A 57671-nucleotide genomic window follows, 5' to 3' on the forward strand; every position below is an offset into this window, starting at 1 on the left:
AGATCTCCGGCTTTTCTTTTACCTCTGGTTTCTCTAACACATTCGGCTCTTCCGTTACCTTTGGCTCTTCCGGTTTTTCTAAGTCTTCTAGTTCTTCTGTTGTTTCTTCTTCAACTTCTTCTTCCTCTGGTTTTACCCAGATTTCCGGTCTTTCTGTTACCTCTGGCTTCTCTAGCACATTTGGCTCTTCTGTCACCTTTGGCTCTTCCGGTTTTTCTAACTCTTTCAGATCTTCTGTTGTTTCTTCTTTATTTTGCTCTTCTACTTCTATTGCTTCCTGTATCTTTATATTTGTAATATCATATCCGTTCACTTTCGACTGATATCCTGATACTGGTTGTTCTTTCACTTCATACTTATAAGCTTTTCCCTCATTATCAAATGCTCGTAACTTTCCAAACTCATAGTTCCAGCCATTGGCAGCAGTAACTTCTTTCGTTGCAATAACTTTACCATCTTGCAGTAAGTCCACTTTAATTGTTTCCGGGCGATCATTCACTTTGTCGCCTTCCCACTTTTTCGTTCCTATAACAGATGTAGTTTTTAACTTATTTGGGATCATAAGTTTTATTCCGTTTACATCATCCTTCTTAATTGTGAAAGGAATTTTTGCTTTCGGATCAAACTCTACGTACTTCGGGGCATTAATTTCTTGCACATAGTAATTACCAGGAGTAAGATTTGAGGCTTCCACTATTCCTTCTTTATTTGTTGTATAAGAATCACCAATTTTCTGTCCTGACTCTGTATACAATTCAAAAGAAACACCTGGGATAACTTTCCCTTCGTTTCCTTCAATATGCTTAACAATTTGCAGCGTTCCTTTTGCAGGTAAATCGCCTTCAGCTTCGCCGCCAAATGATATATTTTCAACCTTTGCGCTATTAGATTCAGAAGTAGGCTTTTCATTTAAAATTTGATAATCAAGTTTATAGTCATTTTGTAGAAACTTTAACTTCTTCCCACTTTCAGTTATCGTAGATTTGTAAGCAACGGTAAATGAAGTAGCATTCCCCATATGTTTATAAATGACAACTTCAAACGAGTTATCACCCGTAAAATTTATATATCCATAGCCTCGCTGTTGAAATTGCTCAAGAGACAAATATTCTTTATTATTAATAGTTACAGTAAAACTATCTTTTTTAAGTAATTGCCCCTCTTGTAAAGTATCTTTCAAAACGATGTTGTTGTGTAAATATTGTTTCTTTAAATTAAAATTTAAAAACCAACGTACTTCATCACTGTTGTTTGGTTGAATATCACCAACTTTATAGAAAAAGATTCCCGGTTCGTTACCTTCACTTTTCGGATGAGTAATGCTAACCGATTGTTTTTCTAAATCTGTCCCTAAGTTTGTTTGTATATCTTTCGTTTTTCCTGCTTCTACATTCATAGCTTGGACAGTGAAATTGAAACTCCCGCGAATATTTTCGCGTTCCTCTACCGTCTCATTAAATGTACAAACTACACTATTTGCATTAATCTGGCACGTACCGAAAACACGTCCTGACTCATCCTTTAATGTAATCGTACCACTAAATCCTATTAATTCTGGCGGTAGCGCTAACGTTAATGTATCCCCTGCCTTCATCTCTTTGCCGGGTTTTTCGCTAAAGTTTACATGTATGCTAGTCTTTTCCCCATAAGTTAATTTTGTTTTTTCGATTGTAAAACTATCGACTATTCCCGATGTTCTTAATTCTTGAGCATGTCCTATAATAGGTGTGAAAACCTGTCCTATTATAACGGTGAAAATAAAACAAATTACAGAAATTCTCTTTAAATATGTACTCATAACGCCTCCAATATTAATCATTAAATTTTTAATCGTGAGATCGATTCCACTCAAAATACCCCTTAAAAATAAGGGGGATACGAATTAAAGATTATTTGTAGCATCAAACCATCGTTAGTGATACGACATAAAATAGCAAACAATACAATTCATTAACTATATTATTCATTTCTACTTTTTTTGGGCAGCCAACAATAAATACTATTCCTAATAAAAATACATTACAAGACTGTTTATTTACATATTAATTTGTTATTATATTCATAATACCAAAATATACTTAATGACCATTTCAGTCATATGGTCATCTGATGATTGGCTATCTTTATCTTTCAGCGATGATTCTTCTCTCATAACTTTATTCTACTCTTACTGAAATTATTATCTCAAAATCTATAAAATCCACATGAATAAATCAAAAAAACCTTATCTAAAGCGACATATATACATTCGTAAGCAAAATAAAACGCTACGAAAAATATTTTTATATAATAATAAGAGAACGTTTAAATAAAAGATACATACTACTTTTTTAATCATTTAAAAAAATAAAGCTATCTTTTCTTATTAAAAAAGATAGCTTTATCTGTATAGACAACCGTTCTACCGCTTACTTTTTCGCGCCTTTCAACGACTCTCTCAGCACAAATTTTTGTAATTTCCCACTTGCATTACGAGGAAGTTCATCCACAAATAAATAATGACGTGGACGTTTATAATCTGCTAATTCATCACTTTCTTTACAATACGTTTCTAAATCAGCCTCTGTAATTGTTTCATCTTTCTTCACAACAACTGCCACAACACGTTCTCCCCATAATTCATCCGGCTCACCAAGCACCGCAACATCTAATATACCAGGATGACTATGGAGAAAATCTTCAATTTCACGTGGATAAATATTAACGCCGCCACTAATCACCATATCATCCACGCGATCTGCGACGAATAAATAGCCGTCTTTATCGAAGTAACCTAAATCACCAGAGTGATACCACCCTTTATACATCGATTTTACATTTGCCTCTTCTCGGTTATGATAACCAGCCATCATAGTTGGACCGCGCAAAATAATCTCTCCTACTTCATAAGGAGGCAATACATCATCTGGTTCTGCCGGTGCATCTTCGTTTGGTTTTACAATTCGAATTTCATGACTAAAGCATGGCGTGCCTGCTGAACCTGCTTTCGTAATTTGATCTTCTTCTACGAGAAACGCAACAACTGGTCCCATTTCTGTCATTCCGTATATTTGAACAAGATCAATATAAAGACGTTCTTTACATTCCTTCACTAATGCTGGCGCCATTGCAGCCCCGCCGTATATACCGATCTTCATTGACGTTAAATCATACTGCGTTAAATCTTTTTGCAACAGCATATTCCACATCGTCGGTGCTGCAAAGAATGTCGTAATCTTCTCTTCTTGAATTGTATGTAATACTGTTTCCGTATCAAAATGATGTAAAATAACATTCTTTCCGCCAACTTGAATACGCGGGATAATTCCAGCATTCAGCTCACCGCAATGATATAAAGGTGCAACGACAAGTCCGACACTATCTCGATTATATTTTAGGAAATACGTACAAATCATACTATGCTCAGCCATTTCACGATGGCGATGTAATACACCTTTCGGATGACCAGTCGTACCGCTCGTATACAGCATCGAACAATAATCCATTTCATTAATTTCGATATCTATTTTCTTAGAAGATGCTGCGTTCACTTTTTCATGGTAAGAACTTGCATAAGAAGGTGTATCGTCTTCTACATACCAAAAAGACGAATTCGGAAAATCTCGTTCAATGATAGCGACAGTTGGCTCAACTGCTTTTTCAAAAACAACGACTTTCGAGGATGCATCCTGAAGAATATAAGATACTTCTTTTGCTTTTAAGCGGAAATTAATTGGGTTAAAGATCGCTCCAATTTTTGCACAGGCTAAGTAAACGTTTACAAATTCACGGCAATTATATAAGTAAACAGATACCGTATCGCCCTTTCTTACCCCTTCTTCTAATAGAGCATGCGCCGTTTTATTTATTTGCTCATTCCACTGTTTATACGTCCAGCGAATATTTTTTTCTGGTTCCACTAACGCCTCTTTATTCGGATACTTACCAACAGATAAATCAAATATTCTCCCTATCGTCATGTACATGCCAACAATTTCCCCCTTTTCTCTTTCATAAATCTATCATTTCGTCCATAAGTAGACATTGTCCTTTAATGATTCGTCTAATTTTTCTGATTATTATCGACATAGTTTTACAAACAGTTCCGCTTTTGGGGGTAAGTGAAATTATATCGGCGATTTTCCGGATATATCGGCGCAACTTGAATTATATCGGCGATTTTCAAAATATATCGGCGCAACTTGAATTATATCGGCGATTTTCCAGATATATCGACTTACCGACAAAAACTGACAAGATAAAAAAGAAGCCGTCCCGACTCGGAACAGCTCCTTTCTTCTTATGCAAATAGCTCTTCTAAAATTTTCAGTTTATCTTCTGTATATTTTACGAAGCCATCGTTATATGATTTTGGATCTTTCGGATTCGCAAAGTGCGTAATTGCACCTGTCTTCGGATGAACAAATTTACTTGATGCCCCGCAGCCAAGTCCGATAATTGATTGTACTTCTTCCATAATGACAATGTTGTAAATACTTTCTTGCGTCGGCATTGCATAACCAACGTTCTCTAAGTTACCTAAAATATTCTTTTGACGGTATAGGTAATATGGTACGTAATTATGCTTTTGCGTCCACTCTTCTGCTTCGTGCATCATCGCTGTAATTTCTTCGCGACCTGCTACTTTATATTTACGTTTGTTTTGCGTCATTTCAGAAGCACGTTTAAATGATAACGTATGAACTGTTAATGATTCTGGCATTAACTTTTCTGTTTCATCTAGTGTATGCTTGAAAATATCTAACCCTTCACCAGGAAGACCAATAATTAAATCCATATTAATATTATTCATTCCCATTTCACGAGCTAAATGATACTTCTCAATTGTTTCTTCTACAGTATGATGACGTCCAATTGCTTTTAATGTTTCTTGATGGTATGACTGCGGATTAATACTAATACGGTCAATGTTCCATTTATTTAACACTTCTAGCTTCGCTGGCGTAATTGTATCTGGGCGACCTGCCTCAACTGTTACTTCACGCACATTTTTCACATCTGGGAACGCTTCATACATTTCTTCATACAGCATATCCATCTCTTCTGCTGTAATACTTGTCGGTGTACCGCCGCCGTAATAAATCGTCGTAACTTTTACACCTTTTTCTTTTAAAAACTTACCAATTTCACGAACTTCATAATGTAAACCACCTAAGAATGAATCAACAGAGCCTTGACGTCCGTTAATTGCATACGCCGGGAATGTACAATATGCACATTTTGTTGGGCAGAATGGGATACCGATATAAATACTTACTTCCTCTTTCAAACGATATAAATCCGGAACTACCGCTAATTGGCAATCAACGATACGTTGAAGGAGTTCAATTTTCTCTTCATGAATTAAATAACTTTCACGAAGTTCTTGGTGTGCTTCTTCTTTTGACATACCGTTTTGAAGCATTTTATGAAGAAGTTTCGTTGGACGAACTCCAGTTAAAATACCCCAGCTTTGTTCAATACCAGTTAACTGCTGAAGAACAGAAAGATATACATAAGAAACAACGTGCTTCACTTGCTTCATACGCTCTTTTTCATCTGTAAAAGCAGATAAATCTTTTGCGAATGTTTCTTCATACACATTTCCAGTCGCAACATCTGTTAAACGAGCTGATGCTTTCACATTCTCTTCAATGTGTATATCAACGATAAGATTTGCTTCCTCTTGTTCAAATCCAATCGTACTATCTTCAAAAAATAAGCCGCCAATATTTTGTAGCGGACGTAAAAAACGATCATCTTGTAACGTTTTAATTGAAATTAACAACATTATCACCTTTTCATTTGCAAACTCTCTTTAGTTTACTTGAAGGGCGTTTGCAGGTCAATACAGAAGGTTTTACCTTATTTTCATATCCTATTTAAAACAAACTGAATATTGATTTTTCATGAACTTTCCCTAGTTGTATAGACATTAGAATATACTCTTGTTACAATCTAGAACGTATTAGTACTTGCTACTAATTTAAATACATATAAAGGAGGACTCTTAACACGCACGAAAGACTATCACGTGTTAAAACAACTATGAAAAAAAAGTTTTACAACATTTTAGCATTATCTTTGGCATTACAAACATTTGTAGCGCCTACCCATTCATTCGCAGAAAGTATAGAAAAAACTGCGGAATTGTCTATGGATGAACAAGCTTTAAAAAGCATTGAAGAACATGCAAAACAGCATAGACATGACGAAGAAAACGACCTTGAAATCTCGGGTGAATATCTTCTCCACTTATCAACAAAACTTCCACTATACAATTCAAATGACTTAAAAACGAAAACAAATATTGAAATTGCTGAACCAGTAGTAAAAGCAACGAAGAAAAAAGGGAATGCATATTACATACAAACTACGTTTGGTGCTGGCTGGATTAATAAGGAAAGTAATAGTTTAGAAGTACAAGAGATTCATAAACTCTCGAATCAAAAACTAATCGTAACAGAAGAAGCATCAGTATATTCCTTCCCTTTCCAATCGTTTAAAGAAGAAACGAAATTACAGCCACAAACAGTAACTCCTACTGAACAAGCTGGGAATTGGTTTAACATTCAAATGAACGGAACTGAGAAATGGATTTATGCTCCTTCAGCTACATTCGACGGTACGAAAGCATCATTATTTGAAAAAACAGGTGCTATCGAAAAGAGAAGCGCAACTTTCTTCAAAACACCATCTAATTTACCTACAAATAACGTTTATGGTGTTACTTTTAAAGAAATGATTGTTCCAAAAGGAAATGAAAATATTCGCCCTGGCTACGCAATGGAACCGAAATACATTACAATTCATGAAACTGCTAATACAAGTAAAGGTGCGAACGCTTTAAATCATGCGAAGTACTTAGATAATCAAGCTCGCGGAAATACTGATCGTTCAGCGTCTTGGCATTTTACAGTAGATGACAAAGAAATTTATCAACATCTTCCGCTAAATGAAGTTGGGTGGCATGCTGGAGATAAAACTGGAAACTATGAATCTATCGGAATTGAAATTGCTGTGAATAGTGATGGAAATTATACGAAAGCGGTAGAAAATGCGCGCAAGTTAGCTGCTTTCTTAATGAATGAATTAAACATATCTCTAGATCACGTTCAAAAGCATCAATTTTGGAGCGGAAAAAACTGCCCTGCATTTATGATTCAGCGCGGACAATGGGATGCTTTCTTAAAGGGCACGAACGCTTACTATAACGAACATCGTAAAGATGTTATGCCGCCGCCAGAAGTCCCTCATGAAAAAGACGACATTGCAGGTGGTTGGTATGAGCAAGACATTCGTCAATTAGCTGCTAGAAAAATCATGTTCGGTGACGGCAATGGTTCTTACTGGCCAAACCGCCTCGTGACACGAGCTGAGTTTGCAAATTTAATGTCGAGAGCTTTAAAATTACCTGCTGGAAACGCTAAATTTACAGACTTAAACGAAGCACACCCATCTTTAATAGATGGAATTAACCGCGCCGCTAGCGCAGGGATCATTAATGGTCGTGGGAATAATAAATTTGATCCCAATGCTACAATAACACGTGATGAAGCTGTTATTATGATTGACCGTGCATTAGAATATAACTGGATTTATAGAAAAGAAGTGAAATTACCATTCACTGACCAACACTTAGCATACGATAAAAAAGCATTACAAAATGTTTATGCATACGGAATTGTAAAAGGTAACGAACGAAATGAATTCGTACCAAAAGGCACAGCAACACGCGCTGAAGCAGCCGCATTTTTAAATCGAATGCTTAAAGTTATTGAAGCTTAAACAAAGAAAAACGTAGCCAAAAGCTACGTTTTTCCTTTATCGTTTCGGTGTATTTTTATGATTCTTCAAAAACGGAAGCGGGAATTGCTTGCGGAAATGCTCTTTAATCATATACTCTACGCCGTTCTCACTATTTGAACGTGTAATCCAGTCGGCCGCTTGTTTTACCTCTACAGGCGCGTTCCCCATCGCTACCCCGAGACCCACATTTTCAATAACCTCTAAATCTTCCATGCTATCTCCAATGGCAACCATTTCGTTTAACGAAATATTTAAATGCTCTCCAAGCAATTGTAATCCACGTAATTTTGATACATTTTGTGGCAAAATTTCTATTCGTTTTGAATCACATTCAATATACTCTATATCTTGAAACGCTTTTCTTAATGTATTCAGTCCTCTTTCTTTTTCACCTTTCGTTTGGAAAAGAACATCAATTTTTGGCGCCGCGACTGGATGATCACGAAGCGCATCACCTAACGAATCTACAAATTGAACTGGATAAAATAACGGATCCGCACTCGATAGCACAGTACGCGCAATTAAGTTTGGTGTATTTCTCTCACGATTTCCGATTGAAAACCGTTCATGAGAAATGCGGACGTTACAGTCAAAATGCTCCAATACTTGCACAATGTTAAATGTCTTCTCTTCCGATAATCTTCTTTGAACGTACGGCTTATCTAAAGTTGCTGAAACGAAAGCACCGCCATGTGTCACTAATATAGAATCTAATTTTAACGCCTTTGCTACTTTATGAGCGGACTGAAAATTCCGGCTCGTAAATAATGTAACGTATACGTCTTTTCTTTTTACAAATTCAATTGTTTCTTTTAATCCTTTTGCAATTTTTCCGTTGTTGTATAGTAGTGTCCCATCTATGTTAAGAGCTAGTAAGCGATAAATCATGTCGCACTCCCCCTCTTCGCTGTTGTACTCTATCCATAATTTATGAAATAAATGTAGCAAATAGAACGAGTTAGAATTACTACTGAAAATTTGGTTTACTATATACATATACACTTAGTAAAGGAGATAGTACAATGCAAGCACCACCTTCCTTTTATGAAGGCGATACGTTAGAAGTCGCAAAAAAATTACTCGGACAGAAACTTGTTCATATTGTAGATGGAATAAAGCGAAGTGGAATCATTGTTGAAGTAGAAGCATACAAAGGTCCGGGTGATAAGGCCGCACATAGTTACGGCGGCAGACGGACGGATCGTACGGAAGTCATGTTTGGTGCGCCAGGACATGCTTACGTATATTTAATTTACGGTATGTACCATTGTTTTAACGTCATTACAGCACCAGTAGGCACCCCGCAAGGTGTTCTCATTCGAGCCCTTGAGCCGGTAGATGGAATAGAAGAAATAAAACTAGCGCGCTACAACAAAACAGACATTACAAAAGCACAGTATAAAAACTTAACGAACGGACCTGGAAAATTATGTCGTGCCCTTGGAATCACTTTAGAAGAACGAGGCGTATCATTACAAAGTGACACATTGCATATTGAACTCGTCCCAGAAGAAGAACACATATCATCACAATATAAAATAACAGCAGGACCTCGTATTAATATCGACTATGCAGAAGAAGCTGTACATTATCCGTGGCGTTTTTATTATGAGGGGCATCCGTTTGTTTCAAAGAAATAAAGTGAAACTTTAATCAGTGGGGAGTGCCTTCATCCCCCACTGATTATTAGTTGAACCAATCGGACTTTTATGGGCAGTTGATCCCCCGCCTAACTTCTTTGCTTTCGCTGAATTTGGAAGTGGGGATCTTACTGCCCATTAAAGCGGGATAAACGATATCAACGATTTTTCGAATATATCTATCATAACTCACAATATATCAACGATTCGACAAGGAATAACATTACAAATAAAAGAAGACTGTTCCAAAATGGAACAGTCTCTCCCTTTTTACTCCGCACCTTCCGCAGTCGCAATATTATCCTCTAAGTTTTCTCTAGATAATTCAGCCGCCATAAAGTCAGCTGTTTCTGGAAGTGCTAAATGCATATGAGCTTTTTGACAAATTTGGATCGTACAGTTTTCAACAACATAGTCGAAAACATGTCCGCCTCCGCTTCTTTCATCGTCAATATAATGTAAGTGGAATCCAGCTACACCAATACCTTGCGCATAATCTGGTGTCCAAAATCCAGCAAGCGTACCTTCTGTATTTTCAAATGAGAAGATTGGTTGTGATTTCGTCACTTCAACGAGTGGTGTATACGGTTTTTCTTGTCTTGGAACCGTTCTCGTTCTTACTTCGCGGAACGTACCATCCATTCGAATACCATAAAATAGGTTTTTACTCGGCATTAATTCATGTAATAAAGCTTCCACTTCTTCACGATTCATCGGATGCTCCACTGTATAACTCATTTCTTTCTCAAAAAACGTTACAGTCGCAAACGGTGTTGTTTCTTCTGGCTCTACTTTTTCTGCTGAACCGTCTGAACGTAAATGATAAAATTCGTTATCAAACGCAATCATTTCACCATCTAACTGATCAAATGTGCCGATACCGAAATCACCACGTTTTTTCAAATCTTCAAAGCTAATCACACCATCATATATACCATCTAATAGCGCAAGCATTGTAGATGTTTGATATACTTCATTACTCGTTTTCGTTTTTTTTGCATCAATATCAATTAATTGCGCAACAGTCATCTCAAATCTGCCTCCATTAGTTTAATTGGTTTGGTAATAATTTTTCGCTTAATTTAATGTTGTCACGATAGTCAATTGGAATATCAATAATGACAGGACCATCTGCTGCTAATGCTTCTTTTAATACCCCTTCTAATTCATCAGGCGTGTTAACACGAAGACCTAACGCCCCGAAACTTTCCGCATATTTCACAAGATCAACATCCCCAAACTCTGTAGCTGATGTTCTGCCGTATTTCATCATTTGTTGGAATGCAACCATATCATATGTGCCGTCTCTCCAAACGAGATGGACGATTGGAGAATTTAAGCGTACCGCCGTTTCTAACTCCATCGCTGAGAATAAGAAACCACCGTCACCTGATACGGAAACTACTTTTTTACCTGGTTCTACTAAAGTAGCTGCGATTGCCCAAGGGAGTGCAACACCTAACGTTTGCATACCGTTACTAAATAATAATCTACGTGGTTCATAAGAACGGAAACATCTCGCCATCCAAATAGAATGGGAACCGATGTCACATGTAACAGTTGTATCGTCACTAATTAAAGAACGAAGTGTACGAATCACTTGAAGTGGATGCGTAACACCTTCTGAAGGACGATTTGGAACTTCTGCTTGTTCTGATAATTTCGCACGTAATCGTTCTAATACTGCTTCTGATTTCGTACTTAACACAAGTTTCGGTAATTTTTCTGCGATACTATTTACTGTTAAGGCAATATCACCAATTAATTCACGCTCTGGTTGGTAATCATGATCGATATCTGCTTGATGGTCATCAAGATGAATAATCGTTCTGTCCCCAAGTTTATTCCAGAATTTCGGATCATACTCAATTGGGTCATAACCGATAGAAATAACAAGGTCCGCTTCTTCTAGTAAAATATCACCTGGTTGGTTACGGAATAAGCCAACGCGGCCGAAGAAATGATCTTCTAATTCACGTGAAATCGCACCAGCTGCTTGATATGTTTCAACGACAGGAAGTTCTGTATCCGCAATTAATTCACGAACAGCTTTCGTCACTTCATTTGTGCTTGCTCTCATACCGAGTAAAATAACCGGCAATTTCGCTGCTTTTATTTTTTCTACTACGTATGTAATATCATGTGTGGGAGCGATTCCAAGCTGTGGCTTAGAAAGCGCACCGATAGACTCTACATTCGTTTCCGCAGTCATAACGTCTTGCGGAAGACTTACTAAAGTAGCGCCTGGATTTGTGGAAGTCGCACTTCGGAATGCATTTGATAATGCTTCTGGCACATTATCAGGATGCTCTACTTCTACGCTATATTTTGTGATTGGTTCGAATAGTGCAGCATTATCCATAGATTGGTGCGTACGTTTTAATCGATCTGTACGTGGAACTGCACCAGCTAAAGCAACAACGGGATCACTCTCCGCATTCGCAGTAACAAGACCTGTCGCTAAATTTGATGTCCCTGGTCCTGAAGTTACAAGACATACGCCCGGTTTTCCTGTTAATCTACCAATCGCAGCTGCCATAAATGCTGCATTTTGTTCATGACGACAAACAATTAACTCTGGTCCTCTTTCTTGCAGTACATCAAATACAGAGTCAATCTTCGCTCCTGGAATACCGAAAACATGTGTAACACCTTGTTTAATTAAACAATCAACAACAAGATCTGCTCCTTTTGTTTTTGTCTTCACGTCGTTTGCTTTTACACCTGTACTCAAACTAACCATTCCTTTGTTTCATAATTTGTGTAATAAAGATTTTAAACTTCACCTGGTTAATTAACGTGGTGAAGTATTATTTATCATTATATTACAAATGCATTATTTTTCCAACGATATGAATTTGACAGTTTTATGACACTCATTAAGGAATGCGCTTACAACCCTTTATTTATCTTAAAATAATATTTTCATATTTTCTCGAAAAAATATAAAAAACTTCCATCTCATCACGGTACCAAAATGTTTACAGTACCTTGCAAAGAACACTACTAAATGATATATTTGTAAATATTGGAACACCCATTAATTGGAATAACATTCGTAGTTAGTATATCCCCCTCTCAAAAAAGAGCGAATTCTCAGCTATAATTCATTATTTTATAAAGGGAAGTGATTACAATGAACAAAAGTGAATTTTTAAGCCAACTTAGTTCCTCCCTACGGAATATACCTAATTCAGAAAAGGAGGATATCATCTCAGAGTACGAAACTCATTTTATTAGTGGTAAACAGGATGGAATATGCGAAGAAGAAATTTCTAAAAAACTAGGAAACCCTAAAGCTATTGCTAAAGAACTTAATGTTTCCTATGCAATAAGCAATGCTGACAAGAAACGAAGCTTCAAAAATATGATAACTGCACTATTTTCTGTTATGAGCTTAAGTGTTTTAAACTTTGCCTTTATCTTTATCGCCTTTTTCGTACTACTCTTTTTATTACCTTTTCTTCTAGCACTAATCATTGCCACTCCAGTATTAATTATTTCACCTATTTTATTAATAGGATTAGGATTCTTTAAAGGGTTTCATCAAATTAGTTATTCCGATGTTTATAATGTGTTCATCGCTTTTTGCGTCGGTTTACTCATATCCGTCGTATGTTATCAAATGGTCAAACATATATACGCACTTTTAGTAAAGTATTTGAAATGGAATATAGCTATTTTACAAAGACACTAATGAATAAAAAAGGAGATTAAAATGAAGAAATATACTTTATATTCACTCATGCTACTTACAGTTTTATTTCTATCAGCTTGTTCAAACAGTGCACAACCTAAGGAAGAAAACGATGTACAATCTATTAAAGATGTTACGGTTAAAATTCCGGAAACTATATTCACTTCCTCAAAAAAGAATGAAACGATTAACGAAGATGAAATGAGAAAAAATATAAAAGATTATATAGATTATAGCTGGGAGTTATCTGAAAACATCATTCCACTTGCCTCAACAACTCCTGATAAGAATTTCACTGATTCCGATCGAAAAAAATTACAAAAACTAATCGATCTAGCGAAACAAAACGATATGAATTTCCATGAGTTTATTAGTAATAATAATTTACCTACTGATTATAAAAAACCTTCAAAAGAAATCTATGAATTTATGTCATCATCTACGGCTATTTTCGTAGAACTAGATCAAGAATTAAACAAACTCGCCCAAGATGGTAACTTATTCAAAGCCGATTTTTCTTTTACGAAGCACCTTGAGAAAGCTAATGGACGGAAGCAAAAAGAGATTGAAAAGTTTTTAAACGAAAAAAACATTAAAACTTCAATTAACAGCAATAAAAAGAATTAACGGATGTACTACATACCACTTTCAAAATAGCTATTTTGAAAGTGAGGTTTTGTGGTCTAACTATCAAATTCCCTAAACAAAAAAGACGCCCCATACAAGGGGCGTCTTCCACTATTACGCTTGTTGTTGCGCGCTATATAATTCTTCAAGTGGCTTCATGATAATTTTGTTAACGTCGCCGATTACAACATTTAAGCGTTGCTCAGTTTCCATTAACTTTGTAATTTTAGCATCTTGTTGAATGCGAACTACAACTTCTTGTGCTTGTTGGTTGTCTTCTTCAGTGATTTCTTGACCTTGCATCATTTTTTGTTGTAGGCTAAGTTGCATTGTGCGGAACTCATCGAATAAGTTCTTTGAAGCTGCATCAGCTTGAACTGCTGCGTAGCTCTCTTTTAACGTTTTGAAGTCATCGTTTTCAGCGATTGCTTTTTGTAATTCATATGCTACATCATGAATGTTTTTTGTCATTTTATTTTTCCTCCTTTAGAAGGCTAGCGCTTATCATACGCACTGCCTTTTACGTGCATTTACATACGCACCTCTTCTTACCATATCAAACTATGCAAGAGATGTGAAGAAATTTCACTTTTATTTGTATGTACATATCTTATTATTTCAGAAACAACAGTAATAACCCTTGCACGATTCCAATCATACCGCCTAATAAGGCACCTAAATACGTAATCATTTTCAGTTCATTTTTTGTAATGGACAGCACTAAATCTTCTAGTCTCTCCGTGGAAAATGTGGACACTTCTTGCTGCACAATTTCAGCCAAGTGGAGATTATTTAGTATACTCGCTACGTTTTCTGCTCCCCACTTCAAGCCTTTCGTTACTGCACTTGGGACTACCTTTTCCATAATTGTTTCTCGAACTGGCTCACATACTTGCTGCACAGATTGATTTAAAAACTTGCTCACTGTTTCCTCCACTTTAACTGCAGACAATATGGAGCTTACAATCATTTCTTTTTCTACAAACGTTTCTAATTCTTTTACATCTCTTCCTTTTAACTTCTCCCACTCTTTTTGCAGTACTTCAGTTAAAAGCTGCTTTGTGCCATCTTGCCCTAAAAACTTAATAACCTCAGGCTGCACACGATCCACTACACTTACATTCCCTAAAAACATTCCGACTAAGTTAAGCAATGTCCCCCTAGAAGCAAAGAAATCATCAATCATTTTTGAAAGACGCGCTTTCCCTTCTTCACTTTCAAAAAAACTGATTCCTCGATCTAAAATAAACGCCGAGACATTTGGAATTGCATTCTCTATTTTTTCATGAACAGAATGAGGTAAAGCTTGTTCCCATGTATATGTATAGTACTCTTCTAAAAATGCCTGAATCTTTTCTGTAATCACCTGTTCGATTTTCTCAGTTGCTTCTTTTTCTACATGCGCTACGTCCCATTTTTCTAACATGTGTCGCAGTGACTGTTCATTCGTAATTACTTTATCCACTTCTACTTGTGCCCAGTGGATTAAACCTTTTTGAAACTCTTCATTTGTTAACTTCTTGCCGATTCCTTCTGGCGTTAACAAATGTTCTACAACCATTTTCCCTAATTGAACAGCAAGCTCATCGCGGCGCTTCGGAATTAATCCTGGTGTAAATGGCACTTGAAACTTCCCAATATACATAGGGCGATGAGGACGAAATAACATTTTTATCGCTAAATGATTTGTAAATCCTCCAATAATCGCTCCGAGCCCTGTCGTCGTTAACATACTTAACCATATATTCATTACAATCAACCTTTCGCTTCTCCAAAACTATAGCATATCATCATACGGACAAAAGTATAATGGTATAAAAACGTATTTGCAATATATAGCTTCGCCTATTATGCCAACATTTTGTTAGTAAAGGAGTGATTTCGTTGGTTCTCGGTATTTTAACTTCTCACCCTCATTATGAGCAAACGTATTACACCGAAATCGCTAAACGCGCTCGGCTTTATCATAATGTCGTTGCCCAGTTTACGCCGTTTGGTATTGACCCTAAAACAGATCTTATTTCTGGTCTGATTTATGATACAGATACAGGAAAATGGAAAGAGCAAATATTCCCTATTCCTTCTTATATATACGATCGTTCTTCTTTTAACGAGGAAACAAACGTCGAAAAAGCAAAGTCAATTATTCGCTCATTACACAACCGTGCTTCCACTACCTTTTTAAATAACACACTCATTGACTTAAGCGAACTACATGATGTATTTCTCACGAATAAAAAATTATCTCCTTATATACCAAAATTTGAAATAGCAACGATACACAACATTTTCAAACTGTTATTAAAAACAAAAGATATTATTATACGTCCTACTAACGCACATTCCAATGAAAGTTTGTACCGGGTCGTTTATAAAAATAAAACGTTTCATGTTGATACGATAAATGATGCTTACCATACTTCTACTCCAATTAAACGAACTGATGAATTTATATCTTGGTACAAATCTCATATACGATCAGCACGTTACATCACGCATACAATGCTGCAACCTCCAAATCAATTAACATACCCACTCCATATTCGAACCATTTTACAAAAAAATAAAGAACAGAAGTGGAACGTTATCGGTCAGTTTATACAAAAAAGTTCATTTCCGAATCAACTTTTACTATCGGCAACCGATGATTCCTCGCTGCATGCATTTTCAAAAATTAAATACGTACTATCTAGTACCGGTGTACAATTGTTACAAGACGCTTTACAAGACATTATAAATGAAGTGTTTCAAACGCTAGATGCATCTTATTCTTCATTATTCGAGCTAGAGCTTTCCACTATTATGGATCAAAAAGGGGCAATTTGGCTTATGTATGTCAACACGATTCCCCCGTACGAACATTACATTCGTCATAGTGATTCATTAGCCGAAAAAATATATCACGGACCATTAAAATTCAGTCGCTTTACACCATAATGAAAGGAGGTAAACCCATTTTGAAAGAGCACATATATACATTCAACATTTCAGACGAGAATCCAAATAGTATTACTTTACCTTATATTTTTTCCATTACACCACCAATTACATCCCTTTCCTTCGGCCTACGCCATGTTGCAAGTGAAGATGTAAAAATTCATTATTCCTTTACTCGCGAAATCATAATTGGAAAACAAATTGCTGAAAAACTTTTACTGCCTCATTCCACTACTATCCATGCATTCACACAAAATGAAACGATTATTTTCGGACCATTAATCGGGATTTTCACAACTGGTTTTAACGATGACGCTTCTAATCCTTTAGGGAACCGTTCCACATCTCTTGGCGAGTTACTAACTCCACCATTCACCTTACGACCATTTGTATTCGTTTTTGGTGTGCAACATATAGACTGGGAAGACGAAACAATTGAAGGGTATTTCTTTCAAGAGGAAAAGTGGATAAAGAAAAAAGTCCCTTTACCGAATGTCATTTACGATCGATTACCAAATCGGAAAGCCGAAAATTATAAACCGATCGTAAGAGCAAAAAGAAAGCTAGAGCATGACTATGCTATTCCTTGGTTTAACCCAGGTTTTTTTAATAAATGGGAAGTACATCAACTTCTTATGAAAGATGAATCCATCATGCCGTTATTACCAAACACAGAAACATTTCAGCACTTCGAACAAGTGGAACGATTTCTCGGAACGTATAAATCCATTTATATGAAACCGATTCATGGTAGCTTCGGTAGAAATATTCATCAACTATTTTATTCTCAAGCAGAGAATTGCTACTACTGTCGTTATCGCGAAAATGAAGAAAATAAACTAAGAAAGTACCAATCATTAGAAACACTTCTGAACCATGTGTTAAAAGGACATGATTTAAAAAAGTTTATCGTACAACAAGGTATCTCCTTGCTACGCTTCGATGGGCAGCCTGTTGATTTCCGCATTCATACAAATAAAAATCATTTCGGCCAATGGATGGTCAGTGCAATCGTCGCAAAAATTGCTGGCAAAGGTAGCTTAACAACGCATGTAAATAGCGGTGGCGATACGAAATTGCTGCAAGAACTTTTTCCTGATTCAACGAAACAAATTCAAATTGAAAATAAATTAAAACATACAGCCTTACAAATTAGTTACGCACTCGATGAACAAGTAACCGGAAATATTGGAGAAATCGGTTTTGATATCGGTTTAGACACGCAGGAAAACCCGTGGCTCTTTGAAGCAAACTCTAAACCAGGGCGAACTGTATTCCAAGATGCCAAGTTAAAAGAACAGAGTGAACTAACGCGCCAATTATTTTACGAATATGCCATCTACTTAACTGAACACTCTTTGCGCGATACAAAAGAAAAAATGTCTCAAATAAAATTAGAGACTTCCTCAAATAACGAGCATATTCCGTCTCCTATGATTCACTCACAAATACAAAAACAAAAACTTCCACCTCATTCATAAGGTGGAAGTTTTCTATTTACACAAGTTTTACTACAAACTCTGTTTCCACGTTACATACTCCGCAATAAAAAATATGATTGCAATATTCATTTGAATTATTATGTGTCAATCCATCTACTGCACTTAATAATTCTTGGTCCATATACGCACTATAATCGTCTATGTAATCTACAGCCTTCCCATAATCTTGGAGTATACTTTGGCAATTTTGACAAGAATATGTTTGTGATTCTAATGCGTTGCAAAGCGGGCAAATTCCCATCACGATTCCTCCATATAATTGTATCTAGCTACGTATAGGAGCGTCTTGCCCCGTTCTTACTTACATTTACCTCAAAATAGCAGGATACAAAAAGAAAAATATATTTCATATCGCTCTTAGTTTAGCCTTCTTTCTAAAAAATACAACGATTACTCTTATTTCATAATTTACGAAATCACTAAGATTTTTTTACAAAATTTACAAATTATTATTTCGTATATCTTTCTAGGTAACATCCATACTATGAGTACAAACTTAATTACCGATGGATTAGCGCCAAACGGGGCGATAATCTGGTTCAACTCCAGCTAGTCCAACCAAAAAAATTTTTATAACTCTAAGGAGGATATATTCCTATGGCAAACCAAAATTCTTCAAATCAATTAGTAGTACCAGGAGCAACAGCTGCAATCGACCAAATGAAGTACGAAATCGCTCAAGAATTTGGTGTACAATTAGGAGCAGATTCTACAGCTCGTGCTAACGGTTCTGTTGGTGGCGAAATCACAAAACGTCTAGTTGCAATGGCTGAGCAAAGCCTTGGCGGATTCCACAAATAAATATATATGGCAAAAAGGTCTCAAGGCATATGCCTTGAGACCTTCCTTCATTTATTGCAACATTTGTAAAAACTTCTTCGTACGTTCTTCTTTTGGATTTGTAAATACTTCTTCTGGTGTACCTTGTTCGACAACGACACCGCCATCCATGAAAATAACACGGTTCGCAATTTGATGTGCAAAACGCATTTCGTGCGTTACAATGACCATCGTCATACCTTCTTTAGCAAGTTCTTTCATGACCTTCAGAACTTCTTGAACGAGTTCAGGATCAAGTGCTGACGTCGGTTCATCAAATAGTAACACTTCCGGCTCCATCGCAAGCGCGCGAGCAATTCCAACGCGCTGTTGTTGTCCGCCTGATAATTGGAACGGATATAAATCCACTTTATCTGCTAGACCCACTTTTTCAAGGAAATAGTTTGCTTTTTTCTTCGCTTCTTCTTTCCCCATCTTTTTCACTGTAACGAGCCCTTCCATTACATTTTGAAGTGCTGTTAAATGCGGGAATAGATTATGGTGCTGGAATACCATACCTGTTTGCGTACGAAGGTTGACAATATCTTTCTTCGTTACTTTTTGAGAGAAGTTAAGCTCTTTATTACCGATACGAATATGACCAGCGTTTGGCGTTTCTAATACGTTAAGGCAACGCAGGAATGTCGTTTTACCAGATCCAGACGGCCCGATAATAACAACAACCTCGCCCTTCTCAACTGTTAAATCTATATGCTTTAGTACGGTATTATCTCCGAAACTTTTTTGTAAGTGCTGAATTGAAATCATAAAAACAAAAACTCCTTTTGTAAAAGGATTATTTTAATGTATAGCGTTCTGAACGCTTTTCTAACATCTGTTGTACGATTGATAATAAGAAACAAATAACCCAATAAATAAGACCTGCTTCAAAATAAACAATTAAAAACTCATAGTTCATTGCCGCAATTTCCTGCGCTTTTCGGAACATTTCTGTTACTAAAATTAACGATGCTAATGAAGTATCTTTCACTAAGCTAATAAATGTATTCGAAAGCGGCGGAATTGATACGCGCGTTGCTTGCGGTAAAATAACACGTTTTAACGCTTGCGGATATGTCATCCCAATTGTGTAAGCTGCTTCCCACTGCCCTTTCGGAATGGAAAGGATAGAAGCACGAATAATTTCAGATGCATACGCACCGACATTTAATGAAAATCCAACAACTGCTGCTGTATATGGCTCAACTTCAATATTAAGAGTTGGGAGACCATAGAAAATAATAAATAACTGTACAAGAAGTGGCGTTCCGCGAATGATAGATACATAGATACGAGCAATCCATTGTAAAATACGACTACCTGAAATACGTGCAAGCGCCGTTAACGTCGCAAGTATAAGACCGATAATAAATGTAATAAGCGTTAATGGAATTGTCGTAAAAACAGCTTCCTTCAGCATCGGCATGAAGGAAGACTGCATAATATCTACCCAAGTAGACAATCGATCTGAAACCAATGCACTACTTAGATACATTTTCACCAAACCATTTTTTCGTTATTTTGTCATACGTACCGTCTTTTTTCATATCTTCTAACGCTTTATCTACTTCTTGTACAAGCTTAGTGCTACCTTTACGGAATAAGAATCCACTTTGTGACGCTTCTTTTTCTGTATCTACAATTTTAATTTTTGCATCTTTTTTCGTTTCTAAATAATTTAATACTGATAACTTATCATTAATTGTAAAATCAACGCGCCCTGAAGCTAATAGTTCTGCTGCTTGGCTAAATCCTTCTACACCAACGATTTCCGCACCATTTTTCTTAGCGATATCTGCATAGTTACTTGTTAAAGATTGTGCTCCTTTTAATCCTTTTACATCAGCAAATGTAGCAGGTTTATCTTTATCTTTTGCGATAACTAATGCCGCTGAAGATGAAATGTATGGTTTAGAGAAGTCGTATTTCTTTTGACGATCTTCACGAATACCAACTTCGTTTGCAACCATATCGAAACGTTTTGCATCTAAACCAGCAAGTAAGCTATCCCATTGCGTTTCTTTAAATACAGGTTTTACACCTAAACGTTTTGCAACTTCTTCTGATAGTTCAACGTCAAATCCAGTTAATTTATTGCTTGAATCGTGGAACGTAAATGGTGGGTATGTACCTTCTGTACCAATTACAAGTTCACCGCTTTGTTTAATCTTTTGTAACGCGTCTTGACTAGCTGTATCTTTTTTCTCTTCTTTACCGCAGCCGGCTACAATCCCGATCGCTAATGTAGTTACTGCAAGTACTGAAAATAATTTCTTCATGATGGTAATCCTCCAAGTATTCTGATAGGAATTTAAAAACTATATTGATTGTATGCAATCTTGAACAATTTTTCAATGAAAATGTTCTTATTTAGTTTATCCTTTTTCTTCATAATCAAACAAAAAGGAAAAATAATGCTACATACAAAAAATAAGTAACATTTTTTAATATAGCATTTATTGTACGAAAGGTAAAATAATACTTCTTATTTAATTGCCGTGATTCACTAAAAAAAGAACTTGTGAAAATCACAAGTTCCTCCCCATACCTATTAAGCGCTCTGATTCCCTTCCATTTGCGTTTTGTACATATCGTAATAACGCCCGCGCTTTTTCATTAATTCATCATGAGACCCTTTTTCTAAAATCGTCCCTCTATCAAGCACGATAATTTGATCTGCACTTTTAATTGTTGAAAGACGGTGGGCAATAATAAATGTCGTTCTTCCTTTTTTCACAACTTCTAGCGCTTGTTGAATCATCGCCTCTGTTTCTGTATCGATACTAGATGTCGCTTCATCTAAAATTAAAATGGCTGGGTCAAAAGCGAGCGCCCTAGCAAACGATATAAGCTGACGTTCTCCGGTTGAAAGTGTACTTCCTTTCTCCGTAATTTCTTCATTTATATTGTTCGCAAATCTTTCAGCACCTACATCACGCAATGCTTTTACGATGCGCTCTTTTGAAATATTTTCATTTTCTAAACTAACATTAGATGCTACTGTTCCGCTAAATAAAAATGGATCTTGCAGTACAATTCCCATATGTTCACGAGTTGCTTGTTTCGGCATCTCTTTTACGTCATGACCGTCAATTGTAAGCTTTCCTTTTTCAAACTCGTAAAACTGAAAGAGTACATTCATAATGGAACTTTTTCCTGAGCCAGTATGACCGACAAGTGCGACTGTCTCGCCTTGTTTCGCTTCAAATGAAATATTTTTTAACACTTCATCTTTTCCATTATAAGAAAACGACACATTATCAAACTTCACATTTCCTTGTAAGCGAGGTATACGTTCTTCTTCTACTGCTTCCCCTTTTTCCTCTAATAATTCAAAAACACGTTCTGATGCAACGCGCGATTGTTCTAAGTTAGCAAGCTGATTCACCATATTTGTAATCGGTGAGAATAATCGTGTTAAATAATCAACGAACGCATATAGTATCCCTAAAGAAATGACGCCTGTAGCACTTAATGAAGCACCGCCGAAATACCAAATTACTCCTGTGAAAGCGATATTTCTTAATACGGCTACTAAGTTATGCGAAGTTGCTGCATTTAAATTTAAAATTTTATTTTGATACTTAAAATAATCGCCATTTAATTCTTCAAATTCTTTTTTCGTTTCACGCTCTTGACGGAACGCTTGAATAATTGGCATCCCTTGAATGGATTCATTCACTGTTCCGTTAATATCAGATAAACGCGAACGCATTTTATGATTGTATACAGACGCGTACTTTCTATATAAAATAGCCCAAACAATTAAAATTGGGATGATGAGTAAACATAACGTCGCCAATTTTACATCGAGTAAAAATAGCGCAGCAAATATCCCAATAATATAGATGATACTAGAAACGAATGTTGCCAGCACCGTTACATATAAATCACGAATGGCCTCTGTATCATTCGTCACACGCGACACAATTTTCCCTGCTGGTAAATGATCAAAATACCGAATCGGCAACGTTTGAATATGAGAAAAGACATCTTCCCTCATAATTTGAATAATTTTGTTCGCTGCTTTCTGCAAGAAAAATTGCTTTCCGTATGCAAATAATGAAACGACTACTAATAAAGCAAAATAGCCTCCACCAAGTAATAATAGTCTGTTTATTTCTGGTTTATAAAACGCAAACACTTCTTCTTTCGTTAATGCTTTCGCTTTATACACTTGCACCGCCTTACCGTTTTGAACGGTAATCATATCACCTTTTACAGTCCGTGACCCTTCCACATTTACTTTATTCGGTACAAAGTAATATTGAAAACCGACTTGCATCACGCGTACTTCTTTTCCTTTTTTCTCACCTTGTTCAAAGCGATCACTTCTCTTATAAAAGGCGCCATTATACGAAACAGCCTCTTCACTCTTTTCTGTTTCATACCAAGGTTTCTCTATTCCAACGATATGATCGTCAATCATCGTTTTCGCGACGAAAGGACCAGCAAGCTCTGCGATGACGAAAATAAATAACATTAGCATCGCTGCAAAAATCGTCCCTTTTACTTTCATTGCGTATTGAAACAATCGTTTTGAAACGCTCATATTTTCACCCCACTATCCGCACTTTCACTTTCACCCTGTTGTCTTTCAAACTGTTCCGCATACCAGCCTCCCTTTTGAATAAGCTGATCATGCGTACCTTCTTCTATTACTTCTCCTTCATCCATCACGAGAATCCAATCCGCATGTTGAACGGCAGATAAACGGTGCGTCGTAATAATCGTCGTCTTTCCGCTTCTCTCTGTTCTTATATTTTCAATAATCGCCGCTTCCGTACGAGCATCAACAGCTGATAAAGAATCATCTAAAATTAATATTTCCGGATTTTGAATAACAGCTCGTGCAATCGAAATCCTTTGTTTTTGCCCTCCTGATAAAGAAACACCTTTCTCTCCGACGAGCGTTTCTAACCCTTCTGGTAAAAACTCTAAGTCTTTTTTAAACGCTGCAATTTCAATCGCTTTCTCGAGTTCCTCTTCCGTCGCTTCCCTATTTCCGAATAAAATATTTTCCCTCGCTGTTTTTGAGAATAAAATATGTTCCTGCGGTACATAACCAATCCACCCAAGCACATTTTCATTCGTCATTTGATCTAATGTCACATCAGAGACTGCAATATCTCCATCTCCAAGCGGATATTGGCGAAGAAGCTGACGTACGAGCGTCGTTTTTCCGCTTCCTGTTTTTCCAACAACACCAAGCGTTTCCCCTTGTTTTAATGTAAACGAAACCTTTTTTAAATTTGTTTCAGTTGATGAAGGATATGAAAAGGTAACATCATCAAACTGAATATAATCCGGCTCTTGTACAAGCTTTGGATGTTTCGGATCCTTTACATCTGGTTCATACGCTAACGTTTCATTTACACGGTCGAGTGACGCATTTCCTCTTTGCATAACATTGATTAATTCACCAATTGCAAACATCGGCCAAATCATCATCCCTAAATACACGTTAAAGGAAACAAGTTCACCAAGTGTCACCTTTGATTGAAATACAAGATATGCACCGTACACTAAACCAATTAAATAACTAAGACCGACAAGCATTTTCACAGTTGGCTGGAATAGTGCATCAATTCTAGCTACTTTCATATTCTTTTCGTAGACGTCATCTCCTAATTGATGAAATCTTTCCTGATCTGCATTTTCTTGTACGTATGCACGAATCACGCGCACACCAGCGATTGACTCAAGTACTTTATCATTCATATCACCGAACGCATCTTGCGCAACTGTAAATCTTTCATGCAATTTCTTTCCATATATATTCATCGCATACGCCATAATTGGAAGCGGTATAAGTGCCGCAAATGTAAGCTCCCAACTAATTGTAAATCCCATCATAAAGACAATCGTAAGCATATATAAACTCGAATCAACGAGCGTTAATATACCGAAACCAGCTGTCATAGCGATTGCTTTTAAATCATTTGTCGCTCTCGCCATTAAATCACCAGTACGATTTTTTTGATAAAAAGTCGGCGTCATCTTAAGTAAATGCCCCATAAATTTAGAGCGCATCGTTTTCTCAAGCACGAATGCACCGCCAAACAATTGATGTTGCCATACGAAAGTGAGGCCATATCCAACTATCGTAACCCCAATTAAAATAAGAATAGACTGTATAATAGCTTCGTTCGATAACGTTCCTGTTTTTATATTATCTATCGTAACCCCTAACACTTTCGGGGGAATAACTTCAACTATATTCACAATTAAAAGAGCTCCAATGGCGATACTATATCTCTTCCAGTGCTCCTTAAAAAACCACTTTAACTTTAGTAATACTGAAAACAATGTAATCTCTCCCTTCTCGTTCTCGTTTATCTCTCATTTCTTTATCCGCTATCCAGACCCATTACATTTACATTTCGTAACCCATACAATCTCATCACATTTTTCCACCTTCCAAAGTTTTATTTAGTAACATGGAAAATAAACAAAAAAAAGCATACCGCCGCTTGACGATATGCACAAAAATGCATAAAAGCGTACGTTACGATATACGCAACGTACGCTTTTTATAAGACAAAAATGCCCTATATATCCGCACGGGTTGCGTAATGATATAAATGTTTTCTGCCATTTAACAGAGCTAAACCCATTACATTTACGATTACAATCATTACGCACACCCCCTTCATTTATTTTCCATTTATAATCTTATAACTTTATTGAGTATTCTGTCAATTGTTTTTTTACAAATTGAATAAAAATATATGATCCATCATTTCGAAATAAGGGAATATTCTGTAAGAAAGGGCATACAAAATAAAAGCTTCATAAGAAATCGTTTTCACAAATATTTCATTTGAAAAATGTTATCAAACCCCATACAATCACCTTATACTCACTCTTACAAGTTGCTATTTTAGGAGGACTAATCATGACAACTAGCAATACGTACAAATTTTATTTAAATGGAGAATGGAGAGAAAGCTCTTCAGGAGAAACAATCGAAATTCCATCTCCATACTTACACGAAGTAATTGGACAAGTACAAGCAATTACTCGCGGAGAAGTAGATGAAGCAATTGCATCTGCAAAGGAAGCTCAAAAATCATGGGCGGAAGCTTCTCTACAAGATCGCGCAAAGTATTTATATAAATGGGCTGATGAGCTCGTAAATATGCAGGATGAAATTGCCGATATCATTATGAAAGAAGTCGGTAAAGGATATAAAGATGCGAAGAAAGAAGTTGTTCGTACAGCTGATTTCATTCGTTATACGATTGAAGAAGCTTTACATATGCACGGAGAAAGCATGATGGGCGATAGCTTCCCGGGCGGTACAAAATCAAAACTTGCGATTATCCAACGCGCACCACTTGGTGTTGTATTAGCAATCGCACCATTTAACTACCCAGTAAACTTATCTGCTGCAAAACTTGCACCAGCATTAATTATGGGTAACGCTGTTATTTTCAAACCAGCAACTCAAGGTGCAATTAGCGGTATTAAAATGGTGGAAGCACTTCATAAAGCTGGCCTTCCAAAAGGTCTTGTAAACGTAGCGACAGGACGTGGTTCTGTAATTGGTGACTACTTAGTAGAACACGAAGGCATCAATATGGTATCGTTCACAGGTGGTACAAACACAGGTAAACATTTAGCGAAAAAAGCTTCAATGATTCCACTTGTATTAGAACTTGGTGGTAAAGACCCTGGTATCGTTCGTGAAGATGCTGACTTACAAGATGCTGCAAACCATATCGTAAGCGGTGCATTCTCTTACTCTGGTCAACGTTGTACAGCTATTAAACGTGTACTTGTACACGAAAACGTAGCAGACGAGCTTGTTGGCTTATTAAAAGAGCAAGTAGCTAACCTATCAGTTGGATCTCCAGAACAAGACAGCACAATCGTTCCATTAATCGACGATAAATCTGCTGACTTCGTTCAAGGCTTAGTTGACGACGCTGTGGAAAAAGGTGCAACAATCGTTATCGGTAATAAACGTGAGCGTAACTTAATTTATCCAACATTAATCGACCACGTAACAGAAGAAATGAAAGTTGCTTGGGAAGAGCCATTTGGCCCAATCCTTCCAATCATTCGTGTTTCTTCAGATGAGCAAGCAATTGAAATTGCTAACAAATCAGAGTTCGGTCTGCAAGCAAGTGTCTTCACTAAAGACATTAACAAAGCATTTGCAATTGCTAACAAAATCGAAACTGGTTCTGTTCAAATTAACGGACGCACAGAGCGCGGTCCTGACCACTTCCCATTCATCGGTGTAAAAGGTTCAGGTATGGGCGCACAAGGTATTCGTAAGAGCCTTGAGTCTATGACACGTGAAAAAGTAACTGTATTAAACTTAGTTTAATCTTATACAAAGAAGCTGATCTAGTTTTAGATCAGCTTCTTTTCTATATATACTTCCAAAAAACAGAGTATTTCGTTCTACTTCCGATTTGGTTTTCCAAACCGAACTAAAACATGCCATAATAATTTTAATTCTTGAAGCACTTCCTCATAAGTTCCACGATCACTCCAAGATAATGGATTGTGTTTCAAATCCGCTACAGCAGAACCGATTATATTTGCATCGATACAATTATGTCGTGCAATACGTCTTGCCAAAGATGGCATTTTGGAACCTCTAAAATCCATTGGAACTTCGTCTACCGGCAGTACAAAACCCATGTGCCAATACAAATCAATAGCATACTTCAGGCAAATTTCTTCTAAAGTTCTTCCTACATCCGTACCCTTAAATGAAGGATCTACAACAAGAGCTTCCACGTCTTCTTTAAGAGAAATCTCTCCATGAACTTGCGCTTCAATATAATGATTAAGATTACGGGCTGGCTCTTTGCTTACTAAATCTATAAACGGCCTTTCCATGTTAGCCAGTAAATGATTAACTAATCTTGTTGGAGTCAAATTCCCTTCACCAATTGTACACTCTCTTACGAATGTCTCTTCCAAAAGAGCAGCTAAAATCATATCAAACTCCTCATAAGTCCCCTTTTCTTTTGGATCTTGATGCGAATCTAAATACGTATATGTAGAGCGAGAAGAAACTTTTGGAGATAAGAGAAAATAACATGATCCAAAACGCGGAGCCGGCCCATCTGGATGTAACATCAAATTTAGCGCCCCATACTTTGGCCGTTGATCATTCGTTACACCTTCCAATTGATATGCTCCTCCAAATATTCTCTGTTCCCAAAGGTCACGTTCACCGCCAGGATAAGCAGATACGCTTCCGTTAGATAGCAATGTTTCAAACTGACTTTTATATATTCCTTGCTCAAACAATGCTTCAGCAACACTTTTCATACTCGAATCGAGTCTGTCTGGATGAACGTGTAAAGCGATCCTTGCATGAGATTTTAAGTTAGCCACAGCTTCTTCAAATATTTCATCTGTAATATTACACATGTTAAGTATATGATTAATTGTTGCTTTCGCCTCACGTTTTTCGTTCTCTGCATATTTTGAAATATACTCTAAAGCAAATAATTGAGACCTTGATAATTCCATAATCCAATCTCCCCTTTAATTGAAATGACCTTAATCCTTTCAATTAAAAGTGCATTTTTTCCTTCTTATGCAACTAACCTAGTGTATTGAACAAAAAGTACTTTCATACAGTCTAATTACAGATGCGAGCATTCTTTACGGGTAAATCCACACATTCTACAGAAATGTGATATCCTAGCCAACGCTCAGCAATATGTTCAAATGATAAGGCAGAGCCTGTTGTAAAAAATCGATGCTCAGGATTCAGATTGTCAGACAAAATTCCTTTGTGCTGTAAAATTGTGCTTAACTCTATCGCTGTTTCTTCTGCAGAACTAATAATCGTTACATCCTCTCCTAGTTCCTTTTTAATATAAGACTCTAAAAGTGGATAATGCGTACACCCAAGAATTAACGTATCTATATCTTCTTTCGTTAATGGCAGTAAAGCTTGTTTCACTTGCTCGGTTACATATGCTGTATCTTCTAATTGATTTTCTACAACTGTAGCTAAGGTCGGGCACCCATGACTATGCACTTTCAAATATGTATCAAGCTCATGCAATGCTTTTTCGTACATATTAGATTTTATCGTACCTACAGTTCCAATTACTCCGATTTCCCCTTTCTTCGTCACTTTAATTGCCGCTCTTGCTCCTGGATGGATAACGCCAATAACCGGAATAGAAAGTGCTTCTTGCAGCGCAGTCAATGCAGCAGCTGCAGCAGTATTACATGCTACAACTAGAGCTTTTAACGGAAACTGTTTGAGGAACTCAACCATTTCAAATACGAAAGATTGTACCTCTTCTACACTTCTTGGCCCATACGGACAACGCTCATTATCACCAATATAATAAATGCTCTCTTTAGGCAATTGTCTTATAATTTCGCTCGCAACTGTTAATCCCCCAACTCCCGAATCTAACACACCTATTACTGAATGTTTATGACATACAGACATATACTTCATCCCCTTTTCAATCATCTAGCGCCAACAACATTTATTATATTATGAAAATTCAATATTACATAATAATCCTTCTTACTTTTAATCACAAACTCTTCTCTATAATCTGATTATTATTATATCCATTGACGTATAAAAATTCATTTGTTACTCTTAAATACGTTAAATTAATATTTAAATCCTCATTCGTATCTCGGTGAGGTAGAGGTTGCAGTCATTAAGAGTATCATTTCAGGAGATGTAGTGGCATTGATGAACGAATGAGAAAGGAATGATTGCCGAAGTAAGCCCGTGTCCACCATGCACGCTTGCTGGGTCTGCTACTTAATAAGTGCAGAACTGTCACAAACGTTTCGTTTGTGGAGAGCTATCGAGAGGTATGTCGTGGGTTTCTTATAAGATAGAAAGCATGTAGCGGCAAATTACGTGCTTTTTTTGTTTTGTTTGGGACTTCTCTTCCTGACTCAGGAAGACATACATATCTCCTCGCTTGACTTGGTTATACTAACTTTGGAGGTATTTTCTATGCAACAAAAAAAATGGGGCTTTTGGGTACTCACAGCTTTCGTTGTCGGTAACATGGTTGGCGCTGGTATTTTCATGGTGCCAAGTACGTTGGCACAAACAGCAAGCCCTCTCGGTGTCACTTTAGCTTGGTTAACAACAGGGTTTGGTGTTTTAATGCTAGCTCTTGTTTTCGGTAATTTAGCAATTCGTCGTCCTGATTTAACGACAGGGCCACAAAGTCATGCATATGCTTTATTCTCAACACCAAAAAAGAAAAAAATGGCTGGTTTCAGTATGGTATGGGGATATTGGGTTGCAAACTGGGCAAGTAACGTTGCCATCATTACATCATTTGCGGGATATTTATCACTCTTCTTCCCAATTATGAAAGATACACGACTACTATTTTCAATCGGTTCTTTTAATGTAGAAGTCGGAAAACTAATTACATTTACGATTTGTTCCATCTTACTTTGGGGAACTCATATTATATTAACAAACGGTGTAAGCGGAGCTGGAAAGCTAAACTTCTTAGCAACAACAACGAAAGTAACTGGATTCCTATTATTCATCGTCGTTACATTATTTGCATTCGAAGCTTCTAAGTTTGGACAATGGTACACACCGATGATCGATAAATCAGGTGTATCACACGGCCTTCTTTCACAAGTAAACTTAGCTGCTCTTACGACGCTTTGGGCATTTATCGGAATTGAATCAGCGGTTCTTTTATCAAACCGTGCTGTTTCTCCAAAAACGGTAAAACGCGCAACAGTTGCGGGATTACTTATTACAGTTGCGATTTACTTAGGAATTACAATTTTAACAATGGGTGTACTTCACATTGATAAATTACAAGCTTCTGAACGTCCATTAGCAGATGCACTAAACGCTGCAATGGGTCATGGCGGCGGGAAACTGATGGCATTACTTGCTCTTACTTCCCTATTCGGTTCCATCTTAGGCTGGATTTTATTAAGCTCAGAAGTACCATATCAAGCAGCAAAAGAAGGTTTCTTCCCTTCCTTCTTCACAAAAACAAACAAAAAAGGAAGTCCAATTTATTCATTACGATTAACAAACATTATGTCGCAAGTGTTCTTATTCTCAACATTATCAGGAACAATTGCGGAAGCTTATACATTCGTTATTACTGTATCGACACTGGCCTACCTCATTCCATATCTCGTTTCACCAATCTTCCAGTTAAAACTAGTCGCAACTGGTGAAACGTATAAAAATGAAATGCGGGCAAGAATTACAGATGGCATAGTCGCAGTGATTGCACTTTGCTACGCACTATGGGTTATTAAAACAGGAGCAGCCGATATAAAAACATTCCTTCTCGGAATTGGTTTATTCGTAATCGGCTTTGCCTTCTATCCATTAATGAATCGTGATCAGAAAAAAAATAACGAAAAGAAAAACGGGCAAGTTGCATAACGCAATTTGCTCGTTTTTTCTTTTCCAAAACATATATAATAGAACAAAGAGGTGAAAAACATGTCAATCGAATCACTATGGAGCAGCCGTTTCCAACAACATATGCAAAATATCATTACATACTTTGCACGTATGATTAACGGTTTACTATATAGCTTTATCTTTATTTCATGCGTTGGCGCATACTACTATGCTCAGTTTCTAAAAGCATCTCCTTCTAAAGGAATATCTTTACTACTCATCACGATTGTACTTACATTCATTATAACGAGATGCCCTATTCGTACATTTATTCAAAAACCTGACGCTGTCTATTTACTAGCACTAGAAGAGAAATTAACTTCTTATTTCAAAAAATCTCTTCTATACAATTACATCATTCAGCTTTTCCCATTATTATTTACGTTCCTTATTCTCGTTCCGCTTGCACTGCAATCATTACAATTAACGATACCTTTCTTATGTACAATCTTTATCATTTTAATGGTTACGAAAGCTTGGAACATATACATACATTGGATGTGGCGTGATCGTCACGAAAAAAATATATGGCTGATTATTCGTATTGCTTGTAACGCCCTAGTCATTTATATGCTGTTTTATGCGGCAAATGTTCTCATATTGGGCGGATTACTTTTACTGCTTGCTTTCCTGCTTCTTTATACGAAAAAACAGCCTACAAAACGAATACCATGGGATTACATAATCGAGCAAGAAGAAAAAATGAACGTTCGTTTTTATCAATTTGCTAGCATCTTCACTGATGTTCCGCAACTAAATAAGCAAGTAAATAAAAGAAAATGGCTTACAACTTGGATTGAACCTTTATTACATAAAAAACGAGCAACTTTCTTCTATTTACATACACTCGCATTTTTACGCGGGAATGATTATTTCGGTATATATATTCGCTTAGGGTTGATCGGTGCCTTCGCCTTATATTTTATACCAAACATATACGTAAAAGGCGCTATCGCATATATCGTCCTATATATGATTTCTATGCAGCTCCGTTCCCTATGGAAATATTTTTCGGGAAATATTATTGTAGCATTATATCCAATTGATACTGAAAAACGGCTGAATCAATTTCTTCACTTACTCTTTATATTGCTACGCATTCAGCTCATTATATTTTCAATTGTTATACTCATTGCTACGGGACAATTACTACATGCTTTGATTATTATGGTAATCGGGGTAATCTGGATCAAATTTATTATTGTACCAAAAACGAAGCAACGAATTTCCGCATTTTAACGAAAAGAAATATCTTAAATGCCAAGGAGAAAATAAAGTATCTCCTTGGCTTTTTTATTTTCCCTTCTCAAACAAGAATCACTGGTACAACCAACATTTTATGATTTTTACATACAAAAACGATAATACATGTTTACATCCTAACAAAAAGGGTATCTATTAATTAACAGCGTAAAGGAGGGGCCTATATTGTGAATAAAAAAACGGAACAATTGGAACACCACGTTACGGATAATCAACGCAAACATGCTTTAACAACAAACCAAGGAGTAAAAATAGCCGAAGATGAATTCTCTTTAAAGATGGGCTTAAGAGGCCCAACCTTAATGGAGGATTTCCACTTTCGCGAGAAAATGACCCACTTTGATCATGAGCGAATTCCCGAAAGAATTGTTCATGCACGCGGAGTTGGCGCTCATGGTTATTTTCAGCTTTATGAATCGTTAGAAGCATATACGAAAGCAGATTTTCTTACTAATCCTTCAAAGAAAACGCCTGTATTTGTACGGTTCTCGACCGTTCAAGGTTCTAAAGGATCAAACGATACAGTAAGAGATGTACGCGGATTCGCCACAAAATTTTATACAGATGAAGGTAACTATGATTTAGTGGGTAATAATATGCCTGTATTCTTTATCCAAGATGCTATTAAATTCCCTGATTTTGTCCATGCAGTTAAACCAGAACCACATAATGATATTCCTCAGGGAGCTAGCGCTCATGATACATTTTGGGATTTTGTTGCGCATAATCCCGAGTCTACTCATATGGTTATGTGGCAGATGAGCGACCGTGCTATTCCGCGTAGTTTACGAATGATGGAAGGTTTTGGGGTTCATACATTTCGACTTATTAATAAAGAAGGAAAAGCCCACTTCGTAAAATTTCATTGGAAACCTACCCTCGGGGTTCATTCATTAGTATGGGATGAAGCTCAAAGGATTGCTGGGAAAAACCCTGATTTCCATCGTCAAGATTTATATGAAGCAATTGAAAAGGGCGATTATCCAGAATGGGAGCTTGGATTGCAGCTAATTCCAGAAGAAGATGAGCATGCATTTGATTTTGATATTTTAGATCCAACGAAATTATGGCCAGAAGAAGAAGTTCCTGTAAAACTAGTTGGTAAAATGACATTGAACAAAAATGTTGATAACTTCTTTGCAGAAACGGAGCAGGTAGCTTTCCACCCTGGCCATGTCGTACCAGGTATTGATTTTTCAAATGATCCTCTTCTGCAAGGAAGATTGTTCTCCTATACAGATACACAATTATCTCGTTTAGGAGGCCCTAATTTTCACCAAATTCCTATTAACCAGCCCGTATGTCCTTTTCATAATAATCAACGTGATGGCATGCATCAAATGCAGATTCATCGCGGTCAAACAAGCTATCACCCTAATGGCTTAAATAATAATCAACCAGCAACCGTGCAAGCTGAACAGGGCGGATATGAGCATTATCAAGAAAAGATTGATGGACATAAAATTAGGGGGCGCAGTAAAAGCTTTCTTAACTTTTATTCGCAAGCTAAACTTTTCTACAATAGTATGAACCCTATTGAAAAGCAGCACATAAAAGATGCATTTTGCTTTGAAGTTGGGAAGTGCAAATCAGACATGGTGAAGGCAAATGTAATTGCTCTACTGAATCATGTCGATCGTCAATTAGCAAAGGAAGTCGCTAACATGATTGGAGCCCCTTTGCCTAAAGAAAATCACGAAATAAATTCGGATGCAAAATCACCTGCGCTAAGCATGTCCAACACTATTTTTAAAGCTGATTCCAAAAATGTGGCAATTCTATTGAATGGTGACCCAAGCGTCTCCCTTCTGTCCGAATGGATTCAAGCTTTTGTACAACACCGAATGAACTATAGCATCATAGATAATAAAATTCATCAGTTCAATGATTCCATTAAAGTAACGGATACTTATACAACAGCAGACTCTGCACTTTTTGATGCGGTATTAGTGTTTAGTAGCGAATCTGTCATTCAACCCCCTGTTTTAGAATTTGCAGAAACTACTTTTAAACACTTTAAACCGATAGCCTATGTCCTTAGCGATCCTCATGCTTTAGACAATAGTAAAATCAAATTAGATGGAGCAGGAATTTACAACTTAACAAACACTTCAATTGAGTCATTTATAGAAGGCATTGCCCAAGGACGATTCTGGAACCGATAATATAAGGAGCGGATTAGAATGAGTAAAAAAATTGCTATTTTAATAACGGATTATTTCGAGGACACAGAATACACAGAGCCAGCAGAAGCTTTTAAACAAAAGGGATATGAATTAACAACTATTGAAACAGAAAAAGGTAAAACGGTACACGGTAAACAAGGAAAAAGTGAAATTGTAATTGATAAAGGTATCGATGATGTTTCTCCAGAAAACTTTGACGCACTCTTCATACCGGGTGGATTTTCTCCAGATATACTTCGTGCGGATGAGCGTTTCGTTCACTTTAGTAAAGCATTTATGGATGCGGAAAAACCTGTTTTTGCTATTTGTCACGGACCCCAATTACTCATCACTGCACAAACACTTGAAGGACGCGATGTGACTGGATATAAATCTATTGAAGTCGATTTAAAAAACGCCGGCGGAAACTTTCACGATAAAGAAGTAGTCGTATGCCAAAATCAGCTAGTAACAAGTAGACAACCTGAGGACATCCCGGCGTTTATTGAAGAATCGTTGCGTATATTGGAATAGTTATTAAAGATTAATCAAAGTAGCTATTTAGCTACTTTGATTAATCTTTTTATTTGTATGAAAAACAAAAAAGAACCTTATTTTTAATGATCTTTTCATACACCCTCTTTTCTCTCCCCGGAACTTCTAATCACTTTTCATAAGCAGTTCTCATATAGTGAAAATGACTATACAATTCCTATCCATAAGTTAAATAATGATTTTACACATATATAAATACAAAAGATGGGAGCCTTATTTATGAATAACAATCCACCTTCAACGCCCCCAAATCCAGCGGAAACGAATAATAATGAAGTGAGCTTACAAACGTTACGCGTCATCGGACTTATTGTACTGATTAGTGGCTACATATTAGTCACTCTTTCTGAAGTAGGAACGTTAAAAAATCTTTTACTACAACCGAGCACCACTCCAAATTTAGCTGAAGTTGATCCGTTTTAAAAGCCATATGAAAAGCGATTTCTAGCATCGCTTTTCATATCGTTTTATCCAATCTGAGAAACCTCCCCCTCATACTTCTCTCTCCCAATCGCCTTCATAAATAATAAAATACTGCTCATACCAACGATAAAGTACAGAGCACTCATGCCCCAAGATGCGATAAATGAACCTAGCATAACACCCAATGCCCCGTTCATTTTTGCTACTTGAAAGACCATTCCGTTAATCGCCATATATGAACCTCTCGCCTCATTTGGTACCATATCTGCCATAATAGATTGACGCACTGGCACATACATCATCTCTCCTACCGTTTGGAAAAGCCCTGCAATTAATAAAATCCATAAACTATTGCTCGTTCCGAGTATTGTAAATCCAATTGTATAAATGAATAAGCCTACATATAATATTTTCAAATCGTTGAAGCTTTTCAGCATTTTAATAAGAAGTGCTGAACATAATACAACTAAAATTGTATTCTCTGCAGAAATCCAGCTCAGCATGCGAATACCTGTTAAATCAAACGTAACACCATTCCCGAATAAAAAGTGCACCGTTTCAAATTCCTTCTGCAAGCGTACTCCTAAATAATTATTAATTTGAAACTCTAACGATAATGTACATATACTTGCTGCACAAAAAATTAAAAACGCTCTATCTTTCATCACAACTTTATAACTATCCGCCATATCTTTTAATACATTTTTCTTCTCCACCGTTTTCCGTGCTACATACACTTCTTCCATATATACAGCCATCACATATAAAGTAATAACTGCAATCACTGTTAATCCGATAAACAATTGCAATCTATAGTTCTCAAATAGTAATCCGCCAAATATCGCTCCAATCGCAATGGATAAATTAATTGCCCAGTAGTTAATGCTGTACATCACTTTTCGATTCTCAGGTGTACTCACATCAATTAACATCGCCTCTGTCGCAGGATTCATAAGTCCAGATCCTAAACTATTCACTAGCATAAAGATAAATGTTAACCAAGGTGAATCTACATAATCGGAATTTGCAATCCCCATACAAGCAATGGAAATGACTTGTATACTTTGACCGATAATCATAACCTTTTTACGACCAAGCCGATCTCCAACATACCCACCGTACAAACCAATTACTAATGAAGCTATGACATTAATAAGTAGTAACGCACCAGCAATCGCACTACCTAACTTTATTGAAAAATAAATCGCCATAAATGGAAAAATCATCGTGGATACAGTACGTGTTAAAAACGAAGTTATAATTCTAATTTTTATATTTCGATGCATACTCCAAAATCCCATTGTTTCCCCCTCCTTATGCTTACTTATTTTACTTTGAAAAAAAGGAAGAAAAAGGTTAGAATATTCTAAAGAGTTTCCCCTTTTATAATAGAAGGAAGTGTATATATGAAAATTATGGACTATTACATTAGACTAAGACTACATGCACAAGATCAACAACATATGCGAAATAGCTTACAAGAATTAGCGGATGTTTTATATTGCAGTACGAAAAACGTAAAGATTTTATTAAAGAAAATGAGCGAGGAGCAATTAATTAGCTGGACTCCAGGGCGAGGTCGCGGGAATAAAACGGAAATTCTATTTATACATAATTTCGTAGAAGCGATTGGGTCCTATACAGATGAACTGTTAGCGCAAGAAAAATTAAAAGATATCTTTCTTCTTTTAAAAGAACCCCTACCCCTTGCACTTCAAAAAAAGATAGAAAATAAACTACATCATCATTTTGGATACGAACCTTCAAATGATATGTACGACATACTAAAAATTCCTATATCGAGAAAGATAGTCCCATTAGATCCGGCTTTTGTGGCTGTAACTACAGAAAGCCATCTTACAAGTCAAATTTTTGATACGTTAGTCGTTTATAACGATGTGACGGAAAAAATGGAACCACACATTGCGCATACGTGGGAATTAAGCGAAGACGGGCTTACGTGGACTTTTTATTTACGAAAGGATGTATATTTTCATAACGAAACAGTTTTAACTTCTAAAGATGTACGATTTTCATTTGAAAGACTAAAAGAAGTTCACTCTCCTTTCGAATGGTTAACAGCAGAAATTGTTCAAATTGAAACGCCATCACCACTGCAAATTCGATTTCATTTAGCAAAACAAAATTTATTTTTCTTACACTATGTAAGTTCCATACAACTAGCAATTTTGCCGCGTGATGCAGTTATTCAAAATCATCATTATATAGGTACTGGACCTTTCAAACTTGCCCATTACTCTGAAGATAATATCGTGCTCGAAGCGTTCACTCATTATTTTAAAGAGCGCGCGTTATTAGATCGTATTGAATTTTGGGGTATTCCTGATCATGTACAAATCGATGCTGATTATGAACTACCAAATGAAGAAGAAAATGAAAGGCATAATATACAAATAGAAGAAATAGGTTGTATTTATGCTGGCTTCAACTTTACAAAACCTGGTCCTCATCACGACATTTACTTTCGAAAGGCTTGGAGAGAACTATATGATGTTGAAATGATACTTCGTAACATAGAAGGAAGACGAACAATTGCTGCATCAAGCTTTTTCCCTGAAAGAAGTCGCCAAGCTACTAAAAGATCCTACTCTTTAGAAAAAGCGAAAGAGTATTTAAAAAAGAGCACTTATAACGGAGAGACGATACATATTTACTTCTTCGCATTTAAAGATAGTGCAAATGATGCATATTTCTTAAAAGAACGATGTGAAAGTTTAGGTATACAAGTAGAGCTTCACCCATTTCTCGTTTCAGATTATATGAACCGTTCTATCGATCAACATGCCGATATTATTTTCATGGGAGAAGTGTTTGCTGCCGATCATGAACTTGCATTCTTAAATGTATTTAAAAATAAAAGTTGCTTCGTAAACCGGTTCATGGACCCGCACTATGAAAAACAAATTAACTGTTTACTTGATACATTTTTATTAGAAGAAAATAAAGAAAAGCGCTACGAGCTCATGTATGAGATCGAAGAATTTTTACAAACAGAACACATCATTTTATTTAACTATCACGTTTTAAAAAGAAAGACATACCCTTCTTCTTTAAAAAACGTAACAATTGATTCATTCGGTTGGGCAAATTTTGCGAAGTTATGGATACAGCCATCCATGTATTAACATGCAAGTTTTTATAAAAGGAGAAAAACCATGAAACGCACCCTAGAAAAAAGACTTTCCTATCTATACACAGGTGAGTTATTTTCAGTCATTACTTTTATTTTCACAAGTTACTTACTTAATTATGCTTATCCTACGTTACATTTATATTCCCTAAATTCTTTTTGGGTCTCATTTCTTCTTTTAGAGTTTATCTTATTACAAGGAGTAATTTACTGGTACGTAAAGTGGAAACGACTAAAAAAAGAGAAAACATCTGTTACGCCCATTAGGATCATTCAATATTTAAAAATACTTAAAAAGATAAATATAGCATTCATTATCACGGGATTTATTACGTTTACTATTGATTTTGTAATTTGGTATCCTCACTTACCTTTAGGTGGGCTATCATTCACTCTATTTATTTATATTTTTGCATTACTTGAGTACCTTAACTATTATCATACTCAGCTTTCATACGATAACATCTCTGATATGAAACATTTAATCAAATCAAAAAAACTAAAGCAGTCCTGTATAAGTAAAGATTTTAAACGTATTTCGTGAAAGAGAAGGTACTACATCCTTAGTAGTACCTTCTTCACATACAAATACAAACTATTATTTAATTACTTCATCTAAGTGATCTTTCAAGTTCAATAAATATTGCTCAATATCCGGATTCTTCACCACATCATAACAAGCAAAACTCTTTAACGGACTCATCCCAAGAAACTTCTGCACGCGGTGTAAATGACTAAGCGTTGATTCTAGACTTTCCCCTTCAAAGAACTTCGTCTTATCTCCAAATGAATTTTCAGGTGCATTCCAAGTTGTAGAGAACATATACTCTTTCTCTGTTAATAAACCACCTGTTCCGTATTCATCTGCACCTTTAAAGAACAAACCGTATTCATATACTTCATCCATATACGTTTTAAATAATCCTGGAACACTAAACCAATAAATCGGTGTTTGATAAATCACAACATCAGCCCATAAAAATTTATCTTGTTCTTCCTTTATATTGTATCCATCTTGAATCGTTGTTGTTTTCACTTGATGACTCTCGCTTAATACCGCCACCATATGATCCACTAACGTTTTATTTAATCGTCCTTCCTTTGTACCGTATTTTTCATGTCCATTTATAATAAATATTTTTTTCATCGTTTTCCTCTCCCCTACTCTATTCCTCGCTTATTAACCCAAGTTGCTGTTTCAACGTAAGATTATCTTCTAAATGCCAGTCTTCCGTAATCTTTCCGTCTTTCACATGCAAAATATCTATTGCAGAAAAGCTAATATTTTTACCGTTATGCGTTCCTGTAAAAGAAAGACGAGCTGTTACTTTATCACCGACGACTAATAAATCTTCAATCTCGCAATGTATATTAGGAACGACTTTACGAAAATTTTGTGCTGCAAACTTTAACCCTTCAACACCTTGTGGTCGCTCTTTTGGCAACGTATTATCGAAAAAATCTTTCGTAACAGTCTGCGAAAGAAGCTCCTCTTTACCTGTATCCCAAAATGCATAAAAACGCTGCGCTGCATGAACCATTTCGGTCGCTTCCATTTTACTTAGTGAAGGATCGATTGTCATTTTTTTTGCCTTTGGCATTTCTTTTAATAACTGTACTTCAGTTTTTCCCTCCACGCCACATGCTACAAGCACAATACAAATAACAAACAAACTAAGAAATCCAAACAACTTTTTTATCCCCATGAAAATCACCACCTCCTCCTCTAAATCCTTTGTATTTCGTATTGCTATTGTATATGCACTTACTTCCTTTATGAAAGTAGTGATATTTTTTTCATATAGTTACCAAAAGTATAGTTTTGTGATACTATAAAGCAAATTCATTCAAAAAATTTTATGGAGGCTAGTTCCATGAGCAATATAGATCCGGTTGAATTAACGAAAGGTTTTCCTGGCATACCTTGTCCCATCGCTAAAACACTTGATGTAATTCGTACAAAATGGACGTTTTTAATCATTCGCGACCTTCTTATCGAAGGTACATTACGCTTTAGTGATTTACAAAAATCAATGGACGGGATTAGCCCGAAAACATTATCGCTTCGACTAAAAGAATTAGAGTCTCAAGGCATTATAACGAGAAAAGTATATCCAGAAGTTCCGCCTCGTGTAGAGTACACATTAACGGATAAAGGAAAGCAATTAGAGAGGATATTTATTGAATTAAAACGGTTTGGATTAAGCTTATAAAACAAAAACCCCTTACCGTTGTAAGGGGTTTGATTACTTCGCAAAACTTTCAGCTAACTGTTTCTCTCTCCACATAAATGTAATAGCGAGACCAACTATTAAGACAACTCCTGAAAATGCATATGGATAATGAATATTCATATCAAATAATATTCCGCCCATCGCTGGTCCTGCTATATTTCCTAAACTCGTATAAGTCGAGTTCATACCAGCAACGAATCCTTGCTCTTTTCCAGCTGCTTTTGATAAAAACGTCGTTAAAGCTGGGCGAAGCAAATCAAATGCAAGGAAAATGAAGCACGTAACGAGAAGTACAATCCAATAATTAAAGACTACAGTTGAAATGAACGCTAATACTGCACCTACAATTAAACAGATTTGAATTAACACTTTTTCACCGAACATATCAACTAATTTTCCAAACATAAATACTTGCACAACTACCCCAAAGATTGAACTAATTGTAATAATTGCCGCGATATCTTTCGGTGTGAATCCAAACTTATGATCAGAAAACAGACTGAACACCGTTTCATACGCCGATAAACCGAACGCAAGTACAAATACGATGATAAATGCAATTGCATACATTGGATGTAATGATTTCTTTAAATCACCAATAAAGCTTGATTCTTTCGTATTAGAAGAAATCTCTGCAAGCTCTTCTTTCGTTAACGGTTCTTTCAAAATAAAGATCGAAATGACACATGCTATAAAAGCAATTGCAGCTGCAACGAAAAACGGTACACGTATACCGTATTCTGCAATAAATCCGCCGATTCCAGGTCCTATAATAAAGCCGGTACTAATAGCAGCAGATAAATAGCCCATCGCCTTTGGACGTTCCTGTATAGATGTAATATCCGCAACATATGCCGTAACACCAGGCATGATAAAAGCAGCACTAATTCCGCCTAACACCCTCGCTGCATAGAGCATCCATACATCAGTTCCTAATCCGAAAAGAAGCTCTGAAACACCAAAAATAAATAATCCAATGATTATCATTTTCTTCCTACCATAAAGGTCGACCCACCGGCCTGTAATAGGTGAAGCAATAAGCTGAGCCATTGCAAACACTGCAACGAGATATCCCATCGTCTTACCTGTTAAACCCATATCATTCATAAAGGACGGCATAACCGGAATGATTAATCCAATCCCTAAAAAAGCGATAAATATATTACTCAAAAGAATGACCAGTACCATCTTTTGTTCTTTTATCGGTTTCTTCACTTTCAACACCTCTTCCCGTAAGCTCCCCTCAAAAAAATAATGCCCAAGAAGCTTTTTCTTTATCCTGCTATTTGTGGGCTAATCATGAGTAGAAATGCCCCTACTCGTTAGAATTTCACTGTATCCTTCCACACATACATACGCATTAGGTGAATGACTATCATTCAGTTTTCCTCAAAAATGAACCTACCTTCTCAGACAGGTTCATCTCACTATTTCTTTATATGTAATGCATGTGTTAAAAAATCTAGTACTTCTGCCTTTTGTAACTCGACTTGCTCATCATCTTTATGATCATATAAATACACTTGCTCCGCTGCTGATTCAACTAGAGCGATAAATAACTTCGCTGTTCGCTCTGCGTGAACCGAATCACGAATTTCACCCGCTTCTTTCGCCTCATTTAAAAATTCACTTAGCCACATATAAAGAGGCTCATACACAGCTTCCCATTCTTTTATATGTTCTGTAGATGCAAGACCCGCATACATTAAAGCTTGTATTTCACGATATTCCTCTATGAAGTGAAACACCGCATCTATTACTTGCGTTACTTTACTTGAGAAAGGCGCATCGTTTTGCACTTTTTCTTTTACTGCAAGTATCATCTTTTCAACCATCACTTCTGCTATTGCAGGCATAACAGATAACTTAGAAGGAAAATATAAATAGAAAGTTCCTTGTGCAATGCCAGCTAATTTCACGATATCAGAAATCTTCGTTTTTTCAACGCCCTTTTCCTGAAATACTTCAATCGCTGCATAGACAATTTTCTCTTTTTTATTCATCATCTAAACCCTTTCACACGCGTATTGAATGACTGTCACTCATTTTATAAGATAATCGATTGTACTGTCAATGATAGTGAACTTTGCGAGGAAATCATTTTTTTCATAATAAAATCTCCTAACAAAAAATTAGGAGATAAAAATGCCAAATACCTTTAAGAAAGAGCCTTTAACCCTGTCACGCCGCATACAATAAGAGCTACACTAATGATACGTGCTTTACTTTTCGACTCACCAAACAGGAACATGTTTAATAAAACGGCACCTGCTGTTCCAATACCAATCCAAACCGCATACGCGACACTTACTTGTAAAAATAAGAAAGATGTATACAAGAATGCAAAGGATGTAGCAAACCCACCTATATAAAGAGCCCCATTTGCTAATGTTTTATCTTTACTATACATTTTAAGACCGATTACACCGACTATTTCACTAATTGCAGCACAAAATACGAAAAACCAACCCATCTTTAAGCAGCTCCTTCCATAGTATCTTCTTTATTATCAGCTAGCTTTAAACCGATAACGCCAGCTACAACCATCACGATAAAGAATAATTTTCCTACACTGAAACTCCCGCCGAAAAGGAATACATCCATTAAGAAAGTACCTACCGTACCAGCTCCGGCGAAAACAGCATATACAGTCCCTGTTGCAAGATGCTCACACGCTTTAGAAAGAAAGTGAAAATCAACAGCGATAACGCCTAAAATAATAATCCAATGCCACCAAGTATCGGCCGTATTAAAACCAAATACCCAAAAAATTTCAAAGATACATGTTAATATGACATATAACCAAGCTCTATTCTTCATACCTCTCACCTCTCATGACTGACTATCAGTCATTTTTATTTTAAAAAAATATACTCTTTCATCAATACTATATAAAAACAACTATCATCCTCATTTACCATTTATATTTATTCCGTTTTCAAACTAACTACATCCTTCCAAAGAAGAAATGACTGAATGTCATTCATATATATTGTACATGAATATTTTAAAAACTGTCAATGCCGAAAGTTTATTTAAAATTTCTTTCATCTGATTTGTATATTTCCTAATAATCTGTCAATACTGCTAGTAACATAATATTTTCTCCACTCCCCCTTGGAGAGATCCCTTAAATAGAGCAGTTAGCTTTTGCTAGCTGCTCTTCTTTACATTTATTTCACCCAACATACCGAATCATCGCCACCTCATCACAATAATCAACCTTTGGACAATGTCTACAATCAATCCATACCTTCTCTGGTAACGCCTCTCTATTCACAAAAACAAACCCGCACTTTTGAAAAAATTCCGTTTCATATGTTAAAGAAATAACTCTACTCACTTTTATTTTCGCCGCCTCATTTATTACATGGTTTACTAACATACGTCCGATCCCTTTTCCTGCATATGTATGCGAAACGACTAAAGATCGTACTTCTGCAAGATCCTCTCCTAACACATGTAAACCAGCAACTCCAACGATTTCTCCCTCTTCTTTCATAACATATAAACATTGTAAATATTGATAGAGAGACAAAAGAGAACGCGGTAAAACCACTCCCTCTTTTGCATAAACTTCAATGAGACTATAAATTTCTTTCACATCACTCGTAACCGCATTACAGATTTTCATATGCTATCCCCTTGCCCCCGATATTAATATTTATAACTCGAAATGAATTTTAATACATAATTTTATATAATAATACATCTCTCTTTTCTTCTCGTCAATCACTTTATACAAACAAAAAACCAAGCAATCTAATCGATGCTCGGTTCCTCATTTCGTATCGGTAATACCGTCGAATATTTAATTTCACGAAGTGCTAAACTCGTCTGTATCTTTGTAATACCAAGCTTATTCAGCTTTCTAATAAACTGCTCTAATTCTTTACGATCACGATTTGCGACCTTTAATAAATAATCATATTCTCCTGTTAAGCAGTGACATTCTAACACTTCAGGCATCGCTTCTAATTCTTTTTCCAACACTTCAAGTTTATCCGATTGATGAATATTCGTACTCATAAAAATGAAGCATAACAAATCAAAACCAAGCTTTTCTTGGTTTAAAATGGCTACTTGCTTATCAATGAATCCTTCTCCATCTAATCTTTTTATTCTCGCATGCATCGCAGCTGGTGATAAATTAACACGTCGCGCAAGCTCTGCATTACTTACTTGTGACTCCTTCTGTAATATATCTAAAATTTGGACATCTAAATCATCCAACACTTTAATAACAGACGACTCCATTATAATTCCCCCTTATTTCTTACCGATGATTATTCGAAAAAACACCTTATAACTTATATAAAACTGAACATCCTTCTTTAAATATTATTCATAACAAAACATTTTATCGATTTTTATCCATTATACAAAAGAATATATTACACAATAAAGAAAAATGCTAAAATTATTTACAATTCACATTGATTACAACAAAGGGGATTTTAATATGCCTTATTTTTATGTCTTTTTACTATTACTAACGAGCTTATTATGGGGAGGAAACTTTGTCGTTGGAAAATCACTTGTTGATCACGCATCTCCAATGACACTTACAAGTTTAAGATGGATGATTGCGATTGTTTGTTTATTACCAATGGTATGGTTTAAAGAAAAGAAAATCATTCCACCACGCGCTGCGATACTTCCGTTAATATTGATGGGAATTTCAGGGGTTGCTCTTTTTAACATCTTTCAATTTTTAGCATTAGAAAAAACATCCGCAACAAATGTAGGGCTTATTTCTACATTAAACGCGATTTCTATTGCACTATTTTCTGTCTTATTTCTAAAAGAAAAAGTAAATACACTTCAAATTTTATCTATGATTCTTTCATTCTTCGGGGTTATCCTCGTCCTATTAAAAGGTAACTTTGCACTTTTATTTTCATTACATTTTAATAGCGGCGATTTATGGATGATTGCGGCTGTTTGCATTTGGGGAATCTATTCTGTTTGTAGTAAATGGGCAACAAAAACAACGACACCGCTTATGGCGACGCTTTACTCTGGTATTTTCGGCGTTATTTTATTACTACCATTTAACATAGGAAGCTTCACTGTTACAAATATCAACACTTCTTTTATAACATCACTTTTATATACTGGACTCATTTCCACAGTTCTTTGTATGGTATTTTGGAATGTTGGCGTACAAAAATTAGGAGCAACTACATCCGGCATTTTTCTAAACTTCAATCCCATTTTCACAGCTATTTTAGCATTCCTTTTCCTCGGAGAAGAATTAACGTGGATTCAAATTTTAGGGACAATGATCGTTGTGACAGGATGTTATTTATTTTCTCATTTCAAAACAGTTGCCGTTCAGCCAACTAGAGCTTTAATACGAAAACATTCTTAATCCAAAAACATCGCCAGCGAAGTGGCGATGTTTTTATTTACGTTTCATTTCTTTCACATACTGCTTTTCTTCTTCTGGCGATAAACGTTCTGTCGCCTTTCCAGTATCACCACCTTGAATTTCCCACAAAAAGTTATGCTCCTCAACCGTTTGTGAAAAATCCCCTTTCTCCCAGCGCTCCAAAGTAGAAAGTAACTCTGACTTATATTTAAAATTCGTACCGCTTTCTACTGCGTTCTTCGCACCACGAATTTCCTTATTTGTCATTTCAATAAATCCCCATTTTTCAGAGGATTTCACTTTTTGATGTACCATCCTATGCATTGTAGAAATAATTTCAGCTTCACTAACTTGTTGCTTCTCTTCCTCTGCTTTCTTTCCTTGTTGTCCCATTACTTTTTGCGCTTTAAGACTCTTCTCCTCTTCTTCTATATAATTAATACCTTTAGTAACACCGAATACAGCTCCTATCGCAATTACGATCACTGTAATTGTCCCTATAATCCATTTTTTCATATTATGTATTCCCCATTCCCCTAATAATCACATAAACAAATGGAATCGCCTGCACACAGTCGATTCCATTTGTTTCCTTATTTTATTTTAAACCTTAAGCGCTTCTCGCACAATATAACTATCCACACATTGCTTGAATTTTATGATTTTTCCATTTTCAAGTTGCCATACATGAACAAATTCTGCTTCAAATGATTTTCCCGTTTCTTTATAAACTCCTGAATACATACCTTCAGCAATAATTACATCTTTTTCACTTACTTCATGATACGTATTTACACTTGCTTTATAATCATCCCATTCTGATCCTAATCGGCTAAATACATTTTCCATTATAGCTTCTACACCGATATAAGTTCCCCCGTACGGGAATCCTTCTGCCTCTGTCCATTCTACTTTTTCAGAGAGGGCTTCTGCTAAATGTTTCGCATTCGAAGAAGCTGATCCTTCATATGTACTTCGAATAATTTCTAAATTTGATTTAGACATGTTACTTCCTCCCGTTTTATTTATTTTTACACAAGATGTAACACATGCAGTTACATCTTGTGTAAAAAAATATTAAATTGTTTTATTCTTAATCTATAAGTTGTAATCATTATAGTTACAATCGTTATTCAAGTCAACAATTTATAAATAAAATCTACTTCGTTTTCATTACTTTCTCTTTTATGAAACGGTCTACATATCCTTCTGCTTTTACAACGAATAAATACGCACCCATTGATAATAATGCAAGGTCTAATTCATATCCTGGATTCTTTCCATCTCCTAATAAACCTGCTGCTCCATTTACCTTTACGATAGCTCCAGCTAAAATAAGAGCGAATAACAATCCTACATACTTTACGCCTAAACCGATAATTAATAATATACCACCAACTAATTCAACTGTTGCTACGCCATACGCTAGACCACCCGGTAAGCCAATGCTTGTAAACCAGCCTGCTACGTTATCGATACCTGATTGAAACTTCGCTAAACCATGTGCAAAGAACGTTACTCCTAACACGATACGAATAATTAAATTCCCAATATATTGATTCATTTTTTTCTCTCCTTTTTGTTTTGTTATGGTGAACTTTTATTTACAAGTCAAAACAATACGGTATTTCATTTCATTCGTCAAATACTTTTTTAAAGAAAACAAAAAACATTATCCCTTTTACGGATAATGTTTTCCTACAAAGTAGCGTTAATTCAAGCTTTTACTCTATCGCATAAAAAAGTTGAAACATTTTTCCAGCGCCAACATACGGCAATAAAGAAATATCCTCTTCTACAACCATGCCAACAACGTTCACTTTCTCATCTACAGGCAAATCATGTATAGCAACTTGCATCTCTCCTGCATATCTACCGTACAATTCATTATCAATTGTAATGCTGCCTTTCTTTCTTACAATTGCATTCATTGGCTGTAAAATCACTTTATTTTCTTCTCGTGATTCTACAGACCGAATGACATCACGGGCTGGATCCAGCCTATTTGTATGCACTTGCTCCACCACTTTTAATACTTCATTATCAGTTATAAATGATTTGTAACGCAATGGAATAATCCCTCTACTCGCACTCGCTATCTCTTGTACACTTTCTACACTTCCGCTTATATCCCCGATTAACACCTTATCGACACCACAATGTTGTACAAGTTCTAAGTACGCTTCAAGTGGGCGCATATTGCGGTGCTTTTCTAGCGTTGGTAAGCCTTCATATAACGGGCCCCGTTTTTCCCCATCTCCCGGAATAAATGCCATTGTTTTTATTCCGCACGCATGTAAATATTCGTTTTGTTTTTGTAAAAAGGACTTTGCTAGTCCTGTTTCTGGGCGCGGGTAAAAATTATGCCACGCTTCTACATTCTCTACCTTTATATTTTCTATGATTAACTCTTTCCAAAATGAATCTGTAATCGTGCTCGCATTTAAAGCTACTTTCATCTTGTGAGATACGCGTGCGATGTCTTTTGGCGCAATGCCGTAGTCCATTCTTAAGCCTGTAATGCCCCAGTCCAGTAGATCCTCCACATTTTCATACGTCATCCCTAAATGGTATAACGATTTTGGAGAAACATCGACCATTAATTCCATGTCATTTTCAAGAGCTTGTTTCCCAAGTATTTGAATTAGCTCTTTATACGTACCAGGGTCATCTTCAGGAATGTGCAATGATGTAAAAATAGATGAAAACCCGTTTTCCTTCGCTACTTTTAGCCACTCTTCTTGCTTTTTTACTCGTTCTTTTGCAAGGTAAATTGAAACTCCAATCATATGAATCTCCCTTTCTATAAATAGAAAAAGAGAAAGGAATCCCTTTCTCTATATGTTTTCTGCCATTTCTTCTTTAAATCCGAAGAAGTACGTAAAGATGAATCCGAACGTATATGCCACTACTAATCCAAGGAAATATAATAAATATTTATTATCAGCAATTAACGGAATTAACGATAATCCTGATACACCAATTCCAAGTGCAGCTGTTTTCATAACTGCTTGGAATGCACCGCCAACTGCTGCTCCTAAACAAGCTGTAAGAAACGGTTTTCCCAGTGGTAATGTAACCCCGTATAATAACGGTTCACCAATTCCTAAAAATCCAACTGGTAATGCCCCTTTAATTACGTTACGCAGTCGTTTGTTTTTTGTTTTTACAAAAATAGCAATTGCTGCTCCTACTTGCCCAGCGCCAGCCATTGCAAGTACCGGTAATAAAGGCGTTACGTGCGTTTGATTAATAAACTCCATGTGAATCGGTGTTAAACCGTGATGTAATCCGACCATAACGAGCGGTAAAAATGTTCCAGCAAGTACTGCCCCAGCAAACGCTCCGCCAATACTTAAAATACCATTAATTCCGCTCGTAATTCCTTCAGATAAGAAACCTGCTACCGGCTGAATTGCTAACATCGTTACGATACTTACGACTAACACAGTAATAAGCGGCGTTACAATAATATCAACTGCATTTGGTACAGCTTTTCGAACTTGTCTTTCCACTACAACCATAAGCCACGCTGCAAAAATAACTGCAAACAATCCGCCCCGTCCGGGTACGAGCGCTTCACCAAATAACTTTACGTTCGCCATCGCCGGATTGAAAATTAAAATACCAGCAATTGCCCCAAGAACTGGTGTCCCGCCAAACTCTTTCGCTGTATTCCAACCGACTAAAATGCCTAAGAATGTAAAGATACCGCCGCCAATAAGTAGTAACATTTGTAGCCATGTTGCATTCGGATCAGCACCTGCGTTTTTCGCAAAGTTAGCAACCCCGTTTATAATACCTGACGCAACAAGACCCGGAATTAACGGAATGAAAATACTTCCTATTTTTCTTAAAAAGTTTTTCACCGGTGTATTATTTTTCTTCTTAATTTCTGACTTCATCTCTTGCCCAAGATCTTCAAGGTGATGATCTGCCACCTCACCAATTCGCAGTCCCGTTAAACCTTCCATCTCTGCTGCTACTTTATTTACCGTTCCCGGACCAACGACAACTTGAAGCGTCTCATCTTCAATAACGCCCATAACCCCTTCAACCTTTTTCAAAAGGTCCATGTTCACTTTACTTTCATCATGAAGCGTTAATCGTAGTCTCGTCATACAATGAGCAATGCCACGAATATTTTTTACTCCCCCAAGTTGCTCTGAAATTTCTCTGGCCATTCTCTCTTCTTTCTTCATAATAGAATCCCCCTCCCTATTATTTTATAGTGCCTTCTTCACAAACCCTTTCGCTTCTTTTAGTTTCTCCAGTGCTTCCCCATACTCACACTGCAATAACACCATAACAATCGCAGCTTTCACGTTACGTTCTGCTTTTTCATAATGCTCTGCCGCTACTTCATAACTAACACCTGTTGCTTCCACAATAATTCGTTTTGATCGTTCTATTAACTTTTCATTTGTAGATTGAACATCTACCATCAAGTTTTTATATACTTTCCCTACACCAATCATAGATGCTGTTGAAATCATATTGAGCACTAGTTTTTGCGCTGTACCAGCTTTCAAACGCGTTGATCCTGTTAAAATTTCTGCGCCTGTTTCTACTTCCACGTTTAGTTTTGCATATTTACTTATTTCAGCATTTTTATTACAGGAGATACTAGCTGTACTCGCTCCTACGCTATTCGCGTACTTCAAGCCACCAATAACATAAGGAGTTCGACCACTTGCTGCAATTCCAATCACTGTATCTTTCTCATTTAATCCAATACTTTTCAAATCTTCTTCTGCTAATTCTTCGCGATCTTCTGCACCTTCTACCGCTTTAGTAAACGCTTTCAATCCACCTGCTATAAATCCTTGCACCATTTTATCGTCTGTGCCAAATGTCGGCGGACATTCCACTGCGTCCAAAATACCTAAACGGCCACTCGTACCAGCCCCAATGTAAATTAATCGGCCCTCTTCTTCGAAAGATTGAATAACAGCCCCTACAACCTTTTCAATTTGTTCTATTTCATTTTCAACTGCTAATGCAACAGTTCGATCTTCTTCATTCATACTTTGCAAAACTTCTTTTATGCTCATCTCATCTAAATTCATCGTCTTCTCATTGCGATGTTCTGTCGATAAATTTTCTAACATATTCCCACCTACTTTGAAATTTAATTTCATACTTTCATTATAACTTTAAGAAATTTAAAATCAATATCACTTTATTATTTTATGAAATTTAATTTCTTTTCATGACGAATTTATGTCCGTCCGTATGCAAAAAAGATGGGTTTCCCCATCTTCTCATTTCAGCTTCCGTAATCGCAAAGCTTCTTCTCTTGTTTCCATAAATTGATCTAGCACTTTATTACCAATGCGATTAAAGGTAATCACATATAGAGCATCTATCATGTTCAATTGCGTCATTCTTGAAGCAATACTTGCAATGCGATGATCTTGTTCTACATCTGGCATACAAAGACGAATATCCGCCTCTTTATATAACGGTGATGATTGATCAAGCTTTGTAATCGCAATAACTGTTGCACCCTGTCTCTTCGCATATTGCGCCATTTCAAGTACATCTTTCGTACGACCAGATGTTGAAATCGCCACAAATATATCGCCTTCTTTTAAATTCGTCACAAGCGGCAACATCATATGAAAATCAGATAGCATCATTGCAGTAAATCCGAGTCTTGTAAATTTATAAGCCCCGTCCATTGCTGGAGTTGCTGATCCACCTACTCCGTAAAATATAATTTTATCCGCATTTACAATACGATCCGCTGCTTTCTCAAGCTCCTTCTTATCAATAGCCGTAACGCTCGCCTCAATTGCAGCTTTATTCACATACGTAACTTTATTAAACAAGTCGTACGGGCCATCTTCCGTATTCATCACTGAAAAATCATTAATATTATAATCAGCAATCGTTAATTCACGAACGAGCGCGATTTTAAATGCTTTAAAGCTCCCAATCCCAATCGACTTACAAAAACGAACAACACTCGCTTCACTTGCACCTGCATTCGTTGACACTTCTTTCGTCGTTAAGTTCGGAACAATCTCTGCATTCTCCATTATGTACATGGCAACCTTTTTTTCAGCTGGTGAAAATTGATCCATATTACTTTCAATTTTAAATAGTAATGTTGAAGCTTTCACTATTTAACCTCCACTTCTTACGGTTGCGTTCACTTATTTTCTCTTGCTTCAAGAAGGTAAAAACCATCATCGCCAGGAGGATGAAACACATTTACAATGCGATTCCCTTTTTGATAAACAGTTCTTTCCCCTTCTGTCCACTTCTTTTCCCAACCGTTCATCCAAATCGCAACATCAGGTAAAAAAGCAGTATATTTCAGCTTCTGATCGTACTCACCATCTGCTTCTTCCGAGAAAATAGAAACCGGAAAATCTTTCACTTTTGATTCTTTCCATGCAGTAAACGGTGTACATACTGCAATAAGTACGATTACACCGATAACCTTCTCCTTCGTAATCTTCACACTTTCCTCTCCTTGTCATATCACATACATAGATTTTACCATAATTACAAACCTTTCATGCCACATGACTATTGCTTGTTCCAATAAAAAAGAGCTTACCCACATCAGATAAGCTCTTCCTCTCTATACAAAATACTTCTTCAAAAGCGGCGGGGTAATAATCGTTGTCAATATAACAACAATAACAATCGCTGTGAAATTTTCTTTCGCTAATAAATTCGCCGTAAGTCCATTCGCTGCGATGATAAGTGCTACTTCTCCGCGCGATACCATTCCCGCACCAATACTAATAGAAGATTGAAGATTGAATCCTGTTAGTCTTGCTCCTAAACCGGATCCAATTAACTTTGTGAAAATCGCAATAAGCGTCATGATGATAATGAACCAAAGTTGGCTTCCGATACCTTGAAATGTAATTTCCATTCCGATACTTACGAAGAACACCGGTACAAATATTGCATACGCAATCGGTTCAATTTTATGTTCTACTTCGTGCTTATACTCTGTTTGAGAAATGGCAATTCCGGCTGCAAATGCTCCAATAATGCCTGCAATTCCCATCATTTCACTGTAATAAGAAAAAGAGAAGCAAATAATAAGAGCCGCGCTAATTAACGCTTCTGTTACACGAAGCGGCACGAGCATTTTCATAATCCAAGGAACAACTTTCCATGCAATAAAAACAATGCTAACAAAGAAGATAATTTTCTTTACGATAACAAGTGTTATATTCACATCTTGCGTTCCTAAAAAGCTCATAACAAACGCTAATAAAATAACGACGATGACGTCATCAAATACGGCAGCACCTAAAATCGTTGTACTTTCTCTCGTATTCATTTTCCCTAAATCTCTTAGCGTTTGCACTGTAATACTAACTGACGTTGCGCAAAGTAATAATCCTAAAAAAATGGCATGAGATTGTATTAATCCAAACAGCAATCCTGTTACATAACCACCGATGAAAGGAAAAATAATTCCACCAGCTGCTACTGCAAATGACGATTTCAAATTCCGATTTAACTCTTCTAAATCTGTTTCAAGTCCAGCCATAAACATAAGTAGTAAAACACCAATCTCACTCAATTCATCGATTAATTCAGAACTATTTATAATACCAAGTACAGCTGGACCGATAATAATACCGATAATTAATTTACCAAGTACAGAAGGCTGGCCAAGCCTCACGCTAATATCACCAGCTAATTTCGTACAAAGTAAAATGACGACAAGTTCAAAATAAAATAACATAACATCTTCTCCTACTTTAACTTTGATCAGTGGGGCGTTAACCCTCGTCCATTCCTGCAAGTAGTTTCTCCTATTCATCTGCATTTTATTTGTCATATTTTTATTTGACAAAATATTCTGAATTATATTAAGATTAATCCAGCAATTTTAAAAAACTATGCACCATAACTGTACCTCCATTTACTTACATACTCTTTTCTAGTGGGCTCATACTACATTCGCAGTTATGGAAATGAAAAAACGGGGGGAGAGTCCAAAGTGAAGTCATTATTACGAAAAAAAGCGCTTAGTACTGAATCACCAAAGCAGCTAGATAGAACATTAACTGCACTCGATTTAACGTTTTTAGGAATTGGCGCCGTAATTGGGACAGGTATATTTGTATTAACAGGTATTGTTGCAGCGAAACATTCTGGTCCTGGTATTATGCTATCATTTCTTATTGCTGCATTTACTTGTGCTTGTGTAGCCTTTTGTTATGCCGAATTTGCTTCTTCTATTCCTGTCTCAGGAAGTGTGTATACTTACGCATACATGACAGTCGGTGAAGTCGTCGCCTTCATCGTCGGATGGTGTTTAATGCTCGAATATTTACTTGCCGTCGCGGCAGTAGCTGTCGGTTGGTCTGGTTATTTACAATCTTTACTACAAGGGTTTAACGTTCATCTGCCCGCCATAATCGCCTCGGCCCCTGGCGTAGGAAAAGGTGGTCTCATTGATTTACCAGCTGTTTGTATTTTACTCATCATTACTGGCCTTTTAAGTTTTGGTATACGCGAAAGCGCACGCATTAATAATATTATGGTTCTTATTAAATTAGCTGTTATTATCGCCTTTATCGTAGCAGGCGCAAAATATGTAAAGCCTGAAAATTGGACGCCGTTCATTCCATTCGGGTACGACGGTATTATTACTGGAGCTGCTACTGTATTCTTTGCCTTCTTAGGCTTTGATGCAATCGCAACCGCTGCGGAAGAAACGAAAAAACCACAGCGCGATTTACCAATCGGCATTATCGGTTCCCTTCTTATTTGTACTGTTTTATATATGATTGTATCTTTCGTTTTAACAGGTATGGTTCCTTATACACAATTAGATGTTTCTGATCCAGTTGCATTTGCCTTACATTTCGTTGGCGAGGATACAATTGCAGGACTACTCGCTGTTGGAGCGATGACTGGAATGACAACCGTTCTCTTAGTCGTTATGTATGGACAAGTTCGCGTTTCGTATGCGATGAGCCGTGACGGTTTACTTCCAAAAGCGTTAGCACGTGTAAATAAAAGAGTGAAAATCCCTTTATTAAACACGTGGATTACTGGTGTTGTTGCCGCTTTATTAGCAGGACTTTTAGATCTGCACGTATTAGCGAATTTAGTAAACATCGGGACATTAACAGCCTTCACATTCGTTTGCTGCGCAGTACTTATTTTACGAAAAACACACCCTGACTTAAAACGCGGATTCCGCACACCTTTCGTACCTGTACTACCAGTTGTCGCAATTCTTTGCTGCTTATATTTAATGATCAATTTGTCTAAAACGACATGGATTAGCTTTGCCGTTTGGCTTATAGTCGGCTTATGCTTCTATTTCTTCTACTCTAGAAAGCATAGTCACTTAGCTACCGAAAAAACGAATGATGAAAAGAAAAAAGCATAACAAAATAGCTCGCCGTTTTAGCGGCGAGCTATTTTTCTGTACTATTATATTTTTTCGTTAACGATTGTAAAATGAAAAATATGCCGATGCAAGCTGTAAACGATGCCCAATTTCCTATTGGCGTTGCGTATTTCACAATTCCAATACCTACAAGTAATAGGAAAATAATCACCTGATATATGAGCTTCCACTTTTGCATATATTCCCTCCTTTACTTCGTTCCCTTCTTTTTCTTCTTCCATGCATTTAAACTATCAAAGAAGAAATTAATAAATAACGTGCCTAAACCCGCTAATAAAAACGTCATTAAAAATAGAACCCATATACTTTTTTCTTTTAAGAAATAATATCCTACAAGGAGCACAACCGCGATCCATACATATTCAAGAATTCTTTTTAGCTTTTTCTCTTCCAAATTATTCGCTCCTTCATTCTATGCTATTTTTAGTATAACAAAAAAGAAGCCTATCATGATAAGCTTCTTTTCTTCTCTCTTATTTGTTTATGCTTTTTTCAACAAGTGAAATCGTATACTCTAATGTACGATTCATCGTTTCTACCTGTGTATCTTTTACTTTTACATCTTTCACTACAGCTTCGGCCACTGTAATTTTTTGACTCAGTGCTTTCACTGAACCGTCCGTTACATTTGCATCTTGCGCTTTTTTCACTACTGCTTTTGCAGATTCAATATTGATTTGTAATTTTTCTTTCGGTGTTTTCGGTTGTTCTACTACTTTAGATTGTACAAATGTTACATTAGCTGTTTTTAATTCGTTATACGTTTGAACGATTTGCTCTCCCGTACTCCCTACATTTTCAAATGCTTGCTTTGCATTATTATAGCTTTTCTCTAATTCTTGAAATGCTTCCTTTGAATATTGACCTGGCTTATCACCAAATTCATACGTACCAGCTAACACTTCTTTTACTTTTCCAAGCTCTTCATATAACGCGTTCACTTGCTCTAACTTTGTACGGTTAGAAAACTCATTGTACGCCGCTAATACTTCTGAAGAACTTAACGCTTTACTATATAATCTCGCAAGCGCAATTTGTCCGTTCAACGGAATACCACCATTTCCTTTGCTATCAGGGTCAGCTCCAAATGCAAATGGTACGTTCGGATGAGACACTTTCCCTGTAGCTGGTTGGCTATTTACTTTTTTACCATCGACATAAATAGCTACTTCGCTTCCGTTATACGTTCCTGTTAAGTGATATGTTTTGTTTGCTTCTAATTGAACGCCAACGCGTTTATAACTGCCGCCAATGTGAGCCCATAATTCAACATATCCACTTCCTGTAGATTCAAAACCAATTCCGCCACTCTCTGTATTTTGCAAAATACCTTGTCCGCGAATTTCATTCATTGAAAATACAGTTTCTAGCGTGAACGTATTTGCTACTTTTTCTTTTTGTGCTGTTGAAAACGGAAGGTATCCAAATGTATTAGCTTGTCCATTCAATTTCATTACATTTGTTTTTAAAGCTTTATCGTATGCAACAGATACATTTCCTTTCACATCGCCCTTCGTTCCAAACGATGAGTTATCTTTAAATGTACCATCTAAGAAATTCACATCAAAAACATCTGCCTTTGGCACTTTTACATTCGGATCAATATTATCTTTTTTCGTAGTAACTTCTGCCGTTAACGGCTGCGCACTTTCATTACCGAACGAATCGA

At 36.5% G+C, this 57671-nt stretch carries 55 protein-coding genes and 1 riboswitch (1 of these 56 running past the window's edge); of the genes, 18 read left to right on the plus strand and 37 right to left on the minus strand.

Annotated features, from left to right (window positions below):
- The 3 genes from PDQ40_RS23640 to PDQ40_RS23650 all read right to left on the minus strand — a co-directional run.
- A partial coding sequence (locus PDQ40_RS23640; protein WP_270691688.1) for a Cna B-type domain-containing protein occupies positions 1 to 1798 on the minus strand: 1798 nt, incomplete at its 3' end.
- Between the two features lie 610 nt (positions 1799 to 2408).
- Positions 2409 to 3965 (minus strand): fatty acid--CoA ligase, encoded by a 1557-nt coding sequence (locus PDQ40_RS23645; RefSeq protein ID WP_000282004.1) that lies wholly within the window; start codon positions 3963 to 3965, stop codon positions 2409 to 2411.
- 314 nt (positions 3966 to 4279) lie between these two features.
- The gene (locus PDQ40_RS23650; protein WP_001998823.1) at positions 4280 to 5770 is read right to left on the minus strand and encodes a coproporphyrinogen III oxidase; all 1491 of its coding nucleotides are present in this window, start codon (positions 5768 to 5770) and stop codon (positions 4280 to 4282) included.
- A gap of 257 nt (positions 5771 to 6027) precedes the next feature.
- Here PDQ40_RS23650 and PDQ40_RS23655 point away from each other — a divergent pair, with 257 nt between their 5' ends.
- On the plus strand, positions 6028 to 7767 hold the full coding sequence (locus PDQ40_RS23655; RefSeq protein ID WP_000726515.1) for an S-layer homology domain-containing protein: 1740 nt from the start codon (positions 6028 to 6030) through the stop codon (positions 7765 to 7767).
- Positions 7768 to 7803: 36 nt separating this feature from the next.
- On the opposite strand, the gene PDQ40_RS23660 is transcribed toward PDQ40_RS23655, so the two are convergent.
- Positions 7804 to 8676 (minus strand): Cof-type HAD-IIB family hydrolase, encoded by an 873-nt coding sequence (locus PDQ40_RS23660; protein ID WP_270691689.1) that lies wholly within the window; start codon positions 8674 to 8676, stop codon positions 7804 to 7806.
- A gap of 134 nt (positions 8677 to 8810) precedes the next feature.
- Here PDQ40_RS23660 and PDQ40_RS23665 point away from each other — a divergent pair, with 134 nt between their 5' ends.
- Complete coding sequence (locus PDQ40_RS23665; RefSeq protein WP_001148802.1) at positions 8811 to 9428, plus strand: DNA-3-methyladenine glycosylase; 618 nt, start codon at positions 8811 to 8813, stop codon at positions 9426 to 9428.
- Between the two features lie 270 nt (positions 9429 to 9698).
- On the opposite strand, the gene alsD is transcribed toward PDQ40_RS23665, so the two are convergent.
- On the minus strand, positions 9699 to 10457 hold the full coding sequence (gene alsD, locus PDQ40_RS23670) for an alpha-acetolactate decarboxylase (RefSeq protein ID WP_073541940.1): 759 nt from the start codon (positions 10455 to 10457) through the stop codon (positions 9699 to 9701).
- A gap of 16 nt (positions 10458 to 10473) precedes the next feature.
- Complete coding sequence (gene alsS / locus PDQ40_RS23675; RefSeq protein WP_000103506.1) at positions 10474 to 12162, minus strand: acetolactate synthase AlsS; 1689 nt, start codon at positions 12160 to 12162, stop codon at positions 10474 to 10476.
- A 402-nt stretch (positions 12163 to 12564) separates the two neighbouring features.
- Here alsS and PDQ40_RS23680 point away from each other — a divergent pair, with 402 nt between their 5' ends.
- Positions 12565 to 13125: a DUF1700 domain-containing protein gene (locus tag PDQ40_RS23680; RefSeq protein ID WP_001042981.1), complete on the plus strand. Its 561-nt coding sequence runs from the start codon at positions 12565 to 12567 to the stop codon at positions 13123 to 13125.
- 21 nt (positions 13126 to 13146) lie between these two features.
- The gene (locus tag PDQ40_RS23685) at positions 13147 to 13752 is read left to right on the plus strand and encodes an NDxxF motif lipoprotein (protein WP_074540878.1); all 606 of its coding nucleotides are present in this window, start codon (positions 13147 to 13149) and stop codon (positions 13750 to 13752) included.
- Between the two features lie 114 nt (positions 13753 to 13866).
- On the opposite strand, the gene PDQ40_RS23690 is transcribed toward PDQ40_RS23685, so the two are convergent.
- Together PDQ40_RS23690 and PDQ40_RS23695 are read right to left on the minus strand one after the other, a co-directional pair.
- Positions 13867 to 14223 (minus strand): YlbF/YmcA family competence regulator, encoded by a 357-nt coding sequence (locus PDQ40_RS23690; protein WP_000164606.1) that lies wholly within the window; start codon positions 14221 to 14223, stop codon positions 13867 to 13869.
- A 142-nt stretch (positions 14224 to 14365) separates the two neighbouring features.
- Positions 14366 to 15502 (minus strand): DUF445 domain-containing protein, encoded by a 1137-nt coding sequence (locus tag PDQ40_RS23695; RefSeq protein WP_270691690.1) that lies wholly within the window; start codon positions 15500 to 15502, stop codon positions 14366 to 14368.
- Between the two features lie 134 nt (positions 15503 to 15636).
- On the opposite strand from PDQ40_RS23695, the gene PDQ40_RS23700 reads away from it, so the two are divergent.
- Together PDQ40_RS23700 and PDQ40_RS23705 are read left to right on the plus strand one after the other, a co-directional pair.
- Positions 15637 to 16689, plus strand: coding sequence for a YheC/YheD family protein (locus tag PDQ40_RS23700; protein WP_000242706.1), 1053 nt, complete (start codon positions 15637 to 15639; stop codon positions 16687 to 16689).
- 20 nt (positions 16690 to 16709) lie between these two features.
- Positions 16710 to 18170 (plus strand): YheC/YheD family endospore coat-associated protein, encoded by a 1461-nt coding sequence (locus PDQ40_RS23705; protein ID WP_214328621.1) that lies wholly within the window; start codon positions 16710 to 16712, stop codon positions 18168 to 18170.
- A 16-nt stretch (positions 18171 to 18186) separates the two neighbouring features.
- Here PDQ40_RS23705 and PDQ40_RS23710 read toward each other — a convergent pair whose 3' ends face one another.
- Positions 18187 to 18432: a hypothetical protein gene (locus PDQ40_RS23710; protein ID WP_000510467.1), complete on the minus strand. Its 246-nt coding sequence runs from the start codon at positions 18430 to 18432 to the stop codon at positions 18187 to 18189.
- 356 nt (positions 18433 to 18788) lie between these two features.
- On the opposite strand from PDQ40_RS23710, the gene sasP reads away from it, so the two are divergent.
- Complete coding sequence (sasP, locus tag PDQ40_RS23715) at positions 18789 to 18992, plus strand: small acid-soluble spore protein, SasP family (RefSeq protein WP_000013338.1); 204 nt, start codon at positions 18789 to 18791, stop codon at positions 18990 to 18992.
- Positions 18993 to 19043: 51 nt separating this feature from the next.
- Here the strand turns inward: sasP and PDQ40_RS23720 are convergent, their stop codons facing one another.
- The 5 genes from PDQ40_RS23720 to PDQ40_RS23740 all read right to left on the minus strand — a co-directional run bounded on the left by PDQ40_RS23720 (position 19044) and on the right by PDQ40_RS23740 (position 25319).
- A complete protein-coding gene (locus PDQ40_RS23720) occupies positions 19044 to 19778 on the minus strand; it encodes an amino acid ABC transporter ATP-binding protein (RefSeq protein WP_000623602.1) in 735 nt (244 codons plus the stop codon).
- Between the two features lie 28 nt (positions 19779 to 19806).
- A complete protein-coding gene (locus tag PDQ40_RS23725; RefSeq protein WP_000281503.1) occupies positions 19807 to 20505 on the minus strand; it encodes an amino acid ABC transporter permease in 699 nt (232 codons plus the stop codon).
- Positions 20492 to 21289 carry an amino acid ABC transporter substrate-binding protein gene (locus tag PDQ40_RS23730; RefSeq protein WP_000732855.1) on the minus strand — a complete coding sequence of 266 codons (798 nt, stop codon included), beginning with the start codon at positions 21287 to 21289 and terminating at the stop codon, positions 20492 to 20494. Before PDQ40_RS23730 ends, PDQ40_RS23725 begins: the two co-directional genes overlap by 14 nt.
- A gap of 272 nt (positions 21290 to 21561) precedes the next feature.
- Positions 21562 to 23562: an ABC transporter ATP-binding protein gene (locus tag PDQ40_RS23735; RefSeq protein WP_000116620.1), complete on the minus strand. Its 2001-nt coding sequence runs from the start codon at positions 23560 to 23562 to the stop codon at positions 21562 to 21564.
- Positions 23559 to 25319 carry an ABC transporter ATP-binding protein gene (locus tag PDQ40_RS23740; RefSeq protein WP_000493198.1) on the minus strand — a complete coding sequence of 587 codons (1761 nt, stop codon included), beginning with the start codon at positions 25317 to 25319 and terminating at the stop codon, positions 23559 to 23561. The genes PDQ40_RS23735 and PDQ40_RS23740 overlap by 4 nt, the downstream gene beginning before the upstream one ends.
- Before the next feature lie 589 nt (positions 25320 to 25908).
- Between PDQ40_RS23740 and gapN the strand changes: the two genes are divergently transcribed.
- Positions 25909 to 27348: an NADP-dependent glyceraldehyde-3-phosphate dehydrogenase gene (gapN, locus tag PDQ40_RS23745; protein WP_000213632.1), complete on the plus strand. Its 1440-nt coding sequence runs from the start codon at positions 25909 to 25911 to the stop codon at positions 27346 to 27348.
- Between the two features lie 77 nt (positions 27349 to 27425).
- On the opposite strand, the gene PDQ40_RS23750 is transcribed toward gapN, so the two are convergent.
- Together PDQ40_RS23750 and racE are read right to left on the minus strand one after the other, a co-directional pair.
- Complete coding sequence (locus PDQ40_RS23750; protein ID WP_270691691.1) at positions 27426 to 28511, minus strand: DUF3626 domain-containing protein; 1086 nt, start codon at positions 28509 to 28511, stop codon at positions 27426 to 27428.
- A gap of 112 nt (positions 28512 to 28623) precedes the next feature.
- Positions 28624 to 29454, minus strand: a complete 831-nt coding sequence (gene racE, locus PDQ40_RS23755; RefSeq protein ID WP_000109654.1) for a glutamate racemase — start codon at positions 29452 to 29454, stop codon at positions 28624 to 28626.
- A 200-nt stretch (positions 29455 to 29654) separates the two neighbouring features.
- A riboswitch (Lysine riboswitch) is annotated at positions 29655 to 29838 on the plus strand.
- Positions 29839 to 29985: 147 nt separating this feature from the next.
- Here racE and PDQ40_RS23760 point away from each other — a divergent pair.
- From PDQ40_RS23760 to PDQ40_RS23780, 5 genes are all read left to right on the plus strand, one after another.
- Positions 29986 to 31410, plus strand: a complete 1425-nt coding sequence (locus PDQ40_RS23760; RefSeq protein ID WP_001186312.1) for an amino acid permease — start codon at positions 29986 to 29988, stop codon at positions 31408 to 31410.
- 60 nt (positions 31411 to 31470) lie between these two features.
- Positions 31471 to 32670 (plus strand): ABC transporter permease, encoded by a 1200-nt coding sequence (locus tag PDQ40_RS23765; RefSeq protein WP_000021406.1) that lies wholly within the window; start codon positions 31471 to 31473, stop codon positions 32668 to 32670.
- A gap of 191 nt (positions 32671 to 32861) precedes the next feature.
- Complete coding sequence (locus PDQ40_RS23770; protein ID WP_001036524.1) at positions 32862 to 34859, plus strand: catalase; 1998 nt, start codon at positions 32862 to 32864, stop codon at positions 34857 to 34859.
- Between the two features lie 18 nt (positions 34860 to 34877).
- Complete coding sequence (locus PDQ40_RS23775) at positions 34878 to 35393, plus strand: type 1 glutamine amidotransferase domain-containing protein (protein WP_000037526.1); 516 nt, start codon at positions 34878 to 34880, stop codon at positions 35391 to 35393.
- Positions 35394 to 35633: 240 nt separating this feature from the next.
- Entirely contained in the window at positions 35634 to 35837 is a 204-nt protein-coding gene (locus tag PDQ40_RS23780) for a hypothetical protein (protein WP_001063858.1), read from the plus strand.
- A 44-nt stretch (positions 35838 to 35881) separates the two neighbouring features.
- Here PDQ40_RS23780 and PDQ40_RS23785 read toward each other — a convergent pair whose 3' ends face one another.
- The gene (locus tag PDQ40_RS23785) at positions 35882 to 37138 is read right to left on the minus strand and encodes an MDR family MFS transporter (RefSeq protein WP_000508188.1); all 1257 of its coding nucleotides are present in this window, start codon (positions 37136 to 37138) and stop codon (positions 35882 to 35884) included.
- Between the two features lie 105 nt (positions 37139 to 37243).
- Between PDQ40_RS23785 and PDQ40_RS23790 the strand changes: the two genes are divergently transcribed.
- A complete protein-coding gene (locus PDQ40_RS23790; protein WP_000699850.1) occupies positions 37244 to 38983 on the plus strand; it encodes an SgrR family transcriptional regulator in 1740 nt (579 codons plus the stop codon).
- A 30-nt stretch (positions 38984 to 39013) separates the two neighbouring features.
- A complete protein-coding gene (locus PDQ40_RS23795) occupies positions 39014 to 39532 on the plus strand; it encodes a hypothetical protein (RefSeq protein WP_000831570.1) in 519 nt (172 codons plus the stop codon).
- Between the two features lie 54 nt (positions 39533 to 39586).
- Here PDQ40_RS23795 and PDQ40_RS23800 read toward each other — a convergent pair whose 3' ends face one another.
- Together PDQ40_RS23800 and PDQ40_RS23805 are read right to left on the minus strand one after the other, a co-directional pair.
- Positions 39587 to 40135 (minus strand): NAD(P)H-dependent oxidoreductase, encoded by a 549-nt coding sequence (locus PDQ40_RS23800; RefSeq protein WP_000718020.1) that lies wholly within the window; start codon positions 40133 to 40135, stop codon positions 39587 to 39589.
- A 19-nt stretch (positions 40136 to 40154) separates the two neighbouring features.
- Positions 40155 to 40694, minus strand: a complete 540-nt coding sequence (locus PDQ40_RS23805) for an ester cyclase (protein ID WP_000511555.1) — start codon at positions 40692 to 40694, stop codon at positions 40155 to 40157.
- A 168-nt stretch (positions 40695 to 40862) separates the two neighbouring features.
- Between PDQ40_RS23805 and PDQ40_RS23810 the strand changes: the two genes are divergently transcribed.
- The gene (locus tag PDQ40_RS23810) at positions 40863 to 41201 is read left to right on the plus strand and encodes a winged helix-turn-helix transcriptional regulator (RefSeq protein ID WP_000065113.1); all 339 of its coding nucleotides are present in this window, start codon (positions 40863 to 40865) and stop codon (positions 41199 to 41201) included.
- 33 nt (positions 41202 to 41234) lie between these two features.
- On the opposite strand, the gene PDQ40_RS23815 is transcribed toward PDQ40_RS23810, so the two are convergent.
- From PDQ40_RS23815 to PDQ40_RS23840, 6 genes are all read right to left on the minus strand, one after another.
- Positions 41235 to 42437 (minus strand): MFS transporter, encoded by a 1203-nt coding sequence (locus PDQ40_RS23815; RefSeq protein ID WP_000742938.1) that lies wholly within the window; start codon positions 42435 to 42437, stop codon positions 41235 to 41237.
- A gap of 212 nt (positions 42438 to 42649) precedes the next feature.
- Entirely contained in the window at positions 42650 to 43228 is a 579-nt protein-coding gene (locus PDQ40_RS23820) for a TetR family transcriptional regulator (protein WP_002163739.1), read from the minus strand.
- A 152-nt stretch (positions 43229 to 43380) separates the two neighbouring features.
- On the minus strand, positions 43381 to 43695 hold the full coding sequence (locus PDQ40_RS23825; protein ID WP_000539674.1) for a DMT family transporter: 315 nt from the start codon (positions 43693 to 43695) through the stop codon (positions 43381 to 43383).
- Positions 43696 to 43697: 2 nt separating this feature from the next.
- The gene (locus tag PDQ40_RS23830) at positions 43698 to 44042 is read right to left on the minus strand and encodes a DMT family transporter (protein WP_061131379.1); all 345 of its coding nucleotides are present in this window, start codon (positions 44040 to 44042) and stop codon (positions 43698 to 43700) included.
- A gap of 358 nt (positions 44043 to 44400) precedes the next feature.
- On the minus strand, positions 44401 to 44856 hold the full coding sequence (locus tag PDQ40_RS23835; protein WP_270691692.1) for an N-acetyltransferase: 456 nt from the start codon (positions 44854 to 44856) through the stop codon (positions 44401 to 44403).
- A gap of 128 nt (positions 44857 to 44984) precedes the next feature.
- Positions 44985 to 45479, minus strand: coding sequence for an Lrp/AsnC family transcriptional regulator (locus tag PDQ40_RS23840; protein WP_000446103.1), 495 nt, complete (start codon positions 45477 to 45479; stop codon positions 44985 to 44987).
- 205 nt (positions 45480 to 45684) lie between these two features.
- Here PDQ40_RS23840 and PDQ40_RS23845 point away from each other — a divergent pair, with 205 nt between their 5' ends.
- Positions 45685 to 46596, plus strand: coding sequence for a DMT family transporter (locus PDQ40_RS23845; RefSeq protein ID WP_074602671.1), 912 nt, complete (start codon positions 45685 to 45687; stop codon positions 46594 to 46596).
- A 33-nt stretch (positions 46597 to 46629) separates the two neighbouring features.
- Here the strand turns inward: PDQ40_RS23845 and PDQ40_RS23850 are convergent, their stop codons facing one another.
- From PDQ40_RS23850 to PDQ40_RS23890, 9 genes are all read right to left on the minus strand, one after another.
- Positions 46630 to 47112, minus strand: a complete 483-nt coding sequence (locus PDQ40_RS23850) for a DUF6241 domain-containing protein (protein WP_000758765.1) — start codon at positions 47110 to 47112, stop codon at positions 46630 to 46632.
- A gap of 87 nt (positions 47113 to 47199) precedes the next feature.
- A complete protein-coding gene (locus PDQ40_RS23855; RefSeq protein WP_270691693.1) occupies positions 47200 to 47601 on the minus strand; it encodes a nuclear transport factor 2 family protein in 402 nt (133 codons plus the stop codon).
- A gap of 154 nt (positions 47602 to 47755) precedes the next feature.
- Positions 47756 to 48160 (minus strand): DoxX family protein, encoded by a 405-nt coding sequence (locus tag PDQ40_RS23860; protein WP_001077745.1) that lies wholly within the window; start codon positions 48158 to 48160, stop codon positions 47756 to 47758.
- 160 nt (positions 48161 to 48320) lie between these two features.
- Entirely contained in the window at positions 48321 to 49385 is a 1065-nt protein-coding gene (locus tag PDQ40_RS23865) for a DUF871 domain-containing protein (protein ID WP_270691694.1), read from the minus strand.
- A gap of 48 nt (positions 49386 to 49433) precedes the next feature.
- Complete coding sequence (locus PDQ40_RS23870; RefSeq protein WP_000711320.1) at positions 49434 to 50798, minus strand: PTS transporter subunit EIIC; 1365 nt, start codon at positions 50796 to 50798, stop codon at positions 49434 to 49436.
- 24 nt (positions 50799 to 50822) lie between these two features.
- A complete protein-coding gene (murQ, locus tag PDQ40_RS23875) occupies positions 50823 to 51707 on the minus strand; it encodes an N-acetylmuramic acid 6-phosphate etherase (protein ID WP_000892362.1) in 885 nt (294 codons plus the stop codon).
- A 153-nt stretch (positions 51708 to 51860) separates the two neighbouring features.
- Entirely contained in the window at positions 51861 to 52724 is an 864-nt protein-coding gene (locus PDQ40_RS23880) for a MurR/RpiR family transcriptional regulator (RefSeq protein ID WP_000648163.1), read from the minus strand.
- A 29-nt stretch (positions 52725 to 52753) separates the two neighbouring features.
- Entirely contained in the window at positions 52754 to 53068 is a 315-nt protein-coding gene (locus tag PDQ40_RS23885; protein WP_061536179.1) for a hypothetical protein, read from the minus strand.
- A gap of 123 nt (positions 53069 to 53191) precedes the next feature.
- A complete protein-coding gene (locus PDQ40_RS23890) occupies positions 53192 to 54397 on the minus strand; it encodes a cation:proton antiporter (RefSeq protein WP_117611429.1) in 1206 nt (401 codons plus the stop codon).
- Positions 54398 to 54577: 180 nt separating this feature from the next.
- On the opposite strand from PDQ40_RS23890, the gene PDQ40_RS23895 reads away from it, so the two are divergent.
- On the plus strand, positions 54578 to 55981 hold the full coding sequence (locus tag PDQ40_RS23895; protein ID WP_000838718.1) for an amino acid permease: 1404 nt from the start codon (positions 54578 to 54580) through the stop codon (positions 55979 to 55981).
- A 28-nt stretch (positions 55982 to 56009) separates the two neighbouring features.
- On the opposite strand, the gene PDQ40_RS23900 is transcribed toward PDQ40_RS23895, so the two are convergent.
- The 3 genes from PDQ40_RS23900 to PDQ40_RS23910 all read right to left on the minus strand — a co-directional run.
- Positions 56010 to 56180: a hypothetical protein gene (locus PDQ40_RS23900; protein WP_001174836.1), complete on the minus strand. Its 171-nt coding sequence runs from the start codon at positions 56178 to 56180 to the stop codon at positions 56010 to 56012.
- A 12-nt stretch (positions 56181 to 56192) separates the two neighbouring features.
- Positions 56193 to 56396, minus strand: coding sequence for a hypothetical protein (locus tag PDQ40_RS23905; RefSeq protein ID WP_000391504.1), 204 nt, complete (start codon positions 56394 to 56396; stop codon positions 56193 to 56195).
- 79 nt (positions 56397 to 56475) lie between these two features.
- Positions 56476 to 57671, minus strand: partial view of a LamG-like jellyroll fold domain-containing protein gene (locus PDQ40_RS23910; RefSeq protein WP_270691695.1) — the end only. 1264 nt of this gene lie beyond the right edge of the window; the window shows 1196 of its 2460 coding nt (coding positions 1265-2460); the start codon falls outside the window, past its right edge; the stop codon is at positions 56476 to 56478.

It is taken from the genome of Bacillus cereus group sp. Bc061 (genome assembly GCF_027715825.1).
GTDB classification, from domain to species: Bacteria; Bacillota; Bacilli; order Bacillales; family Bacillaceae_G; genus Bacillus_A; species Bacillus_A paranthracis.

Bases quoted from the DNA above. Each gene is read 5' to 3' on its own strand.
- PDQ40_RS23645 (WP_000282004.1), bottom strand. From the start codon at position 3,965: ATGTACATGACGATAGGGAGAATATTTGATTTATCTGTTGGTAAGTAT.
- PDQ40_RS23650 (WP_001998823.1), bottom strand. From the start codon at position 5,770: ATGTTGTTAATTTCAATTAAAACGTTACAAGATGATCGTTTTTTACGT.
- PDQ40_RS23655 (WP_000726515.1), top strand. From the start codon at position 6,028: ATGAAAAAAAAGTTTTACAACATTTTAGCATTATCTTTGGCATTACAA.
- PDQ40_RS23660 (WP_270691689.1), bottom strand. From the start codon at position 8,676: ATGATTTATCGCTTACTAGCTCTTAACATAGATGGGACACTACTATAC.
- PDQ40_RS23665 (WP_001148802.1), top strand. From the start codon at position 8,811: ATGCAAGCACCACCTTCCTTTTATGAAGGCGATACGTTAGAAGTCGCA.
- alsD (WP_073541940.1), bottom strand. From the start codon at position 10,457: ATGACTGTTGCGCAATTAATTGATATTGATGCAAAAAAAACGAAAACG.
- PDQ40_RS23680 (WP_001042981.1), top strand. From the start codon at position 12,565: ATGAACAAAAGTGAATTTTTAAGCCAACTTAGTTCCTCCCTACGGAAT.
- PDQ40_RS23685 (WP_074540878.1), top strand. From the start codon at position 13,147: ATGAAGAAATATACTTTATATTCACTCATGCTACTTACAGTTTTATTT.
- PDQ40_RS23690 (WP_000164606.1), bottom strand. From the start codon at position 14,223: ATGACAAAAAACATTCATGATGTAGCATATGAATTACAAAAAGCAATC.
- PDQ40_RS23695 (WP_270691690.1), bottom strand. From the start codon at position 15,502: ATGAATATATGGTTAAGTATGTTAACGACGACAGGGCTCGGAGCGATT.
- PDQ40_RS23710 (WP_000510467.1), bottom strand. From the start codon at position 18,432: ATGGGAATTTGCCCGCTTTGCAACGCATTAGAATCACAAACATATTCT.
- sasP (WP_000013338.1), top strand. From the start codon at position 18,789: ATGGCAAACCAAAATTCTTCAAATCAATTAGTAGTACCAGGAGCAACA.
- PDQ40_RS23720 (WP_000623602.1), bottom strand. From the start codon at position 19,778: ATGATTTCAATTCAGCACTTACAAAAAAGTTTCGGAGATAATACCGTA.
- PDQ40_RS23725 (WP_000281503.1), bottom strand. From the start codon at position 20,505: ATGTATCTAAGTAGTGCATTGGTTTCAGATCGATTGTCTACTTGGGTA.
- PDQ40_RS23730 (WP_000732855.1), bottom strand. From the start codon at position 21,289: ATGAAGAAATTATTTTCAGTACTTGCAGTAACTACATTAGCGATCGGG.
- PDQ40_RS23735 (WP_000116620.1), bottom strand. From the start codon at position 23,562: ATGAGCGTTTCAAAACGATTGTTTCAATACGCAATGAAAGTAAAAGGG.
- gapN (WP_000213632.1), top strand. From the start codon at position 25,909: ATGACAACTAGCAATACGTACAAATTTTATTTAAATGGAGAATGGAGA.
- PDQ40_RS23750 (WP_270691691.1), bottom strand. From the start codon at position 28,511: ATGGAATTATCAAGGTCTCAATTATTTGCTTTAGAGTATATTTCAAAA.
- racE (WP_000109654.1), bottom strand. From the start codon at position 29,454: ATGTCTGTATGTCATAAACATTCAGTAATAGGTGTGTTAGATTCGGGA.
- PDQ40_RS23760 (WP_001186312.1), top strand. From the start codon at position 29,986: ATGCAACAAAAAAAATGGGGCTTTTGGGTACTCACAGCTTTCGTTGTC.
- PDQ40_RS23765 (WP_000021406.1), top strand. From the start codon at position 31,471: ATGTCAATCGAATCACTATGGAGCAGCCGTTTCCAACAACATATGCAA.
- PDQ40_RS23775 (WP_000037526.1), top strand. From the start codon at position 34,878: ATGAGTAAAAAAATTGCTATTTTAATAACGGATTATTTCGAGGACACA.
- PDQ40_RS23780 (WP_001063858.1), top strand. From the start codon at position 35,634: ATGAATAACAATCCACCTTCAACGCCCCCAAATCCAGCGGAAACGAAT.
- PDQ40_RS23785 (WP_000508188.1), bottom strand. From the start codon at position 37,138: ATGGGATTTTGGAGTATGCATCGAAATATAAAAATTAGAATTATAACT.
- PDQ40_RS23790 (WP_000699850.1), top strand. From the start codon at position 37,244: ATGAAAATTATGGACTATTACATTAGACTAAGACTACATGCACAAGAT.
- PDQ40_RS23795 (WP_000831570.1), top strand. From the start codon at position 39,014: ATGAAACGCACCCTAGAAAAAAGACTTTCCTATCTATACACAGGTGAG.
- PDQ40_RS23800 (WP_000718020.1), bottom strand. From the start codon at position 40,135: ATGAAAAAAATATTTATTATAAATGGACATGAAAAATACGGTACAAAG.
- PDQ40_RS23805 (WP_000511555.1), bottom strand. From the start codon at position 40,694: ATGGGGATAAAAAAGTTGTTTGGATTTCTTAGTTTGTTTGTTATTTGT.
- PDQ40_RS23810 (WP_000065113.1), top strand. From the start codon at position 40,863: ATGAGCAATATAGATCCGGTTGAATTAACGAAAGGTTTTCCTGGCATA.
- PDQ40_RS23820 (WP_002163739.1), bottom strand. From the start codon at position 43,228: ATGATGAATAAAAAAGAGAAAATTGTCTATGCAGCGATTGAAGTATTT.
- PDQ40_RS23825 (WP_000539674.1), bottom strand. From the start codon at position 43,695: ATGGGTTGGTTTTTCGTATTTTGTGCTGCAATTAGTGAAATAGTCGGT.
- PDQ40_RS23830 (WP_061131379.1), bottom strand. From the start codon at position 44,042: ATGAAGAATAGAGCTTGGTTATATGTCATATTAACATGTATCTTTGAA.
- PDQ40_RS23835 (WP_270691692.1), bottom strand. From the start codon at position 44,856: ATGAAAATCTGTAATGCGGTTACGAGTGATGTGAAAGAAATTTATAGT.
- PDQ40_RS23840 (WP_000446103.1), bottom strand. From the start codon at position 45,479: ATGGAGTCGTCTGTTATTAAAGTGTTGGATGATTTAGATGTCCAAATT.
- PDQ40_RS23845 (WP_074602671.1), top strand. From the start codon at position 45,685: ATGCCTTATTTTTATGTCTTTTTACTATTACTAACGAGCTTATTATGG.
- PDQ40_RS23850 (WP_000758765.1), bottom strand. From the start codon at position 47,112: ATGAAAAAATGGATTATAGGGACAATTACAGTGATCGTAATTGCGATA.
- PDQ40_RS23855 (WP_270691693.1), bottom strand. From the start codon at position 47,601: ATGTCTAAATCAAATTTAGAAATTATTCGAAGTACATATGAAGGATCA.
- PDQ40_RS23860 (WP_001077745.1), bottom strand. From the start codon at position 48,160: ATGAATCAATATATTGGGAATTTAATTATTCGTATCGTGTTAGGAGTA.
- PDQ40_RS23865 (WP_270691694.1), bottom strand. From the start codon at position 49,385: ATGATTGGAGTTTCAATTTACCTTGCAAAAGAACGAGTAAAAAAGCAA.
- PDQ40_RS23870 (WP_000711320.1), bottom strand. From the start codon at position 50,798: ATGAAGAAAGAAGAGAGAATGGCCAGAGAAATTTCAGAGCAACTTGGG.
- murQ (WP_000892362.1), bottom strand. From the start codon at position 51,707: ATGTTAGAAAATTTATCGACAGAACATCGCAATGAGAAGACGATGAAT.
- PDQ40_RS23890 (WP_117611429.1), bottom strand. From the start codon at position 54,397: ATGAATAGGAGAAACTACTTGCAGGAATGGACGAGGGTTAACGCCCCA.
- PDQ40_RS23900 (WP_001174836.1), bottom strand. From the start codon at position 56,180: ATGCAAAAGTGGAAGCTCATATATCAGGTGATTATTTTCCTATTACTT.